At 58.9% G+C, this 55,113-nt stretch carries 57 protein-coding genes, 1 tRNA gene and 3 pseudogenes (2 of these 61 only partly in view); 19 read left to right on the top strand and 42 right to left on the bottom strand.

Going from position 1 to position 55,113, the window contains the following annotated elements; translation table 11 throughout:
• Both BFP89_RS20475 and BFP89_RS20470 read left to right on the top strand, forming a co-directional pair.
• A protein-coding gene (locus BFP89_RS20475; protein WP_065887193.1) for a TonB-dependent receptor crosses the window boundary here: on the top strand, positions 1-920 show its final stretch. It extends 1,273 nt beyond the left edge of the window; only the last 920 of its 2,193 coding nucleotides appear in the window; its start codon lies off the left edge, out of view; it ends in the stop codon at positions 918-920.
• Between the two features lies 1 nt (position 921).
• Positions 922-2,262, top strand: coding sequence for an LLM class flavin-dependent oxidoreductase (locus BFP89_RS20470; RefSeq protein WP_065887192.1), 1,341 nt, complete (start codon positions 922-924; stop codon positions 2,260-2,262).
• A 119-nt stretch (positions 2,263-2,381) separates the two neighbouring features.
• Here the strand turns inward: BFP89_RS20470 and BFP89_RS20465 are convergent, their stop codons facing one another.
• The 5 genes and pseudogenes from BFP89_RS20465 to BFP89_RS20450 all read right to left on the bottom strand — a co-directional run bounded on the left by BFP89_RS20465 (position 2,382) and on the right by BFP89_RS20450 (position 9,820).
• Positions 2,382-4,787 carry a TonB-dependent receptor gene (locus BFP89_RS20465; protein WP_065887190.1) on the bottom strand — a complete coding sequence of 802 codons (2,406 nt, stop codon included), beginning with the start codon at positions 4,785-4,787 and terminating at the stop codon, positions 2,382-2,384.
• Between the two features lie 76 nt (positions 4,788-4,863).
• Positions 4,864-6,633, bottom strand: a complete 1,770-nt coding sequence (locus BFP89_RS20460; protein ID WP_065887188.1) for a putative bifunctional diguanylate cyclase/phosphodiesterase — start codon at positions 6,631-6,633, stop codon at positions 4,864-4,866.
• A gap of 85 nt (positions 6,634-6,718) precedes the next feature.
• Positions 6,719-7,153: pseudogene (locus BFP89_RS29775) on the bottom strand (methyl-accepting chemotaxis protein); the annotation flags it as partial.
• Between the two features lie 105 nt (positions 7,154-7,258).
• Positions 7,259-7,933, bottom strand: a pseudogene (locus BFP89_RS29770) (PAS domain-containing protein); the annotation flags it as partial.
• Between the two features lie 246 nt (positions 7,934-8,179).
• Positions 8,180-9,820, bottom strand: coding sequence for a methyl-accepting chemotaxis protein (locus tag BFP89_RS20450; RefSeq protein ID WP_065887185.1), 1,641 nt, complete (start codon positions 9,818-9,820; stop codon positions 8,180-8,182).
• Positions 9,821-10,103: 283 nt separating this feature from the next.
• On the opposite strand from BFP89_RS20450, the gene BFP89_RS20445 reads away from it, so the two are divergent.
• Complete coding sequence (locus BFP89_RS20445) at positions 10,104-11,582, top strand: trypsin-like serine peptidase (protein WP_065887184.1); 1,479 nt, start codon at positions 10,104-10,106, stop codon at positions 11,580-11,582.
• Positions 11,583-11,742: 160 nt separating this feature from the next.
• Here BFP89_RS20445 and BFP89_RS29765 read toward each other — a convergent pair.
• From BFP89_RS29765 to thrS, 10 genes and pseudogenes are all read right to left on the bottom strand, one after another.
• Positions 11,743-11,862: pseudogene (locus BFP89_RS29765) on the bottom strand (oxidoreductase); the annotation flags it as partial.
• A 100-nt stretch (positions 11,863-11,962) separates the two neighbouring features.
• Positions 11,963-12,039 (bottom strand) — tRNA-Pro (locus BFP89_RS20440).
• Between the two features lie 90 nt (positions 12,040-12,129).
• Complete coding sequence (locus BFP89_RS20435) at positions 12,130-12,486, bottom strand: MerR family transcriptional regulator (RefSeq protein WP_003174972.1); 357 nt, start codon at positions 12,484-12,486, stop codon at positions 12,130-12,132.
• Positions 12,467-12,769, bottom strand: a complete 303-nt coding sequence (ihfA, locus tag BFP89_RS20430) for an integration host factor subunit alpha (RefSeq protein WP_002553164.1) — start codon at positions 12,767-12,769, stop codon at positions 12,467-12,469. The genes BFP89_RS20435 and ihfA overlap by 20 nt, the downstream gene beginning before the upstream one ends.
• A 3-nt stretch (positions 12,770-12,772) precedes the next feature.
• Entirely contained in the window at positions 12,773-15,151 is a 2,379-nt protein-coding gene (pheT, locus tag BFP89_RS20425) for a phenylalanine--tRNA ligase subunit beta (RefSeq protein ID WP_065887182.1), read from the bottom strand.
• 26 nt (positions 15,152-15,177) lie between these two features.
• Complete coding sequence (gene pheS, locus BFP89_RS20420) at positions 15,178-16,194, bottom strand: phenylalanine--tRNA ligase subunit alpha (protein WP_003192486.1); 1,017 nt, start codon at positions 16,192-16,194, stop codon at positions 15,178-15,180.
• 109 nt (positions 16,195-16,303) lie between these two features.
• On the bottom strand, positions 16,304-16,660 hold the full coding sequence (rplT, locus tag BFP89_RS20415) for a 50S ribosomal protein L20 (RefSeq protein WP_003192488.1): 357 nt from the start codon (positions 16,658-16,660) through the stop codon (positions 16,304-16,306).
• 29 nt (positions 16,661-16,689) lie between these two features.
• Positions 16,690-16,884: a 50S ribosomal protein L35 gene (gene rpmI, locus BFP89_RS20410; protein WP_002553160.1), complete on the bottom strand. Its 195-nt coding sequence runs from the start codon at positions 16,882-16,884 to the stop codon at positions 16,690-16,692.
• A gap of 59 nt (positions 16,885-16,943) precedes the next feature.
• Positions 16,944-17,495 (bottom strand): translation initiation factor IF-3, encoded by a 552-nt coding sequence (gene infC / locus BFP89_RS20405; protein WP_170827566.1) that lies wholly within the window; start codon positions 17,493-17,495, stop codon positions 16,944-16,946.
• The gene (gene thrS / locus BFP89_RS20400) at positions 17,495-19,417 is read right to left on the bottom strand and encodes a threonine--tRNA ligase (RefSeq protein WP_065887180.1); all 1,923 of its coding nucleotides are present in this window, start codon (positions 19,415-19,417) and stop codon (positions 17,495-17,497) included. The genes infC and thrS overlap by 1 nt, the downstream gene beginning before the upstream one ends.
• A gap of 366 nt (positions 19,418-19,783) precedes the next feature.
• Here thrS and BFP89_RS20395 point away from each other — a divergent pair, with 366 nt between their 5' ends.
• Together BFP89_RS20395 and BFP89_RS20390 are read left to right on the top strand one after the other, a co-directional pair.
• The gene (locus BFP89_RS20395; RefSeq protein WP_083203163.1) at positions 19,784-20,098 is read left to right on the top strand and encodes a hypothetical protein; all 315 of its coding nucleotides are present in this window, start codon (positions 19,784-19,786) and stop codon (positions 20,096-20,098) included.
• 289 nt (positions 20,099-20,387) lie between these two features.
• The gene (locus tag BFP89_RS20390) at positions 20,388-20,600 is read left to right on the top strand and encodes a cold-shock protein (RefSeq protein WP_003234260.1); all 213 of its coding nucleotides are present in this window, start codon (positions 20,388-20,390) and stop codon (positions 20,598-20,600) included.
• Positions 20,601-20,672: 72 nt separating this feature from the next.
• Here the strand turns inward: BFP89_RS20390 and BFP89_RS20385 are convergent, their stop codons facing one another.
• Positions 20,673-20,993, bottom strand: coding sequence for an I78 family peptidase inhibitor (locus tag BFP89_RS20385; protein WP_065887177.1), 321 nt, complete (start codon positions 20,991-20,993; stop codon positions 20,673-20,675).
• Between the two features lie 145 nt (positions 20,994-21,138).
• The gene (locus BFP89_RS20380; protein ID WP_065887175.1) at positions 21,139-21,447 is read right to left on the bottom strand and encodes a hypothetical protein; all 309 of its coding nucleotides are present in this window, start codon (positions 21,445-21,447) and stop codon (positions 21,139-21,141) included.
• A 157-nt stretch (positions 21,448-21,604) separates the two neighbouring features.
• Between BFP89_RS20380 and BFP89_RS20375 the strand changes: the two genes are divergently transcribed.
• The gene (locus BFP89_RS20375) at positions 21,605-21,811 is read left to right on the top strand and encodes a hypothetical protein (protein WP_065887173.1); all 207 of its coding nucleotides are present in this window, start codon (positions 21,605-21,607) and stop codon (positions 21,809-21,811) included.
• A gap of 33 nt (positions 21,812-21,844) precedes the next feature.
• On the opposite strand, the gene BFP89_RS20370 is transcribed toward BFP89_RS20375, so the two are convergent.
• The 7 genes from BFP89_RS20370 to BFP89_RS20340 are packed head-to-tail and all read right to left on the bottom strand — an operon-like array spanning position 21,845 to position 28,813.
• Complete coding sequence (locus tag BFP89_RS20370) at positions 21,845-22,873, bottom strand: nucleoside hydrolase (protein WP_065887172.1); 1,029 nt, start codon at positions 22,871-22,873, stop codon at positions 21,845-21,847.
• A gap of 26 nt (positions 22,874-22,899) precedes the next feature.
• Entirely contained in the window at positions 22,900-23,304 is a 405-nt protein-coding gene (gene rbsD / locus BFP89_RS20365) for a D-ribose pyranase (RefSeq protein WP_065887170.1), read from the bottom strand.
• Positions 23,301-24,218 (bottom strand): ribokinase, encoded by a 918-nt coding sequence (gene rbsK / locus BFP89_RS20360; RefSeq protein WP_065887168.1) that lies wholly within the window; start codon positions 24,216-24,218, stop codon positions 23,301-23,303. The genes rbsD and rbsK overlap by 4 nt, the downstream gene beginning before the upstream one ends.
• Before the next feature lie 23 nt (positions 24,219-24,241).
• Entirely contained in the window at positions 24,242-25,264 is a 1,023-nt protein-coding gene (locus BFP89_RS20355) for a LacI family DNA-binding transcriptional regulator (protein WP_065887166.1), read from the bottom strand.
• 3 nt (positions 25,265-25,267) lie between these two features.
• Positions 25,268-26,245, bottom strand: a complete 978-nt coding sequence (locus BFP89_RS20350) for an ABC transporter permease (protein ID WP_065887162.1) — start codon at positions 26,243-26,245, stop codon at positions 25,268-25,270.
• On the bottom strand, positions 26,242-27,795 hold the full coding sequence (locus BFP89_RS20345) for a sugar ABC transporter ATP-binding protein (protein ID WP_065887161.1): 1,554 nt from the start codon (positions 27,793-27,795) through the stop codon (positions 26,242-26,244). Before BFP89_RS20345 ends, BFP89_RS20350 begins: the two co-directional genes overlap by 4 nt.
• A 58-nt stretch (positions 27,796-27,853) precedes the next feature.
• The gene (locus BFP89_RS20340; RefSeq protein WP_065887160.1) at positions 27,854-28,813 is read right to left on the bottom strand and encodes a sugar ABC transporter substrate-binding protein; all 960 of its coding nucleotides are present in this window, start codon (positions 28,811-28,813) and stop codon (positions 27,854-27,856) included.
• A gap of 449 nt (positions 28,814-29,262) precedes the next feature.
• Between BFP89_RS20340 and BFP89_RS20335 the strand changes: the two genes are divergently transcribed.
• From BFP89_RS20335 to BFP89_RS20325, 3 genes are all read left to right on the top strand, one after another.
• Positions 29,263-30,351 (top strand): asparaginase, encoded by a 1,089-nt coding sequence (locus tag BFP89_RS20335; protein ID WP_065887159.1) that lies wholly within the window; start codon positions 29,263-29,265, stop codon positions 30,349-30,351.
• 193 nt (positions 30,352-30,544) lie between these two features.
• Positions 30,545-30,796: a DUF1654 domain-containing protein gene (locus BFP89_RS20330; protein WP_170827563.1), complete on the top strand. Its 252-nt coding sequence runs from the start codon at positions 30,545-30,547 to the stop codon at positions 30,794-30,796.
• Between the two features lie 4 nt (positions 30,797-30,800).
• Complete coding sequence (locus tag BFP89_RS20325) at positions 30,801-31,490, top strand: endonuclease (RefSeq protein ID WP_065887157.1); 690 nt, start codon at positions 30,801-30,803, stop codon at positions 31,488-31,490.
• A gap of 31 nt (positions 31,491-31,521) precedes the next feature.
• On the opposite strand, the gene BFP89_RS20320 is transcribed toward BFP89_RS20325, so the two are convergent.
• Positions 31,522-31,887, bottom strand: coding sequence for an SPOR domain-containing protein (locus tag BFP89_RS20320; RefSeq protein ID WP_065887156.1), 366 nt, complete (start codon positions 31,885-31,887; stop codon positions 31,522-31,524).
• Positions 31,888-32,147: 260 nt separating this feature from the next.
• On the opposite strand from BFP89_RS20320, the gene csrA reads away from it, so the two are divergent.
• Both csrA and BFP89_RS20310 read left to right on the top strand, forming a co-directional pair.
• Positions 32,148-32,342, top strand: coding sequence for a carbon storage regulator CsrA (csrA, locus tag BFP89_RS20315; protein ID WP_003192511.1), 195 nt, complete (start codon positions 32,148-32,150; stop codon positions 32,340-32,342).
• A 205-nt stretch (positions 32,343-32,547) separates the two neighbouring features.
• A complete protein-coding gene (locus BFP89_RS20310; protein ID WP_065887155.1) occupies positions 32,548-32,811 on the top strand; it encodes a hypothetical protein in 264 nt (87 codons plus the stop codon).
• Here BFP89_RS20310 and BFP89_RS20305 read toward each other — a convergent pair.
• Entirely contained in the window at positions 32,793-33,488 is a 696-nt protein-coding gene (locus BFP89_RS20305) for an HAD-IA family hydrolase (RefSeq protein ID WP_065887154.1), read from the bottom strand. The genes BFP89_RS20310 and BFP89_RS20305 overlap by 19 nt on opposite strands.
• 207 nt (positions 33,489-33,695) lie before the next feature.
• Here BFP89_RS20305 and BFP89_RS20300 point away from each other — a divergent pair, with 207 nt between their 5' ends.
• From BFP89_RS20300 to BFP89_RS20290, 3 genes are read left to right on the top strand one after another with little or no spacing between them, the layout of a single operon-like run.
• Positions 33,696-33,956 (top strand): DUF2790 domain-containing protein, encoded by a 261-nt coding sequence (locus BFP89_RS20300; protein ID WP_065887153.1) that lies wholly within the window; start codon positions 33,696-33,698, stop codon positions 33,954-33,956.
• A 42-nt stretch (positions 33,957-33,998) separates the two neighbouring features.
• Complete coding sequence (locus BFP89_RS20295; protein ID WP_065887152.1) at positions 33,999-34,670, top strand: heavy metal response regulator transcription factor; 672 nt, start codon at positions 33,999-34,001, stop codon at positions 34,668-34,670.
• Positions 34,667-36,064, top strand: a complete 1,398-nt coding sequence (locus BFP89_RS20290; protein WP_065887151.1) for a heavy metal sensor histidine kinase — start codon at positions 34,667-34,669, stop codon at positions 36,062-36,064. The genes BFP89_RS20295 and BFP89_RS20290 overlap by 4 nt, the downstream gene beginning before the upstream one ends.
• Position 36,065: 1 nt before the next feature.
• Here the strand turns inward: BFP89_RS20290 and pcp are convergent, their stop codons facing one another.
• The 3 genes from pcp to BFP89_RS20275 are packed head-to-tail and all read right to left on the bottom strand — an operon-like array spanning position 36,066 to position 38,363.
• Positions 36,066-36,695, bottom strand: coding sequence for a pyroglutamyl-peptidase I (gene pcp / locus BFP89_RS20285; RefSeq protein WP_065887150.1), 630 nt, complete (start codon positions 36,693-36,695; stop codon positions 36,066-36,068).
• Positions 36,696-36,702: 7 nt separating this feature from the next.
• Entirely contained in the window at positions 36,703-37,653 is a 951-nt protein-coding gene (locus BFP89_RS20280) for a DUF979 domain-containing protein (protein ID WP_065887149.1), read from the bottom strand.
• Positions 37,650-38,363 carry a DUF969 domain-containing protein gene (locus tag BFP89_RS20275; protein WP_065887148.1) on the bottom strand — a complete coding sequence of 238 codons (714 nt, stop codon included), beginning with the start codon at positions 38,361-38,363 and terminating at the stop codon, positions 37,650-37,652. The genes BFP89_RS20280 and BFP89_RS20275 overlap by 4 nt, the downstream gene beginning before the upstream one ends.
• Positions 38,364-38,519: 156 nt before the next feature.
• Between BFP89_RS20275 and BFP89_RS29020 the strand changes: the two genes are divergently transcribed.
• Both BFP89_RS29020 and BFP89_RS20265 read left to right on the top strand, forming a co-directional pair.
• Entirely contained in the window at positions 38,520-38,834 is a 315-nt protein-coding gene (locus BFP89_RS29020) for a hypothetical protein (RefSeq protein ID WP_176718437.1), read from the top strand.
• Positions 38,835-39,190: 356 nt separating this feature from the next.
• Positions 39,191-39,400: a hypothetical protein gene (locus tag BFP89_RS20265; RefSeq protein WP_065887146.1), complete on the top strand. Its 210-nt coding sequence runs from the start codon at positions 39,191-39,193 to the stop codon at positions 39,398-39,400.
• A 3-nt stretch (positions 39,401-39,403) separates the two neighbouring features.
• On the opposite strand, the gene umuC is transcribed toward BFP89_RS20265, so the two are convergent.
• Together umuC and BFP89_RS20255 are read right to left on the bottom strand one after the other, a co-directional pair.
• Positions 39,404-40,678: a translesion error-prone DNA polymerase V subunit UmuC gene (gene umuC, locus BFP89_RS20260; RefSeq protein WP_065887145.1), complete on the bottom strand. Its 1,275-nt coding sequence runs from the start codon at positions 40,676-40,678 to the stop codon at positions 39,404-39,406.
• Positions 40,671-41,096 carry a LexA family protein gene (locus BFP89_RS20255; RefSeq protein WP_065887144.1) on the bottom strand — a complete coding sequence of 142 codons (426 nt, stop codon included), beginning with the start codon at positions 41,094-41,096 and terminating at the stop codon, positions 40,671-40,673. The genes umuC and BFP89_RS20255 overlap by 8 nt, the downstream gene beginning before the upstream one ends.
• A gap of 101 nt (positions 41,097-41,197) precedes the next feature.
• On the opposite strand from BFP89_RS20255, the gene BFP89_RS20250 reads away from it, so the two are divergent.
• Positions 41,198-41,878 (top strand): SOS response-associated peptidase family protein, encoded by a 681-nt coding sequence (locus BFP89_RS20250; RefSeq protein ID WP_065887143.1) that lies wholly within the window; start codon positions 41,198-41,200, stop codon positions 41,876-41,878.
• Between the two features lie 166 nt (positions 41,879-42,044).
• Positions 42,045-42,896: an HNH endonuclease gene (locus BFP89_RS28705; protein WP_141689118.1), complete on the top strand. Its 852-nt coding sequence runs from the start codon at positions 42,045-42,047 to the stop codon at positions 42,894-42,896.
• A 63-nt stretch (positions 42,897-42,959) separates the two neighbouring features.
• On the opposite strand, the gene BFP89_RS20240 is transcribed toward BFP89_RS28705, so the two are convergent.
• From BFP89_RS20240 to BFP89_RS20220, 6 genes are read right to left on the bottom strand one after another with little or no spacing between them, the layout of a single operon-like run.
• Positions 42,960-43,493, bottom strand: coding sequence for a glycoside hydrolase family 19 protein (locus BFP89_RS20240; protein WP_065887141.1), 534 nt, complete (start codon positions 43,491-43,493; stop codon positions 42,960-42,962).
• A gap of 56 nt (positions 43,494-43,549) precedes the next feature.
• A complete protein-coding gene (locus BFP89_RS20235) occupies positions 43,550-44,104 on the bottom strand; it encodes a tail fiber assembly protein (protein ID WP_065887140.1) in 555 nt (184 codons plus the stop codon).
• Entirely contained in the window at positions 44,105-44,878 is a 774-nt protein-coding gene (locus BFP89_RS29015; RefSeq protein ID WP_176718436.1) for a hypothetical protein, read from the bottom strand.
• A 58-nt stretch (positions 44,879-44,936) separates the two neighbouring features.
• Positions 44,937-45,635 (bottom strand): hypothetical protein, encoded by a 699-nt coding sequence (locus BFP89_RS28700; protein ID WP_141689117.1) that lies wholly within the window; start codon positions 45,633-45,635, stop codon positions 44,937-44,939.
• Positions 45,635-45,970 (bottom strand): hypothetical protein, encoded by a 336-nt coding sequence (locus tag BFP89_RS20225; protein WP_065887139.1) that lies wholly within the window; start codon positions 45,968-45,970, stop codon positions 45,635-45,637. The genes BFP89_RS28700 and BFP89_RS20225 overlap by 1 nt, the downstream gene beginning before the upstream one ends.
• The gene (locus BFP89_RS20220) at positions 45,970-49,995 is read right to left on the bottom strand and encodes a TipJ family phage tail tip protein (RefSeq protein WP_065887138.1); all 4,026 of its coding nucleotides are present in this window, start codon (positions 49,993-49,995) and stop codon (positions 45,970-45,972) included. Before BFP89_RS20220 ends, BFP89_RS20225 begins: the two co-directional genes overlap by 1 nt.
• A gap of 135 nt (positions 49,996-50,130) precedes the next feature.
• Here BFP89_RS20220 and BFP89_RS20215 point away from each other — a divergent pair, with 135 nt between their 5' ends.
• On the top strand, positions 50,131-50,511 hold the full coding sequence (locus tag BFP89_RS20215) for a hypothetical protein (RefSeq protein ID WP_065887137.1): 381 nt from the start codon (positions 50,131-50,133) through the stop codon (positions 50,509-50,511).
• Between the two features lie 6 nt (positions 50,512-50,517).
• Here the strand turns inward: BFP89_RS20215 and BFP89_RS20210 are convergent, their stop codons facing one another.
• The 5 genes in view from BFP89_RS20210 to BFP89_RS20190 are tightly spaced (at most 48 nt apart) and all read right to left on the bottom strand, a layout consistent with a single transcriptional unit that may run on beyond the window.
• A complete protein-coding gene (locus BFP89_RS20210) occupies positions 50,518-51,105 on the bottom strand; it encodes a tail assembly protein (protein ID WP_065887136.1) in 588 nt (195 codons plus the stop codon).
• On the bottom strand, positions 51,102-51,884 hold the full coding sequence (locus BFP89_RS20205; RefSeq protein ID WP_065887135.1) for a C40 family peptidase: 783 nt from the start codon (positions 51,882-51,884) through the stop codon (positions 51,102-51,104). The genes BFP89_RS20210 and BFP89_RS20205 overlap by 4 nt, the downstream gene beginning before the upstream one ends.
• 2 nt (positions 51,885-51,886) lie before the next feature.
• Positions 51,887-52,591: a phage minor tail protein L gene (locus tag BFP89_RS20200; protein WP_065887134.1), complete on the bottom strand. Its 705-nt coding sequence runs from the start codon at positions 52,589-52,591 to the stop codon at positions 51,887-51,889.
• A gap of 48 nt (positions 52,592-52,639) precedes the next feature.
• Positions 52,640-52,990, bottom strand: coding sequence for a phage tail protein (locus BFP89_RS20195; protein WP_065887133.1), 351 nt, complete (start codon positions 52,988-52,990; stop codon positions 52,640-52,642).
• Positions 52,990-55,113, bottom strand: the 3' portion of a protein-coding gene (locus BFP89_RS20190) for a tape measure protein (protein WP_065887132.1). It continues 1,305 nt past the right edge of the window; only the last 2,124 of its 3,429 coding nucleotides appear in the window; the start codon falls outside the window, past its right edge — the gene reads right to left on this strand; its stop codon occupies positions 52,990-52,992. The genes BFP89_RS20195 and BFP89_RS20190 overlap by 1 nt, the downstream gene beginning before the upstream one ends.

Here is a 55,113-nt window from a genome sequence, read left to right as displayed (position 1 = left end):
GTATCGCCGGATTGCGCTATACCCATGACGACTTGAAGTACGACCACCGTCGTGTGTCCACCTCGGCCAGCACCGTCAGCGGCATTCAACCGGCCACCGCAAGTTCGGGCTCGGTGGACGAGGACGGGTGGTCCGGCCGCCTCGGTGTGCAGTACGACCTGAGCGACAGCGTCACCAGCTACCTGACTTACTCGCGTGGCTACAAAGGCCCGGCGTACAACGTGTTCTTCAACATGCAGCCGCGTGACACCGAGGCGTTAAAACCGGAAACCTCCAACACCTGGGAAGCCGGGATCAAGGCCAGCGCGTGGAACAACCGCCTGACCACCAACCTGGCGGTGTTCCACAGCGACTACGACAATTACCAGGCCAACTTTTTCGACACGGTCGCAGGCCAGGTGGTGACGCGCCTTATCAACGCCGGCAGCGTCAGCACCGAAGGGGTCGAGCTCGATTACGCGCTGCAGGCCACCCAGCAACTCAAGCTCTCCGGCGCCCTGGCCTATACCCGCGCGCGCATCGACCAATTCGCCTGCCCGCCGGGGGCAGCGGCCACCTGCAACGTGAATGGCAAACCCCTGCCGTACAGTCCGGACTGGAAAAGCTACGTGCGCGCCGATTACAGCATCCCCCTGGATAACGGCCTGGATATCGAACTGGGCACCGACTACAGCTGGCAGAGCGAAGTGCAGTACGACATCAGCCAGAACCTGGACACCAAGCAAGGCGCGTATGGCATCTGGAATGCCAGCGTGGCCCTGGCCGACTACACCCACGGCTGGCGCGTGGCGCTGCTGGCGAAGAACCTGGCCGACAAGTCCTACTCCCCCCTGCTGGCCAGCGGCGGCAACTACATCTACCGCGCCGTGCCCCGTGACGATGAACGTTACGTCGGCGTGCAACTGCGCAAGGATTTCTAGCATGAGCCGTCAACTCAAACTCGGCGCGTTCCTGATGGCCACCGGGCACCATGTGGCCGCGTGGCGCCACCCGGATGTGCCGGCCAATGCCGGGCTGGATTTCGCCCACTACAAGCACCTGGCACAGGTAGCGGAAGCGGCGAAGTTCGACGCCCTGTTCGTGGCCGACAGCATTGCCGCCGCCACCGGTGAGGTCGCCAGCCGGATGGCGCGTTCGGATCATTTCGAACCGCTCACCCTGCTCTCGGCGCTTAGCGCCGTGACCGAGCATATCGGCCTGATCGCCACCGCCACCACCAGCTACAACGAGCCCTACCACGTGGCGCGCAAATTCGCCTCGCTGGATCACCTGTCCGGCGGCCGCGCAGGCTGGAACCTGGTGACCTCGGACAACGCCGCCGAAGCCCTGAACTTCGGCCGCGATGAGCATCTGGGCCATGCCGAACGCTACCGCCGCGCGCGCGAGTTTCATCAGGTGGTGACGGGGCTATGGGACAGCTGGGACGACGACGCCTTCGTGCGCGACAAGGCCAGCGGGCGCTATTACGACCCGCTCAAATGCCATGTACTGGACCATGTGGGCGAGCATTTCCGGGTCAAAGGCCCGCTGAACGTGGCGCGCTCCCCCCAGGGCCAGCCGGTGATCGTGCAGGCCGGCTCTTCGGAAACCGGCCGTGAACTGGCGGCGCAGACCGCCGAGGTGGTGTTTACCGCGCAGACCTCATTGGCCAATGCCCAGGCCTTTTACCGCGACCTCAAGGGACGTATGGGCCGCTATGGGCGCGAGACGGACTCGCTGAAAATCATGCCGGGCGTGTTGGTGGTGGTCGGGCAGACCGAGGCCGAGGCCCGGGCGAAATTCGACACGTTTCAGGAACTGGTCGAGCCCCAGGTGGGCGTGGCATTGCTGGGACGCATGCTGGGTAATTTCGACCTGTCCGGCTACCCGCTGGATGGACCGCTGCCGACGCTGCCCTTGACCGACAGCGGGCAACGCAGCCGCCAGCAACTGTTGAGCGAGCTGGCCCATCGTGAACAGCTGACACTGGCGCAACTGGGGCGGCGGATTGCCGGCGGACGCGGTCACTACAGCCTGATCGGCACGCCGGAGCAGATTGCCGATGAGCTGCAGCACTGGTTCGAAAACGGCGCGGCGGATGGTTTCAATATCCTGGTGCCGCACCTGCCAGGCGGGCTGGAGGATGTGGCCCGCTGGGTGGTGCCCGAACTGCAACGGCGCGGCGTGTTTCGTCGCGAATACAGCGGCACTACACTGCGGGAAAACCTTGGTTTGGCGCGGCCCGAAAGCCGTTTCGGCACAACTCGATCCCAGACGCGATGAGATCCGAATGTGGGAGGGGGCTTGCTCCCGATGGCGGTGTATCAGTCGATACATTCAGTGACTGACACACCCTCATCGGGAGCAAGCCCCCTCCCACATTTGGATCTGTTTACATCCCCTCAGAAATCGACAGTGGCCGATAACAGGTAGGTACGCGGTGTCGACAGGGTCAATCCCGGCTCGCTGTCATCCGAGGCACCGGCCGAACTCCAGTAGCGCTTGTCGGCGACGTTCTCCACATTGGCGCGCAGGGTGATGTGCTTGTCATCGACCTTGAACGCGTAACGCGCGCCCACGTCGATGCGGTTCCAGGCGTCGATCTGCTTGACGTTGGACTGGTCCAGGTACTGTGAGCTGGAGTAAATGCCGCGACTGGTCAGGGTCAGGCCTTCCAGCGTCGGCACGTCCCACTCGGCGCCCAGGTTGACGTTGTATTTGGGCGTGGCGGGCGCACGATTGCCGTCGAACGTACCGTTGGTGGTGTGGGTCAATTCGCTGTCGATGACCATCACCCCGCCGAGCAGGCGGAACCCCTTCAGCGGTTCGCCGAACACACTCAATTCCACCCCATTGTTCTGACGCTTGCCGTTGGGGCCGAACACCCGCGAGGTGGCGTTGGTCTCATACGCCGGTTGCCTGATCCGGAACACCGCGGCGGTCAAGGCAAAGGCACCGGCGTCGTACTTGGCGCCCGCTTCGATCTGGCGGCTGATGAAGGGCGGGAAGATTTCGTCCTCGTTGATCGAGGTGGACGGTGCGACCTTGCCCTGGCTCAGACCTTCCATATAGTTGGCGTACAACGACAGCTTGTCGGTGGCCTTGAACAGCACGCCGCCCGAGGGCGAGATTTTTTCTTCATCGTAGGCGGTGGCGCCTTTGACGTTGTCGGTCCAGTCGTCCACCTGCACCCGCTGCCAGCGCGCGCCAAGGGTCAACAGCAAGCGGTCGTCGAAAAAGCCCAGGGTGTCGGACAAGGCCACGCCGCTGAAGGTGTTTTCGGTATAGACCTTGGAATCAAAGCGCGTCGGCCGCGAGGGCACCCGGGTCTGGACCGGGTTGTAGAGGTTGCTCGGCGCCGCCGCATACCGCGCGCCGCCGTTTTCAAAGTCCATGTAGAAGTAGCTGGCCGCCAGGTTGATTTCATGACTGACCGGCCCGGTGTGGAACCAGCTGCGCACGCCGGCAGTGGCGGTGCGCACGTTCTCATCGCGGGTAAAATCACGCGGCAGCACGCTGAAATCCCCGGCGTTATTGGTGACCGACACCGCGTGGCGCAGGAAGTCATGGTTGCTCTTGCGTGCGCCTACCCCGCCGTACAGCATCACACTGTCGCTGAGGTCGAACTCGCCGTTGACCGTGCCAAAGGTGTCGTTGGTGCTGGCCTTGCTCCAGGACTGCGCGTAGTTGCGTCGCACGTCATTGGCGCTCGGGACCCTGGCATTGGCGCCGACCTGCACACGCTCCTGGGGCGCGTCGGTGTCACGTTCGGTACGGCCGATATCGGTGGAAAGGCGCAGGCGCTCGCCGCGAAAGTCCAGGCCGAGCACCGCCATCTCACGATCGACCGACTGATGGTCCCACTCTGTGTCCCCGGCCTGCTTCACCCCGTTGAAACGGATGCCGAATTTGTTGTCCTCGCCAAACCGACGCCCGATATCCACCGCGCCACCGGCCTGGCTGTCGGAAGCCCAACTGCCGGTGAACGAATTGATGTCCTTGTCGGTAGCCCGCTTGGGCACCACGTTGATCCCGCCGCCGACACTGCCGCGTGGGGAGATGCCATTGATCAACTGCGTCGGGCCCTTGAGGATATCGACGCGGTCGGCCATTTCCATGTCGATGGTGTAAGTCGGCAACACACCGTACAGGCCGTTGTAGGCCACATCGCTGTTGAACAGGCTGAACCCACGGATGGTGAACTGCTCATAACGCCCACCGGCCGGGTTGGTGGCGCGCACCGAAGGGTCGCTGGCGATCAGATCGCCGAGGGTGCGCGCCTGCTGGTTCTTCACCGCATCGGCGGTGTAGGTGGTCATGCTGAACGGCGTTTCCATGAAGTCCCGCGCGCCCAGCAGCCCTTGCGAACCACGACGCGCCACCTGACCACCGGCATAGGTGTCGCCGTCGGCCAGCCCCGTGGTGCCCACGATCGACGTCGGCGCCAATTGCAGGCTCGCGCCCTCCGGCACCGCCACCAGCACATACGCCTGCTCCCCCATCGGTTGCAATTGCAGGCCGGAGCCTTGCAGCAACCGCGCGAAGCCTTCCTCCACGGCATAATCGCCGGACAGGCCACTGCTGCTGCGACCGCTGACCAACGCCGGATCGACCGACAGGTTGACCCCCGCCAGCCCGGCGAAACGCGTCAGCGCCGCGCTCAAACTGCCGGCGGGTACCTGGTAGCTGCGACGAGCGGCGGTGTCTTCGGCGTAACTGAACGGGATGAACAGCGGGCTGGTGCTCAGGCTTAGCATCAGGCTCAGTTTCAGTAAGGGACGCAAGGACAGGGCGGGGACTGCGGGCATGGGAAGGCTCTCGATTTTATTCACTGCCTGGAATGACAGGCGAGGTGAAAAAAAGGGACAGCCTGCAGTTGAATAATTATTCCTGGGCGCGATGAGATAACCACCCAGGTATCGCCGTCGCCTCCATCGGCCTTGCGATCAAATATCCCTGAACCTCATGACAGCCCCACCCGCTGACAAGCTCATACGTTTGAAGGGTCTCAACGCCCTCAGCCACCACGCGGTACCCCAACGAATTGGCAAGTTTGATAATTGTGCGTACCAGACGCTGACTCCTGGACTGCTGAACCAGGTTTTCAATCAGTGAACGATCCAACTTAACGACACTGGCGGGCAGCCGTTGCAGGTGGGACCAGTTACTGTAGCCGGTTCCGAAGTCATCAATGGCAATCTCGATACCCAACGCACGCAGCTCTTTGAGATGGTGCAGCACGCTGTCGAAATCACCTATGCGGGCGCTTTCAGTCAACTCCACTTCCAGTAACCGAGGATCGAAATCAGCCTGTCGAACCCTATGGACCAGCGCGCTTATGAATATTGAAGACTCAATATCCTGCACCGTGACATTGATCGACACCTTGAAATTCAAGCCCTCACGCTGCCACTGAGCCGCCTGGTCGATCGTGTTGCGCAAGACCCACAGACTGATCTGCCCCATCAACGCTGTTTTTTCAGCCAGCGGGATGAACTCGGAAGGTCCGATTGCCCCCAGAAGCGGGTGCTCCCAGCGCAGTAGCGCCTCGACCGACGTGCATGTTCCGCTGCCTATATCAATGCGAGGCTGGTAGACCATTCGAAATTGTTCATCACTGGCTATAGCCGTTGCCAGCGAGCTCAGGATAATAAAAGTGCGCTGCTGCGCGGCGTCCAGTTTATCTTCGTAGTAACCCCAGCCAACCATTCGATCCCGGGCATCATCGGCGGCGCTGATCGCCAGGCGCAAACACTCATGCGGCGACTTGCCTGCCCCCTCAAGTTTCAACAAGCCCACGCCGACGGTCATCTGCAAAGGAATGTCGTGGCACAGTACCGGCGTGATGTAGTCATTGATAATGGCTTTGCTGACAGCTTCTGCAATGGGGTACGGCAAAATAAGGCCGAACCGTGTAGGGCTGATTTTGTAAAGCCGCGATTCGGATGGGACAATCCCTAACAGGCGCTCCTTGATAGCCAGCATCAATTCCAGGGAAAACTCATAGCCCAACGTCTTGACTATCTCGTTCAAAAAGTCGGGAGAGATCACATCAATCACGACGATACTGCAGACTTCTGCGCGATTCTGAGCATTGCCGATGTCGCTCTCAAGCCGAGCGCGGTTGTACAGGCCTGTGGCAGGGTCAACGTAGTTTTCCGATCTGAGCGCAATGATTCGACTCATCACCAGTCCAGCCAAATGCCTGAGCATTGAGGCATCTTGCTCGCTCATCATTGGCCTAGTGACGGTGTCGATCACGCACAGAGCGCCAAGCCCCAAACCGTCGTCAGTGGTCAGGGGCGCGCCCGCGTAATAGCGGATGCCTGGAAGCCCGGTGACCAGGGGATTGTCCTGGAAACGCAGATCGAGCGTCGCGTCCAGCACCTCGAGAAGCTCGTGCGAGTACAAGGTATAAGCACAGAAGGATTCGCTGCGGGGCGTTTCATTGATGCTCACGCCGACCTTGGCGCGGAACCACTGTTTGTGTTCATCCACAATTGAAATGAGCACGATGGGTGCCCGGAAGTATTCAGCACAGAGCGCAACGATTTGATCAAACGTACCATCGCGCTGATCGTCGAGCAGACATAGCTCTCGAATTCGCAGAAGACGACGTTGCTCAAGGGTTGACAGATCTTCAGCGTGTTCCATCAGACTCTCAACGAAGGTAATGAGATAGAGGACGATTGTTCGACGTCGAATGCATACGCAGTGCGACCGACGATTCCTGCGCGACCTAAGCCACTTGAGTCGCGAACCTGCCCACCGCCTCGACGACTCTCTTGGCGCCATCCTGAATTTCAACAATGACCTGGCCTGCCTGCGTGGCAAGTTCAAGGCCTTGCTCCGCCTGGGACTTACTGTTTGCCATCTCGGCCACGGTTTGTTCCACCAGCTTCTGGTTCTGCAACACAACCGATGCGATTTCTTCAGTCGCGGTACTGGTGCGGCCGGCCAGTTGTCGAACTTCATCGGCTACCACAGCGAAGCCTCGCCCCTGCTCACCTGCGCGAGCAGCTTCAATCGCCGCATTCAATGCCAGCAAGTTGGTTTGCTGCGCAATGCTGCTGATCGTCTGAATGATCGAGCTGATCAACAACGACTGCTTGCCGAGCGCCTCTACCCCGCCGGAGGCAGCCTGCATATCACCCGCAACTTTACGCATGGTGTGCATCGTATCGTTGACTACGACGGCTCCGCGCTGAGCAGTTACATCGGTCTGTTGGGAGATCTCAAATGCCGTTTGGGCTGCTTCACTGACGTCCTGTTCACGGGCAACCTGGTCGGTGATAACCGTCGCAAACTTGACGACCTTGCAGAGCGTTCCTTCGGTGTCATAAACCGGGTTATACGTCGCTTCCAGCCATACCGTCCTACCGCTGCTGTCAACACGCTCAAATCGCCCGGCGACAAACTCACCCTTATTCAAGGTAGACCAGAACTCTTTGTATTTCTGCGACGACGCTTCATCCGGCCTGCAGAAAATACGGTGGTGACTGCCCTTTGCCTGGCTCAGGTTGTAGCCCATCGCTTTCAGGAACTGCTCATTGGCCATGAGTACATGCCCGGAAAGATCGAATTCGATCACGGCCGTCGAACGAAGTAATGCATCGATGAAGGATGTGTTTTCCGACGCTTGTTCCACGCGCGAAGTGATGTTCGTGGCATGGCAGGTCACGTGGCTCAACTTGCCATTTTCATCCTTTACAGGTTGCCAATGTGCATGAAGCCACACCAGGGAACCATCGGCGTGCAGGTATCGGTATTCATCAGAGATGGACTTGCCCGCCGCTACCGCTGCTCGAAAGTTATGAAAGCATGGGAGCTTGGATACGTATTGCGGAACAACATCAGCCATGGCGCGACCCAGGAGCCGATCCTGGTCGTAGCCCAAGGCGCCTGCGAAATGTTCGTTGCAGGCGATAATTTTGAATGCCGGGTCGATACTCATCGTCAGCATTTCGCGGTTCAGGCCATCGCGCAGTTGGCGCAGCTCCAACAGCTCTGCCGTCTGAGCGTGAAGCTGGTTCTTGAGTTTGGTATTGAACATGGAAAACCGCCTATAGGGTCATAACAAGTCTATCGGCACCGCCTGCATGATATTGAGGCGGTTCGACGCAGATAAATGATGGGACGTTAAAGTACCGACCTGCGCCCCCGACGTGTCAGAGACGCCGTCCTGCGCCAACCTGGCGCCCTAAGCGGCCGTGAAGAAAGCCACTTTCGCCGTAAGGCGATCCGCCAGCTGCGAGAGTTCCATGCTAGCGGTTGCAACCTGATGCGAACCGGTGGCTGATTGCACGGTGGAGCCGTGAATACGGTTGATGTTTTGAGCGACATCATCAGCCACGCCACTCTGCTGTACGGAAGCGCTGGCAATCTGGGCATTCATATGACTGATGGCGCCAACCTGCTCGCTGATCCTGGCCAGCGCACTCTGCGCGCTGCGGGTTTGTGTGACGGTTTGGCTTGCCAGCTCGCAACTGTTGCGCATGGTTTGCGAGGCGGCTTCCGTCCCCAATTGCAGCGTGCTGATCATCTCCCGAATTTCCTCGGTGGACTGCTGGGTACGGTTGGCCAGCGAGCGCACTTCATCAGCGACCACCGCAAATCCGCGCCCGTGCTCTCCTGCCCTCGCCGCTTCAATAGCAGCGTTCAGCGCCAGCAGGTTGGTTTGAGAGGCGATGGAGTTGATGACATCGATCACTGACCCGATATTTTCACTGTATTTGGATACCTGATTTACGGTACCCGTGGTTTGATCCAGCATTATTGCCAGTTGCTCAATGGCAACGGCAGTGCTGGCAACCAACCGATTACCGTTTTCCACTTCGATGTCGGCCAGGCGGGAAGCATCAGCCGCCTGCGCGGCATAGCCGGATACTTCGCTGACCGTCGCGGCCATTTGCGTGATGGCTGTAGCCACCTGCTCGGCTTCATGGGTTTGCAGGTTGATCTGGTCATTGTTGGTTGACGAGGTGGCCGACAATTGGATGGAGGAATGATTGACCTCCTGGGCTGCCCCGCGCACTTGTTGAATAGTCTGCGCCAAGTGCACAAGCGCGTCCTTGAGCACCCCCATCACGCTCTTGGGGTAATCAGTGGAAATCGTCTGGTTCAGATCACCCGCCGCCAGACGCTCAATGGCCAATGCCACCTCAGTGGGCTCGGCGCCCAATGTCGATTTAACGAAGCGAATAATCACCGCCGATAACGTGACGCTTAGCAGCAGGGCAATGCCGGTAGCGATCAGCATCAGGGTACTGAACTGGCTGGCCGTTTCCTGCACCGCGCCGAGCTTGGCCTTGATGGATGCCTCTTCATAGTCAATCAGCGCATTCACGCGCTTTAACCACTCGCTGTAATCCAAAGACGTTTGACGCATCAGCAGCGCCTGGGCTGCGGGAATGTCCCCCGCTCGGCGCAGTGAAATGACCGCCTGGGTGGATGCGAGGGTTTGTTGTTCAATCTCCTTGATTGCGGTCAACAGTCGAAGCTCTTCGCCCGTCACGCTTGCGCGTGTGAACAACTGATCCATCGGCGCCGCCGAGTCGGCGTAGGCTTGCTCCAGGGCTTTGATCTGCGACAAGTATGTGTCCAGATCAGGGTCGCTGGTCACCAGCACCGCATCCCGGATAGCAATGGCGCGGTTATGCACGCTGCCACGGAAGTTGATGGCGTAGCGCTGCACCTTTGCCGCGTTTTCACCGACGTCGCCCAACGTGGCATCGATGAAGGCAACGCGCTGAATGCCGATGGCTGTGATCATCGTCAGAAGCGCCAGGATGGCTGCGAAACTCAGCCCTATGCGTGTGGCCAACGAAAGCGTTTTCTTCATGGCTTACTCTGGAATATGCCCGTCATGGGACTGGATTGATGCGGATGACGCGAGGGGCGCGGTGAGCCAATCACGCTGGGTGGGTTGAAGATACGTTGATGGCGGATGAGCAATCCATTGAGTATTACGCACTGCATTGATAGCTCAGTGCTATCACGCGAAACCTAAGTAAAACGGCGACTGAGGACCCCGCCATGGGCTCACGCAATAGCCCTGTATGTCACCGGCCTTGGCCTGATTGGGTAGTTTCAGCCAATCAATGACTTCCTTGCCGAGGCCCCTTATGGCACCGACTCACATCGCTTGCGCCTTTCTGTATGTCCTATTGCTGAGCACTGTCTGGCCTGGCCATGCCAGAGACCTCGCCGAGGGCCTTACCGAACAGTCACCTTCGGTGGCACTTGAAAATAAAAACCAACGGTACCCGCAATGGACCGGCATCGGCTCACTGAAAAACGCCTTGGGCCAGACCTGCAATGCTGTTCTGCTGGACACGCGCAATCGCCGGGGTAAGGCCGTCGGCCCGGCGTATGTGCTGACCAGCGGGCATTGTGTGTTCTACAGCTACGGTACAGCGCGCATCCGCCAGGCATTCAACGCCGATGTGACCTTCAATTACTTTCATGACACCCCCGAACGGCATGCCACCTACGCCGTCAAGACAGCTCATTGGAGCAGCATGGCGGGCACTGACCTGGCCGTACTCGAACTGGATACGTCACTGGCCGTGCTGGTGGCCAGCGCGATCATGCCACTCAAGCTGGCTTCTCATCGTCAGGCATCGGATCGAGAAGTGATCAACGTGGGCGCGCCAACCGGATTTCTGAAAAAGGGCCTGCGCATGAGTGTCTGCGTGGAGTCGACCCTCAACAGTTTTGCCGAACACCCCGGCGTGTTTCCCAGCGCCTTGCACAACCGCTGCAACGGTCTACGCCCGGGCAGCTCCGGCAGCCCGATGCTGGACCGCAACACCAATGAAATCACCAGCATCATCAGCAAGGTCGCGTCTGCCATTCAAAAGGACATTCTCAACAGTTGCCAGAACAACTCGGCGTGCGAAGCGGCCAAATTCAACTACAGCTATCCCGCCAACGACGTGTACTACTGCTTTGTAGACGGTGTTTTCCGTAACGACACCCCAACCTGCCAGCTCAAGGCCGTTGACATCACGCTGGACGAACCGTGGAATCTGAAACCGTATGTGCACTTGCAACGTGACGCCGCCGACCAAATTACCCGTCCGACCTGGAACCTGAGGTTCTCGATCCAGGAGCCGTTCTACCGATTCAAGGCCGTGAATGACATCAGCGATTGCGCACACACGCACGGCTACCAAGTCGCTGCCGGCTCTGACGAGGCCTACATCGACCAGCCCATCGGCCCAGTGCTGGGGCCGCATGTGCTATGCATACTCGGCGTGCAAAAGGCCGAGCAGCCGCTGACCGAAGCACTGCTGCGCAATGTGTTCACCCATTCGGTATTCCTGACCAACCCGGCACCGGCCCCGCAGCTCAAGCACCGCTATCACATCGCCTGGGAAAACCAGCACAACGGTTTCAACCGGCATTACTACTACAGCGTGAACCCGGCGATCAGCACCCTCTGCGGCGATATTGACGACGATCGCTACACCCTGGCCATCGATGGCATTTTTCTCGATATAGCCGAGCTGCCCGTCACGCTATGCAGCTATGCACGTAACAGCGCCGGGCAACCGTCGGCCATTCGTACAGACGTGATCAAAAGTGCGACGGATGGTTGAAGCCTTTGACCCGTCTTGCCCCCGTAAAGGCTTGCGCGACGACACTGAGTGACCGCCCGGGTGTAGCGAATCAGATTTGTGCCAGACCGCCGTCGACGGCAACCTCACTGGCGGTCATAAAGCTGCTGTCCTGCGACGCGAGAAACGCGGCTGCCGCGCCGGCCTTCACCGCCGCGTAGAGTCGATCGAGGTCGGCCACGGCGGCGTCGAGCGCGTCCTGGCGGCGGCCGAAGATGAAGACCCCCTCCTCGATAAAGCGTTTTGCTGCGGCAAGGCCGATACCGGTAGCGCCGCCGGTAGATAGTTTTGCGCAGGTTTACGCAGGCACAAAAAAGCCGATCTAGCTGATCGGCTTAGTGTCTGATTTTAATCAGGAATAATGGTCGGGACGGAGTGATTCGAACACTCGACCCCTAGCACCCCATGCTAGTGCGCTACCGGACTGCGCTACGCCCCGACTAGGCGTGTTACTGGGTTTGCTTCTTAACGAAGCGAATCGGAATATACCGCAAGCTTTTGAAATGTGGAAGTATTTTAAAAGCCTGAATCACTTTTTCAACACCACCAGCACATCTTCGAGTTCGGAGATCATCTGGCGGATCAGTTGCTTGTATTGGGTGGTGTCGTCTTTGGCTTCATCACCGGACATGCGCTGGCGCGCGCCGCTGATGGTGAACCCCTGGTCGTACAGCAACGCGCGGATCTGTCGGATCATCAGCACGTCCTGGCGCTGATAATACCGACGGTTCCCGGTGCGTTTGACGGGGTTGAGTTGAGGAAACTCCTGCTCCCAATAGCGCAGCACGTGCGGTTTTACCGCACACAGCTCGCTGACTTCACCGATGGTGAAGTAGCGTTTGCCCGGGATGACGGGTAGTTCGTCGTTATGACTTGGTTCCAGCATAAGCCTCAACTCGGGCCTTCAACTTCTGCCCTGGACGAAAGGTGACCACACGGCGAGCCGTGATCGGGATTTCTTCTCCCGTTTTTGGATTGCGGCCAGGCCGCTGGCGTTTGTCCCGCAGGTCAAAATTGCCGAAACCGGACAATTTGACCTGTTCGTTGTCTTCCAGAGCGTGGCGGATCTCTTCAAAAAACAGCTCGACCAATTCCTTGGCCTCGCGCTTGTTCAGACCCAACTCTTCGTACAGACGTTCCGCCATCTCAGCTTTCGTCAAAGCCCCCATACGTCACTTCCTTAACGTGGCGTTCAACCTTTGTTCGAGCGAGGTGAGGATATTTTGTGTCGTGGTATTCACCTCATCGTCATTAAGAGTGCGCGATGGATGCTGCCAGGTCAAGCCAACTGCAAGGCTTTTTCTATGCGGATCAATGCCTTTACCCTGATAGACGTCAAATAGCCTGAGGTCCGTCAGCCATTCCCCTGCATTTTCTCGAATTACTTCCAGAACGGCAGTGGCGGCGACTTCACGATCGGCGATCAGGGCCAGGTCACGACGCACTTCAGGGAAGCGCGACAACTCGCTGAATTTCGGCATCTTGCCCGACGCAACTTCAGCCAGGACCAGTTCAAAAACGAAGACTGGACGGTCCAGACCCAGGGTTTTCGACAGTTCCGGGTGAACGGCGCCGACAAAGCCGACCAAGCGACCCTCGCGCTCGATGCGCGCGGTCTGGCCTGGGTGCAGCGCCGGGTGTTTGCCAGGCAGGAACGTGAACGCGTCCAGCGCACCGGCAAAGCCGAGCACCGCTTCCACGTCAGCCTTGACGTCGAAAAAGTCCACGGCATCGCGGCCCTGGGCCCAGCCTTCCGGCAGGCGGCTGCCGCACACCACACCGGCCAGCATTGGCTCTTGCTTCAAACCATCGAGCTGACCGACGAAACGCAGGCCGCTTTCGAACATGCGTACGCGATCCTGCTGACGGTTCAGGTTGTGAGACAGCGCCTTGACCAAGCCTGGCCATAGCGACGAACGCATGGCCGCCATGTCATTGGAGATCGGATTGGCCAGCAACAGCGGCTCAACGCCCGGGTTGAACAGCTCGAATTGCTTTGGATCGATGAAGCTGTAGGTCACCGCTTCCTGATAACCACGAGCCACCAGCAGACGACGCAACTCAGGCAGGTGCGCACGCGCCTCGGCCTTCGGTTGTGGCGCAAGGCGCGCTTGCGGGTAGCGCACCGGCAGACGGTTGTAGCCGTACAGGCGAGCCAGTTCTTCGATCAGGTCGACTTCCAGACTGATATCGAAGCGATGGCTTGGTACTTCAACGTACCACTGCCCTTCCCCACCCGCAGAGATGGCGAGGCCAAGGGCCGACAGCAGTTGCTCGATCTCGGCAGGCTCAATCACCAGGCCGAGCATTTGCTCGACGCTTTTGGCACGCAGGGTGATGGGCGCAATGGACGGCAGGTACTGCTCGTTGACCCTCTCGGTGATCGGACCGGCTTCGCCACCGGTGATGTCCAGCAGCAGGCCAGTGGCGCGCTCCATGGCTTCACGGGCCAGCTGCCAGTCCACGCCACGCTCATAGCGGTGCGATGCATCGGTGTGCAGGCCGTACGAACGGGCCTTGCCGGCGATGGCGATCTGGTCGAAGAACGCGCTTTCAAGGAATACGTCACGCGTGGTCGCGGAGACGCCGCTGTGCTCGCCACCCATCACGCCGGCAATCGCCAAGGCGCGAGAGTGGTCGGCAATGACCAGGGTGTCGGCGCGCAGGCTGACTTCCTGGCCGTCGAGCAGTACCAGCTTCTCGCCTTCCTCTGCCATACGCACGCGGATGCCGCCTTGGATTTCGGCAAGGTCAAACGCGTGCAGCGGCTGGCCCAGCTCCAACATCACATAGTTGGTGATGTCGACGGCCGCGTCGATGCTGCGCACATCAGCGCGGCGCAGGCGTTCAACCATCCACAGCGGGGTTGGCCTGGACAGGTCGACGTTACGGATCACGCGACCCAGGTAACGTGGGCAGGCGTTTGGCGCCGACACTTCAATCGAGCGCACTTCGTCGTGCACGGCTGGCACACTGGCAACCACTGGACGGGTGACGGGCACGTTGTACAGCGCACCCACTTCACGGGCCAGGCCGGCCAGGGACAGGCAGTCGCCACGGTTCGGGGTCAGGTCGACCTCGATGCTGGCGTCTTCCAGTTCCAGGTAAACACGAATGTCCTGGCCCACCGGCGCATCGGCCGGCAGTTCCATCAAGCCGTCGTTGCCCTCGCCCACCTGCAGCTCAGCCTGGGAGCACAGCATGCCGTTGGACTCGACGCCGCGCAGCTTGGCCTTCTTGATCTTGAAGTCGCCCGGCAGTTCGGCACCGATCATGGCGAACGGGATCTTCAGGCCCGGGCGCACGTTGGGCGCTCCGCACACGACCTGGAAGGTCTCTGCGCCGTTGCTGACCTGGCACACACGCAATTTGTCGGCATCCGGGTGCTGCTCGGTGCTCAGCACCTCGCCTACCACCACGCCACTGAATACACCGGCGGCCGGGGTGACGCTATCGACCTCAAGACCGGCCATCGACAGACGCGCAACCAGCGCATCGCGATCCACCTGCGGGCTTACCCAGCCGCGCAGCCATTGTTCACTGAATTTCATCCTGCTCTCCTAAAGATTCGTTACGACTAGCGAAATTGCGCGAGGAACCGCAAGTCGTTGTCGAAGAACAGACGCAAGTCGTTCACGCCGTAACGCAGCATGGCCAGACGCTCAACGCCCATGCCGAAGGCAAAGCCCGAAAACTCTTCCGGGTCGATCCCGGACATGCGCAGCACGTTAGGGTGGACCATGCCGCAACCCATCACTTCCAGCCAGCCGGTCTGCTTGCAGACGCGGCAGCCTTTGCCGCTGCACATCACGCATTCCATATCGACTTCAGCGGATGGTTCGGTGAACGGGAAGAAGGATGGACGGAAACGCACCGCCAGCTCTTTCTCGAAGAACACCCGCAGGAATTCTTCGATGGTGCCTTTGAGGTCGGCGAAATTGATATCGCGATCCACCAGCAGGCCTTCGACCTGGTGGAACATCGGCGAATGGGTGATATCGGAGTCGCTACGGTACACACGGCCCGGGCAGACGATGCGGATCGGCGGCTTGTTCGCTTCCATGGTGCGGACCTGTACCGGCGAGGTATGGGTGCGCAACAACATGTTTGCGTTGAAATAGAAGGTGTCGTGCATCGACCGGGCCGGGTGATGGCCTGGGATGTTGAGCGCCTCGAAGTTGTGGTAGTCGTCTTCAACCTCGGGGCCTTCGGCAATGCCGTAGCCGATATGGGTAAAGAACTGCTCGATACGTTCCAGAGTCCGGGTGATCGGATGCAGACCGCCCGAGGCCTGGCCACGGCCAGGCAAGGTCACGTCAATGGACTCGGCGGCGAGCTTGGCCGCAAGATCGGCCTCCTCGAGCGACGCCTTGCGCGCATTGAGAACCTCGGTGACGCGCTCCTTGGCAACGTTGATCAGCGCGCCGACCTGCGGACGCTCCTCAGCCGGCAAATTCCCCAGGGTCTTCATCACCTGAGTCAATTCACCCTTTTTACCAAGGTAGTGAACCCGGATTTGCTCCAGGGCATTTACATCTTCAGCGCTTTGCACAGCCTCAAGGGCTTGGGCGACGAGCGCGTCCAGGTTTTCCATGTACAGACTCCAGATACAAAATAGGGGAAGAGCTTGAAGGCTCTTCCCCTATTTATGACGTTTACCACCCTGGGCTACAGGAGTAACCCAGGGTGACTGTCGGGGGTACTTAAGCCAAGGAGGCTTTAGCTTTCTCGACAATCGCAGCAAACACCGCTTTTTCGTTCACGGCCAGTTCAGCCAGAACCTTACGGTCGATTTCGATGGACGCTTTCTTCAGGCCAGCGATGAAACGGCTGTAGGACAGACCGTTAACACGTGCACCAGCGTTGATACGAGCGATCCACAGAGCGCGGAACTGACGTTTTTTCTGACGACGGTCACGGTAGGCGTATTGGCCTGCCTTGATTACCGCTTGCTTGGCAACACGGAATACGCGTGAACGCGCGCCGTAGTAGCCTTTGGCAAGTTTCAGAATTTTTTTGTGACGCTTACGGGCCATGACGCCACGCTTAACACGAGCCATGAGTTACTTCCTCTATTCTTGAACCAAAATTAACGAAGGCGCAGCATGCGCTCGACTTTTGCCACGTCAGACGGATGCAGCAAGCTGCTACCGCGCAGTTGACGCTTACGCTTGGTCGACATTTTGGTCAGGATGTGGCTCTTGAAAGCGTGCTTGTGCTTGATGCCGTTAGCAGTTTTCAAAAACCGCTTAGCAGCACCACTTTTAGTTTTCATCTTTGGCATGTTCGGTACTCCGCATTCAGTTGATAAACATAATCAGAAGGCCTGCCGTGCCCTGTTGATTACTTCTTCTTTTTCGGGGCGATGACCATGATCAGCTGGCGTCCTTCCATCTTAGGATGCTGTTCGACCGAACCGTACTCGAGCAGGTCAGCTTCAACCCGCTTGAGGAGTTCCATCCCCAGCTCCTGGTGGGCCATCTCACGGCCGCGGAATCGCAAGGATACCTTGGCCCTGTCCCCATCACTCAGGAAACGTACCAGGTTGCGCAGTTTTACCTGGTAATCCCCTTCCTCCGTCCCTGGACGAAACTTGATTTCTTTAACCTGGATCTGCTTCTGGTTTTTCTTGGCTGCGGCAACCTGCTTCTTCTTCTCGAAGATCGATTTGCCGTAGTCCATCAGCTTGCAGACAGGTGGTACAGCATCGGCGGAAATTTCCACCAAATCGAGCTTGGCTTCTTCAGCCTTAAGAAGCGCGTCTTCAATTGACACAATCCCAAGCTGCTCACCTTCAGCCCCAATTAACCGAACCTCGCGTGCCGAGATATTCTCGTTGATCGGGGCTTTCGGTGCAGCTCGTTTATCTTGTCTCATTTCACGCTTAATAGTAATTACTCCGAATCTGGGCGACCACGCCGGGAAACCGCTTGCGCGAGGAACTCAGCGAACTGGGCGACGGGCATCGAGCCCAGGTCAGCACCTTCACGAGTACGCACAGCGACAGTCTGCATCTCGACTTCCCGATCTCCGATAACCAAAAGATAGGGAACCTTGAGCAAAGTATGCTCACGGATTTTAAAGCCGATCTTTTCATTTCTCAAGTCGGACTTGGCACGAAATCCGCTTTCGTTGAGTGTTTTTTCAACTTCTGCGGCAAAATCTGCCTGTTTATCAGTGATATTCATGATCACTGCCTGGGTCGGCGCCAGCCACGCCGGGAACGCGCCCTCGTAGTGCTCGATCAGGATGCCGACGAACCGTTCGAACGAGCCAAGGATCGCCCGGTGCAGCATAACCGGGTGTTTACGGCTGTTGTCTTCGGAGACGTATTCGGCTCCCAGACGGATCGGCAGGTTAAAATCGAGCTGCAGGGTACCACACTGCCAGACACGGCCAAGGCAATCTTTCAGCGAGAACTCGATCTTGGGACCGTAGAACGCACCCTCGCCCGGCTGCAGGTCGTACGCAAGGCCCGCGCTGTCGAGTGCTGCGGCCAGTGCAGCTTCGGCGCGATCCCAGAGTTCGTCGGAGCCGACGCGTTTTTCCGGACGAGTGGACAGCTTCATCTCGACTTCGGTGAAGCCGAAATCGCGGTAAACGTCCATGGTCAGCTTGATGAACGCGGCCGATTCAGCCTGCATCTGCTCTTCGGTGCAGAAGATATGGGCGTCGTCCTGGGTAAAGCCGCGCACACGCATGATGCCGTGCAGCGCACCCGATGGCTCGTTGCGGTGGCAGGCACCGAACTCGGCCAGGCGCATCGGCAACTCGCGGTAGCTCTTCAGGCCTTGATTGAACACCTGCACGTGGCAAGGGCAGTTCATCGGCTTGATGGCGTAGTCGCGGTTTTCCGACTGGGTGGTGAACATGTTGTCGGCGTAGTTGGCCCAGTGCCCGGATTTCTCCCACAGGCTGCGATCGACGACCTGCGGGGTCTTGATCTCGAGGTAGCCGTTTTCGCGCTGAACCTTGCGCATGTACTGCTCGAGCACCTGGTACAGGGTCCAGCCGTTCGGATGCCAGAACACCATGCCCGGCGCTTCTTCCTGGAGATGGAACAGGTTCAGGCGCTTGCCGATCTTGCGGTGGTCGCGTTTCTCGGCTTCCTCGATGCGCTGGATGTAGGCGGCCAGCTGCTTCTTGTCGGCCCAGGCGGTGCCGTAGATGCGTTGCAGCTGCTCGTTCTTCGCGTCGCCGCGCCAGTACGCGCCGGACAACTTGGTCAGCTTGAACGACTTGAGAAAGCGCGTGTTCGGCACGTGCGGGCCACGGCACATGTCCACGTATTCTTCGTGGTAGTACAGACCCATGGCCTGCTCGTCCGGCATGTCTTCCACCAGGCGCAGCTTGTAGTCTTCGCCACGGGCGGTAAACACGTCGATCACTTCAGCGCGCGGGGTGACCTTCTTGATGACGTCGTAATCTTTTTCGATCAGCGCGTGCATGCGCTGCTCGATGGCCGCCAGGTCGTCCGGAGTGAAAGGACGCTCGTAGGCGATGTCGTAATAGAAGCCTTCTTCGATTACCGGGCCGATCACCATCCTGGCGGTTGGGTACAGCTGCTTGACCGCATGGCCGATCAGGTGCGCGCAAGAGTGGCGAATAATCTCGAGCCCCTCTTGATCCTTGGGCGTGATGATCTGCAGGCTGGCGTCGGAGGTGATCAGGTCACTGGCATCGACCAGCTTGCCGTCGACCTTGCCGGCCACGGTGGCCTTGGCGAGGCCGGCACCAATGGATGCGGCGACCTCGGCTACGGAAACCGGATGATCGAATGAACGTTGACTGCCGTCGGGTAGAGTAATAGTTGGCATGGCGCCTCCTCTCCTAGTGGTGACCCCTACCAAAGGTCACGTGGGTTGGGATGAGCCAGTACAAGATCCAACACCAGGCCGTTCAATGCTGAACGCCTGCCTTACAGCGGCAGGAGCCTTTCGGCCAACCGATAATCGAACCAGAGTGACTGGAGTGAACAAAAAAGAGCCCTGGCAAGGCGGCAAATGGCACGCCTGGAAAAAGCCAAGCTCACGATGCTAGCACAGATGAACGGTCATCGCGCCGCCACGACCGGGGTAAAGGCAAATTCCATGCTTTAGGGCCGCAAAAGTGAACTTGAGCTGTACGTCACGCCTCAAACACCCCGAGAATCGCCGTTCGTCCTCGACCCAAAGGAGCATCCCATGATGCGTTTTACCTCGACCCTCGCCCTCGCCGCTTCCCTGGCATTCCTTTCGCTCGGCGCGCAAGCCGCGGCGCCATCGAACTGGCCAGACGGCGCCCGTGACGCGTTCGTCAAAGACTGTAGCGCTGCGGCCAGCCAGAACGTGGACGCCAAAACCGCCAAAGATCATTGCGAATGTGGCGCCAACAAGATCAACGCCGAATTGAGCACTGCGGAAATCAAAGAGCTGATGACCAACCAGAACGCCAGCCCGGAGCTGAAGAACAAGGCAGTCGCGGCTATTTCGTCCTGCAAAGTCGTCAAGAAAAAGTAAGAACGTCTGCTGATCAGACGTCCGTTTTGCCAAAAAAACAGCCTGAAAACTGCTATTTCTCACAAATTACGTAGCTTTTACGGCTTTTTTTAACAGCTGATATTTCGCCGCAAAGCCCCGTAGAACGGGGCTCTCCGCCGGATACTCGACTAAACGCAACGCGATTGATTAGCAAACAATGCCTTGGGGGGGCTCCCAAGCCGAACATTTCGACTATGATAGCCCTGTGTGCCCAGTTGGCCTGAGCAGCACAGCACTACTGAAAATATATGTTTCTTGGAGATACACCATGTCTAATCGCCAAACCGGCACCGTTAAATGGTTCAACGATGAAAAAGGCTTCGGCTTCATCACTCCTCAAGGTGGCGGTGACGACCTGTTCGTACACTTCAAAGCTATCGAAAGCGACGGTTTCAAAAGCCTGAAAGAAGGCCAAACCGTTTCCTTCGTGGCTGAGAAAGGCCAAAAGGGTATGCAAGCTGCACAGGTTCGCGGCGAGTAATCTCCGCTGAGCTAAAAAAAACCCCGTCCATGTGACGGGGTTTTTTATGGGCGCTGCAAAAGCCGCAGGCTATCAGCCGCAATTGACCCGCGTGATCACCAGATTATCGTCGGTGTTCAGGTTCAAGCGGTCGGAGCGATATTCCAATGTAATCATGTCGTTGGGCTTGAGGATGCGTGCATTCTGGGCACCGGCACGGGTACGCGCCTGCTCCAGCAGTTGAGGCGAGGCTTTCTGGCCGATCGTGTACTCGGCGGCCTTCGACTCACAGCGGCTATGACCGGCGTCGGTCACGCCGGCATCCTTGCCTGGCTCAGAGGCACCCGGGGTGCTGCAACCCGCCAACGCGAGCGCCGCCAACAAAGTACCGAATGATGCGAGCTTCCAAGGCATGAAGCCTCCTATGATAAAAAAGTGAACAGAGATCGTGCGACAGCGATGCAACCGATTGGTTTCAAGACGTTAACGCCTCACCCGCAAGTCTGCCTGAGTCATGCCAGGCAAGCGTCCAGTCAATCGTGACCAGATATGAACATGCTCAGTAGATATCGATGTAGTCGGACGACGGCGCTGGCCAGTTCTGCTTCAGCGCGTTGAAAATCTGCGTCACCCAGACCTCGTCACTGGCAGCCACATTGCCTACATACCCCGACCCCTTCGCCCAGGTCTCCAAGCGAAACAGCAGCCCGTCGATATCTACACCGCCTACAACCTTTCCTGAAGAGATGTAGGCAATACCGGCCCTGGTGACCCGAAGCTGGGCATGTTCATCGTCACTGGCACTGGCGATCAGTTGCCGCACAGCGGTCAGCGTAAGACTCTCAGGCTTGTTCAAATCGATCTGCACGCGGTGTTTCCCGGCCAATAAACAGGCCGACAGTGTCGCACACCCCTCCCCTCATGCCTAAGTAGCAGTGCCAAACCCCGCGTAAAAATGCTTAACTGCGCCCGCTCAAGCCGCACGCCAGCGCATCGCCCAGTACCTAAAGCCCGCGAGATTTCCCATGACCACCGTAACGCTCCAAGCCGATATCAAAGCCAAATGGCCCCAGGGGCAAAGCTCCTACAGTCCCGGCAGTGCGGAGGAGTTGGCGATCATTGGGATCGACCTGCTGGTCAAGGAGCTCGGCACCCAGGGCGCACACGCCTTCATCGGCCAGGTATTCGAGAAATACCCGACCGATTACGAGGGTGCACAGGCGCGCGAGTAGGAACCGGCCGGCGAACGCCGACCGGCAAGCGGTTTACTTCAAACGTGCCAGGCGCTCGGTCAGCAGATCGAAAAAGCCCTGGGCATCGCCATTCTCGACCCAGAACGCGTTCTTCTCCTGCTTCAAGCCGTCGTACCAATCCACGATGGTCTGGCCGAAGGTCGGGCCTTCCCGGCTGTCGACGACCACGTTGACCTGGCGACCAGTGAACAGCGATGGCTTGAGCAGGTAGGCGACCACTGTGGCGTCATGCACCGGGCCACCTGGAATGCCATAGTGCTCCATGTCACCTTTGACGTATTCGTTAAGGATATTGCTGACGACCTTGCTCGCGTTGTTGTTCAGGTCCGCGATCTTCTTCAGGCGCGCTTCGCTGGTCAGCACCTTATGGGTGACATCCAGCGGCAGATAGGTCAACTTCACGCCACTTTTAAGCACAATTTCTGCGGCCACCGGGTCGGCGAAGAGGTTGAACTCGGCCACCGGCGTAATGTTGCCGCCATTGAAGTGCGCGCCACCCATTACCACCACTTCCTTGATGCCCTGGGTGATTTCCGGCGCCTGAGTCAATGCCAGGGCCAGGTTGGTCTGCGGACCGAGCATGGCGATGGTGATGCTGTGGGGTTTGGCGGTCGTCAGGGTCTTGATCAGGTAATCCACCGCGTTGCCATCAGCCAGGCCTTGTTTCGGCTCATGCACGGTGACGCCGGAGATACCTTCCTTGCCATGGATATTCTCGGCATAGATCGGCTTGCGCAGCAGCGGCGCTGGAGCACCCGCGTAGACCGGGATGTCTTCGCGTGCTGCCCACTCGCGCGCCAGGCGGGCGTTGCGGGAGGTTTTGTCCAGGCGCACGTTGCCGGCCACGGTCGTCAGTGCGCGAATGTTCAGTTCCTCCGGAGAAGCCATGGCGAACAGCAAGGCAACCACATCGTCGGCACCGGGATCGGTATCGATGATCAGGTCGATTTTTTCCGCCGCCTGGGCGCTTGCAGCTGTGAGCGCGGACAAAAGCAAAACACTCCGGAACAGGTTTTTCAGGGAGGGAAGACCACGTTGCATAAAACACTCCTTGTCGTAGGGGGACTCTAGAAGGTTACGCCGGATACCAGCGCGATATTGCAGTAAGGCTGACATTCGCCGGTGCGCACGACCGCGCGCGCACTGCCACTCAATTGCTTGAACGCTTCATGACTGAGCAGGCGTCGCTCGCCCAGCGCAGCCTGATCGGCCAGCGCATTGAGCTCGACCAGCGCCGCAGGCTGCTTGAGCAGAATTTCTTCAGCCAGCACGTGGCTTTCCACCTGCATTTCGCTGAGCACCACGCGCAGGGTGCTGATGAAATCCGGAATGCCCTGGGTGAGCGCCAGGTCGATCAATTCGACGCCGGGCGGCACCGGCAGGCCGGCATCCCCGATGACCAGGATGTCGCCGTGCCCCAATGACGCGATCACGCGGGACAGGGCGATATTGAGCAGAGGTGTCTTTTTCATGAGGGCACAAAACCTTGTACGTCGTGCAGCGTAGGAATGGAAGGCTGGGCGCCGGCACGGGTCACCGACAACGCGGCCGCGACCTGGCCAAAACGGATGGCCTCGGCTTCGCTCTTGCCGGCAGCCAGCGCCGCGGCAAAGCCACCCACGAAGGTATCGCCGGCAGCCGTGGTGTCGACCGCCCGGACCTTGGGCGCGACCAAGTGCTCGAAGCTGTTGCCATCAGTAAACAGTGCGCCCTGAGCACCCAGGGTGATGATGACTTTACCGGCGCCCGCCTTGATCAACGCTGTCGCGGCGAGCTTGGCGCTGTCGAGCGAATCGACCGCGACACCGCTCAAGGCGCTGGCTTCACTTTCGTTGGGAATCAGGTAGTCGATCGAGGCATACCACTCGGCCGGCAAGGGCCCACTGGCCGGCGCCGGGTTGAGGATCACCGTCTTGCCCAGCTCGCGGCCGCGCTTGAGCGTATGCCCAACGGTGTCCATCGGCACTTCAAGCTGGCAAATGATCACGTCGGCAGCCTGCAACACCGCATCGCAGGCCGTCAACGACTGGGGCGTCAACTGACCGTTACTGCCCGCCACAATCACAATCGCGTTCTGGCTGCTGTCATCCACCACGATCAGCGCGACCCCACTGGAGCCGTCCACGGTGCTGACGGCCTGACAGTCGATGCCTTCGACCAACAGCGCATCGCGCAATTGGCCGCCATAGGCATCGCTGCCGACGCAGCCGATCATGGCCACATCCGCCCCCAGGCGCGCCAGGGCGACGGCCTGATTGGCGCCCTTGCCACCGGGGACGGTGGAAAACGTCTGGCCGATCAGCGTTTCACCGGCACGCGGCAAGCGACTGGCGCGGGTGACCAGATCCATGTTCAAGCTGCCTACTACCACTACGTTCGCTGGCATACATCAGTACTCATCAATTCGGTTCAGCGGTATTGGGCAAACACACCCGCCAACGGCGCCGTCGACTCACGCAAGACAATGCTTGGCGTCACGATGCGTTGATCGACCGGCAGTTGGGGTGTCGCTATACGTCGCAGTAATAATTCGGCCGCTGTCTCACCCAGCTGTACGATCGACTGCCCGACCGTGGTCAGCGCAGGATAGACATAGCGGCCCATTTGAATGTCATCGAAACCTATCACCGACAGCTCGCCCGGCACGCGAATATTGCGCTCTGCCGCAGCGCGAAGCACGCCAAAACCGATCATGTCGTTGCAGGCAAAAATCGCACTGGGCGGTTGCTGCGCAAGCAATTGCACGGCGGCGGCATAACCGCCGGTGCTGGTGAAATCACTTTCGCGGATGCGCTCGGCGACTGTTTCAACGCCCGCCTCGCGCAGCGCACGCCGATAGCCTGCCAGGCGCATTTGCGCCACGCGCGTATGGGCAGGGCCGGCGATGCAGGCAATGTCACGATGGCCCAATTCAAGCAAGTGCCGGGTCGCCAGGTAGGCACCCTCTTCATGATCGATGCGCACCAGGTCGACGTCGATACCGTCCAGCGCCCGGTCGACGATCACCATGGGCGTGCGCACCGCGCTCAAGCCAGCGGCAAGGCCGCTGTCATCGCCGCCCACCGAGGTCACGATCAAGCCGTCGACGCGTTTTTCCAGCAGCACGCGCAAATAGCTGCGCTGCTTTTCGGCGTTGTCGTCGGAGTTGCAGAGGATCACGCAATAGCCATTGCGCTCGCAGTAATCCTCGATGCCCCGGGCCAACTCCGCGAAGTACGGGTTGAGGCTGTTGGGCACCAGCAGCCCGATCGTCGCCGTGGTCTTGGCCTTGAGCGAGCGCGCTACCGCACTGGGCACATAGTCCAATTGCTTGATCGCCGCCTCGACCTTGACGCGCACCGGTTCGCTGACCGGGCGCGTCTTGTTCACCACATGGGACACCGTGGTGTAGGAAATGCCCGCCAGCGCCGCCACATCCTTGATCGTTGCCATGGCTCAGCCCCGCCGACTGGCGCGCTGGCTGCGGTACGTATCGAGGACCACGGCGATCACGATCACGGCACCGGTAATAATGCGCTTGGTGGGCTCTGTCGCGCCGATCTGCGCCAGGCCCGCCGCCAGTACCGAAATAATCAGCACACCAAAGAACGTGCTGATGACCGAGCCGCGCCCGCCCATCAGGCTGGTACCACCGATCACCACGGCGGCGATCACTTGCAACTCCAGGCCCGAGCCGGCATTCGGGTCCGCCGCTTCCAGGCGCGAGATCTGGAACAGCGCGGCCACACCGGCGAGCAGGCCCATCAGGCTGAACACCAGGATTTTGTAGGGCTTGGGGTTGATGCCGGCCAGGCGCACCGCTTCTTCGTTGGTACCGATACCGATCAGGTAGCGGCCGAACACAGTGCGGGTCAGCACCAGTTGGGCGGCGATGATCACCAGCAACGCAATGATGAACGACGGCGAAATCCCGAACGCAATCGGATTGGACAGCCAGGCAAACGAATCACCGATGTAAGCGGTGCGCGAGCCGGTCATCTGGTAAGCCACGCCCCGCGCCATCTCCAGCACGCCAAGGGACACGATAAAGGACGGAATACGCCACGCCACGGTGATGGAACCGGTAAGCGTGCCGGCCAATGCGGCGCAGCCCATGCCCAGCACGGCGGCCGGCAATACACTCCAGCCCCAGCTGAGAATCGCCACGCTGACCGCCGACGCCGCCAATGCCAGTACCGAGCCAACCGAGAGGTCGATACCACCAATGATCAGGATGAAGGTCATGCCCACCGCCAGCACCATCAGGTCCGGAATCTGGTTGGCCAGGGTGCTGAACGTGTCATAGGACAGGAAGTGATCGCTGAGCACCGAGAACAGCGCAATCATCGCCAGTAACGCGCCCGCCAGGCCCAGGTAGGTGCCCAGGCCGTAGAAGTTGCCGCCCGCTTTACCGGGGGAAGTGGTTGTTTTCATGGGGTATTCCTAGGCGCTGCGTCGTTGAGCAGCGCGTCACGTTTGTGATAGCCGGCAAAGGCGGCGGCGAGCAATTCATCCTGGGTCCAGCGATCGCGCTCGAAGGTCTCGATCAGGCGTCCGGCGGACAACACGCCGATGCGGTCGCAGATCAGCATCAGCTCGCGCAGATCGCTGGAGACCACCACCAGCGCTTTGCCCTGGCGCGTCAACTCGCCGAGCAAGGCATAAATATCGAACTTGGCACCGACGTCGATGCCACGCGTAGGCTCATCGAAGAGCATCACCGAACAATCGCGCTCCAGCCAGCGGCCAATCACCACCTTCTGCTGGTTACCGCCCGAAAGCTCGGAGACCAATTGCGCCGGGCTGGAACTGCGGATGCGCATGGCGTCGATCTGACGCTTGGCCAGGGCGGTTTCATCGCGACTGTTAACCAGCCCGCCCGCAGAAATTTCCGGCATGTTGCCCAAGGCGATGTTGGCGCTGATGGACTGGGTCAGCAGCAGGCCTTCACCCTTGCGGTCTTCGGTGATCAGGGCAATGCCATGGGCGACCGCGTCGACTGGGGAGCGAATGCTGACCACGTTGGCCTGCGGCCCCAGCGCCACTGTGCCGCTGTCGGCTGGGTCGGCACCAAAAATCAGGCGCAGCAACTCGGTACGACCGGCGCCGATCAGGCCGGAAATACCGTAGATTTCACCGGCGCGCACCTGGAAGGACACGTCGCGGACCTTGTCCGAGCGCGTCAGGCCTTTGACCGTCAAGGCCGGTTCGCCGATAGTGCGCGGGCCCAGGTCGATGTGCTCGCCCAACTCGCGCCCTACCATCAAGGTCACCAGTTGTTCACTGTTGTAATTGGCCATTGGCTCGACACAGACCAGCTTGCCGTCGCGCAATACGGCAATGCGCTGGGCCACCCGGGCCAACTCTTCGAGCCGATGGGAAATATAGATAATCGCCACGCCCCGGGCCTGCAGGCGGGTGATTTGTTCGAACAGCATCTCGACTTCACGGGCAGTGAGCATCGCCGTCGGTTCGTCGAGAATCAGTACATGGCAGTCACCAATCAGATTGCGGGCAATCTCGACCATTTGCTGATGACCAATGCCCAGGCTGCCTACCAGGGTGTCCGGGTCGATTGCATCCAGGCCCACCTGGGCCATGGCTTCGGTCGCGGCCGCGCGCAACTGTTTGCGGCTGATCCAGCCACCACGGCTGGGCAGGTTATGCAGGAACAGGTTTTCAGCCACCGTCAGCGTCGGCAGCAGGTTGAGTTCCTGCATGACCATGCGCACACCCAGCGCTTCGGCCTGGGTGCGGCTGGCGGGTTGATAATCCTGACCATTGAACTGCATGTTGCCGGTGGTCGGCGTGACCAACCCGCCGATGATCTTCGACAAGGTACTTTTGCCTGCGCCGTTTTCACCGGTCAGCGCCAACACTTCACCACGATTGAGCGTGAGCGTGACGTCGGACAGAACCGGCTGGGCATAGGTCTTGCCGATACCGCTGACCGAGAGGACAGCGTTCGGGGCGGAAGATGACATAGGAAAAATCTCCAGGCGCCCGCTCAGGACGAGCGGGCGCTGTTGGCTACTGCCGGGATTACTTCTTGAGGACGAGTTCGACTGGCGTTTCGATCACGCCATCAGTGGCCTCGACCTTCTCGCCCTTGACCAGCTTCAGCGCATTCTGGATGCCGAACACGGCTTGCTGGGCAGCGGCCTGGTCGGCGGTTGCCAGCACGCGACCGTCGCGCAGCATCGGCTTGATGGCTTCGATGTTGTCGTAGCCCACCACCAGCACTTTACCGGCCTTGCCTGCCGCACGTACGGCGGAGACGGCGCCCAGGGCCATGTTGTCGTTACCGGCCAGAAGTGCCTTGAGGTCCGGGTATTCGCTCAGCATCGCCGAGGCGACTTTCTGGCCCTGGTCGATTTCCCAGTTGCCGGATTGAGTGGAGACGATCTTCATGCCTGCCGCATCCATCGCATCCTTGAAGCCTGCGGTACGCTGCTGGGCGTTGGTGGTGGTCGGCACGCCTTCGATGATCCCGACCTTGTCGCCCGCGGCCAGTTGCTTGGCCAGGTAGTCACCGACCAGCTTGGAGCCTTTGCGGTTGTCCGGGCCTACGAAGGGAATATCGAGTTTTTTGCTTTTCAGCACGTCCGGGTCCAGGCGGTTGTCGATGTTGACCACCTTGATGCCGGCATCCGAGGCTTTCTTCAGCACGGTGACCAGCGCCTTGGAATCGGCGGGTGCGATGACGATGGCGTTGACCTTGGCCAGGATCATCTGATTGACGATATCGATCTGCGCGCTGGTGTCGGTTTCGTTCTTGATGCCGTTGGTGATCATGTCGAAGTCGGCGGCGTGGGATTTCTGGTAGTCCTTGGCGCCCTCTTGCATGGTCACGAAAAATTCGTTGGCGAGGGACTTCATCACCAGGCCGACCTTGGGTTTGGCGGCAGCGTCGTCAGCGAATGCAGAAGAGAGAGGCAGGGCAGCGGATGCGGCGGCAAGCACAGCGACAGTGAGAAGACGTCCTGCAAATGGCAGCTTCATGGGTGTACTCCGATCTTATGATTATTGTGAGCAACGCTCGCGCCGAAGAAACATCTCGCAAACGTTTGCGTTGTCAGAACTATGAGAACCTTGTCGAGATTTGTCAACGGTCAGCACTCACCTTTCATCCTGAAGATACCATTCACTCCGGCGCTGGTTGAAACGACAGGGCGGGCGACGATTTCACACAGAACCCGAGGTAAATACCATCAAGGCTTTCGGACAACCGAACATCAATGCCCCCTGCGTTCGGAAAGCCGGACAGCAGCGTGTCAGATAGGCCCGAACAAGCAATTTAAGTTGTTTTAAATCAATAAGTTATTTTATCCATTCTCTCATGATTGGCCTGGTACAAATCCTGCTATTTCTCAGCGCCTCGGACGTTCAGAGTCGCCCGGGTGTTCTGGATACATCTGCTACCGCACTCGTCAAAACCAGAGAGAAAAATAATGAAATCTGCATTGAAATCCTTTGTTCCCGGGGCGATGGCCCTCCTGCTGCTGTTCCCTGTCGCCGCCCAGGCAAAAGAAGTCGAGAGCAAGACCAAGCTCGCCAACGTGGTGATCCTCGCCACTGGCGGCACCATTGCCGGTGCGGGTGCCAGTGCTGCCAACAGCGCCACCTACCAGGCCGCCAAAGTCGGCATCGAACAATTGATCGCCGGTGTTCCTGAGCTTAGCCAGATCGCCAATGTACGCGGCGAACAAGTGATGCAAATTGCGTCGGAAAGCATCAATAACGAAAACCTGCTGCAACTGGGTCGCCGCGTCGCCGAATTGGCCGACAGCAAGGACGTGGATGGCATCGTGATCACCCACGGTACCGATACCCTCGAAGAAACCGCCTACTTCCTTAACCTGGTTGAAAAAACCGACAAGCCTATCGTGGTGGTCGGCTCCATGCGCCCGGGTACCGCGATGTCGGCGGACGGCATGCTCAACCTGTATAACGCCGTTGCCGTAGCCGGTAGCAAGGACGCACGCGGCAAAGGCGTGCTGGTGACCATGAACGACGAGATCCAATCGGGTCGCGACGTGAGCAAGATGATCAATATCAAGACCGAGGCGTTCAAGAGCCCCTGGGGCCCATTGGGCATGGTCGTTGAAGGCAAATCCTACTGGTTCCGCCTGCCGGCCAAGCGTCACACCCTGGATTCGGAATTCGACATCAAGACCATCAAGAGCCTGCCTGACGTTGAAATTGCCTACGGCTACGGCAACGTGAGCGACACGGCCTACAAAGCCCTGGCCCAAGCCGGCGCCAAAGCCATCATTCATGCCGGCACCGGCAATGGCTCGGTGTCGTCCAAGGTCGTTCCGGCGCTGGTGGAATTGCGTAAACAAGGCGTGCAGATCATCCGCTCTTCGCACGTCAATGCCGGTGGCATGGTGCTGCGCAACGCTGAACAGCCAGACGATAAATACGACTGGGTGGCAGCCCTTGACCTGAACCCGCAGAAGGCCCGCATTCTGGCAATGGTCGCCCTGACCAAGACTCAGGACAGCAAAGAGCTGCAACGGATATTCTGGGAATACTGATTCCAGACCTGCCTGAAAGGGTGGCGAGGTAGCGTGCTTCCTCGCCACATCAGGTTCACGCCTAAAACTTATTGCAACAAATCACAGCAAATTTCCAAATTCGCTGTCAGACGGACGTCTTTGAATTTAAGCAGTTGCGAAAATACCTACAGTTAAATACTGTATGTGCGTACAGCTTACTAAGGAATACTCCGTGGCAAAGCCCTCCTCCGCAGCACCCGCAGCGCCTGACGCCTACCAGCGCCTGGCCATTCGCGTACAAAAAATCATTAATTCGACCAACGCCCAGAAAGCCAAGGCGGCGTTGATCTTCCGCCTGCCGGATGAGCCCGAGGACGAGTGGGCGCGCCTGCTTGAAGAAATTGCGGAAAACGACAACGTCACCCTCGCCTACAGGGATGACGGCGGCGTGCAGATTTTCTGGGTTGTGCCGAAGGAAGATTGATTGAATGAGTGTCCGTTTTTTCGCTGTGTGCTGCCTGTTTTTTGCTATCACCGCCAACGCCCAAGCCCCACGAACCTTCAGTGAAGCCAAGAAAATCGCCTGGAAGCTCTACGCCCCCCAATCCACCGAGTTTTATTGCGGCTGCAAATACGCCGGCAACCGCATTGACCTGAAAGCCTGCGGCTACATCCCGCGCAAGAACGCCAACCGCGCCGCGCGCATCGAGTGGGAACACATTGTGCCCGCCTGGCAGATCGGCCATCAGCGCCAGTGCTGGCAGAATGGCGGGCGTAAAAACTGCACGCGCCATGACGACGTGTTCAAGCGTGCCGAAGCCGACCTGCACAACCTGGTGCCGAGCATCGGCGAGGTGAATGGCGACCGTAACAACTTCAGCTTCGGCTGGCTGCCGGTGCAAAGCGGGCAATACGGTTCATGCCTGACCCAGGTGGACTTCAAGGCCAAGAAGGTCATGCCGCGCCCATCGATTCGCGGGATGATCGCACGCACCTATTTTTATATGAGCAAGCAATACGGCCTGCGCCTGTCGAAACAGGATCGCCAACTGTATGAAGCCTGGAACAAGACCTACCCGGTGCAAGCCTGGGAGCGCCAGCGCAACCAGACGGTGGGCTGTGTGATGGGCCGAGGCAATGAATTTGTCGGCCCGGTGAACCTGAAGGCCTGCGGCTGAGGGTGGGCGCAATTGGCGCCCGCCCGGCCCGTTACTGCGCGACCTTGTGTTCGATGACCTCCGACACGGTGTCGGTTTTCTTGGCCCGGGCCATCTTTTCGTTGAGCAGCGTCTGCTTGGCCTCAGCCTCGGCCTTGGTGGCAAACGGGCCAAGCAGCACCTGGTCCTTGCCGTCTGCCTTCACGATGTAAAAATTGAAACCATGCTCCAGCAACCAGGCGGTCAAGTCAGTGAGCGCCTGCAGCTTGTGATCCGGCGGGCCCACCCATACATCCCATTCCTGCGCGGCAATCGCACCGGTTTGCGGCTGGCTTTCGGTCACGACAGGCTTGGCCTTGGGGGCATTGACAGGCTCACCTTCGCCGCATCCGGCCAATGCCAACACTGCAATTGCCATCGCTACTTTACGCACTGCCCTGCTCCTTCGAAGATAAAGAGGCGACTTTACCATTCACTGTCTATTCTGGCCGTCATAAACGTTGGCTTAAACAATGCGAATCATGTATCGCGACCTGTATGATGCCGCCATGGGAATTAATGTCGCCTCTATGCGTCCTAAAAGAGGCAGTCACAGGGAAGCGCTTCGCAGTAAGCTACGCACATCCGACACCTGCCCTGTCTGAACATGTGTCCTTAAAAGTAATCAAGGAGAAGTCCATGCTTATACTCACCCGAAAAGTTGGTGAAAGCATAAACATCGGTGATGACATTACGATCACCATCCTGGGCGTTAGCGGCCAGCAAGTACGAATCGGCATCAACGCCCCCAAGGATGTTGCCGTGCATCGCGAGGAAATTTATCAGCGCATCCAGGCCGGCCTCACTGCGCCGGACAAAAACCAGACGCCTTGAAGCACCTCCAGTAGCCAGCCTTTTGCTTTACCGTAACGGCTGGCGAAAACCTGATCGGCCCATTCGCTTTTTTTATCCACGCTGTACGCCTCGTACATGTCCCCGCGCTGCAAGATGAAACTGCCATGATGCCAGGAACTTGTTGCATCATTTGCAGCCAAATTCCACGTCATCCTGCGGTCCGAGTGCATTCAGGAGCACGTCGATGAGGCCAACTGTTACACAGCCCATGGTTTCCCTGTCCTGGACAATCACCTTGCTGATAGGCCTGGTATTCCTGGCGCTCGGGTATGGACTGCGATTGGAAGTCCAGGGGGCTGTCGACGCGGCGGACCACTCGTGGCTGGACCTGGCATTACTGCTGTGCGCCTACCTGTTTGCGTTCTGCCTCAAGCCGATGCAGAAGACAGTCTTGCGCAAGCTATGCCAGCGTGAGGCGCATCGCGCGCATCAAAAAGCAACACGCTGACGGTCTTCCCCTTCCCGCACCGCCAGCCGGCCATCGGCTTCTCGCAGCACGTGCAGTCCGTCATACCCGTCGATACAGGCATGCTCGGTCTCTATCGCATCCAGGTGCGTCGAGGTCACCACCATCACATCCGCTCCCGCCGCTTCTGCGGCTCGAATGCCGACCGTCGCATCCTCGAACACCAGGCAATCCTGCACCGCCACGCCCAGGCGCTGGGCACCGAGCACGTAACACGCCGGATCGGGCTTGCCGCTGGCGACATCCTCGGCCGTCACCATTACCGCCGGCACGGGAATACCGGCCGCTGCCATTCGGCGCAATGCCAATGCCTTGGGCGCAGATGTGACCAGCGCCCACTGCCCGGCAGGCAAGCGTTTGAGGAACTCAACCGCGCCGCCAATCGCCACGATGCCCTCGACATCGTTCACTTCAGCATCGGTAATCCACGCCGCTTCGGCTTGAGCGTCCACGCCCGGCAACGCCTGGCGCGTGATCGTATCGATTGCGCGGGCGCCATGGATAGTGGTCAGGAACGCCTCCACATCCAGGCCATGGCGTTCGGCCCAACGGCTCCATACCCGCTCGGCGGCGGCAATGGAGTTGAGCAGGGTCCCGTCCATATCGAACAGAAAGGCACGGTAATGCCGGGTAAATACGGCAGGATTTTGGCTGGACACGACGCGGCTTCCCCCAGGTGTTCAAGCAAATGATCGATGCCATGCAATCTACGGTTCACCTCGCCACTTGTAAACGTTGCCAGGCGCCCCGCCCCAAACCTTGAATGACGAACTTGTCATCATCCTGTTGGCTGGCTGTTCAGGTCGCCTGGTTACTGTGAACTCACTGCCGGCCCCGGCAGCCATCCTTCACAGAGAGATTTGGCCATGAAACGGTTTGCCCTCGCCTTGATTGCCTTGCTCGCCACCACCTCGGTATTTGCCGCCGACGACGCCCCAGCCGCTCCCGTGATCCATGATCGAAGCGGCTTTTTCGTCCACCTGGATGTGGCCAAGGTGCTCTCCAGTACCGACACCTATGGCCAATGCGGTATCGTCCCGGCGCAACTGCGCTACCTGGATCATCAGGACCGGGAACACGTGCTGGATTACCGGGTGCAAGGCATCGGTTGCGCCAGTGACAATTGATCGAGCTAAACTGGCGCAACCCATTGAATCAGGGCATTTACCATGAACATCCTCGTAGTCGAAGACGAACCCAAGGCCGGCAACTATCTGCTCAATGGCTTGCAGGAACTGGGCTACAGCGTCAGCCTGGCCCGCGATGGCGTGGACGGTTTGCACCAGGCCCTGGAAACGCCGTTCGACGTGATCGTGCTCGATGTGATGATGCCGAAAATGGATGGCTGGGAAGTGCTGCGCCGCCTGCGCAGGGAGGCCGATACGCCGGTGCTGTTCCTGACCGCCCGCGATGATATCGCTGACCGCATCAAGGGCCTGGAGCTGGGCGCCGACGATTATCTGATCAAGCCCTTCTCCTTCGCCGAACTGGTCGCGCGCCTGCGTACCCTGACCCGGCGCGGCCCGATTCGGGAAGAAGAGCACCTGCAGATTGCCGACCTGCAAATCGACGTGCTCAAGCGCCGCGTCACCCGCGCCGGCACGCGCATTACCCTGACCAATAAAGAGTTCGCCCTGCTGCACCTGTTCGCCACCCACCAGGATCAGGTGCTGTCACGCTCGCTGATTGCCTCGCGGGTATGGGACATGAATTTCGACAGTGACACCAACGTGGTCGACGTGGCCGTGCGGCGCCTGCGCTTGAAAATCGACGATCCGTTCCAACTCAAGTTGATCCACAGCGTGCGTGGCATCGGCTACCGCTTCGATACCCAGCCATGAGCCGCAGCCGCCATTACTCGCTGACCCTGCGCCTGGCGTTGATCTTCGCCCTGCTCGCCTTTGCCTTGCTGGCCACCCTCGGCGTGGCCCTGTACCGCGAGCTGGAGCGCGAGCTGATCCGCCGCGACGACACCGCGCTGATCTCCCGCGTCGATCAACTGCGCAACCTGCTCAGCGACAGCAACACCCTGGACCTGATCAAGACCAAACCCGAGTTGTTCCAGAACATGCTCGGCAACCGTGAATCCGTATTGAGCATCGCAGCCCCCGGTCAACCACCCTTGCTGCTGGTGAACCCGGCCAATATCGAACTGCCTGCGATAGAGCCGGTGCCCGGGAATCACGTACTGGCGCTGAGCGATGTGCAGCACTTGCCGGGGCTCAACGGCATTCCCTTCTCGACGGTCGCCGCGACCATCAACGCCGGTGACCTGGGCAGCCTGCAAGTCACCAGCGGCCGCCTGATGACCGAGCGCACCGCGGTACTCGCCAGCTATCGACTGAGCGTTTATATCCTGGCGAGCATCGCTGCGATCATCCTGGCATTGGCCGGGTACCTGCTGGTGCATCGCGGCTTGCTGCCCTTGCGCCGCCTGGCCCGGCACGCGCAAGGGATCGGCGTCGGCAACCTGGCCGAGCGCCTCGACAGCGAGGGCGCCCCGAAAGAACTGCTACCGATGATCGAGTCGTTCAACACCATGCTTGAGCGTTTGTCCAAAGGCTTCGTGCAACTGGGCCAGGTCTCGACCGACATGGCCCACGAACTGCGCACGCCGATCAATAACCTGCTCGGCGAAACCCAGGTTGCCTTGCAGCAGCAGCGCAGTGTCGACAGCTACCAGCAACTGCTGGCGTCCAATGTCGAGGAGCTTGAACGCTTGGCGCGGATGCTCGACAACATGCTGTTCCTGGCGCGCACCGACCCGGCTAGTGCGTTGCGCCAACGCCAGGCGCTGGACGCGGCAGATGAAGTGGAGCGCATCGCCGATTATTTCGAAGGGTTGGCCGCTGACGCGGGCATGCACATCGTTGTCCAGGGCAAAGGCGTGATCTGGGCTGAGCCCATGCTCCTGCGCCGCGCCCTGGCGAACCTGTGCGCCAACGCCATCAAGTATGGAGCGCCGGGCTCGGCGCTGAGCGTCCAGGCGATTGCAACCGACGAGGGCGTCAACGTGAGGGTCAGCAACCAGGGTGAGACCATTCCCGCCGAGCATCTGCCGCGGCTGTTCGAACGGTTCTACCGGGTGGATGAGTCCCGCGAGCGCTCCTCCCAATCCAATGGACTGGGGCTGTCGATCGTGGCCACCATCATGCAACTGCATAACGGGCGGTATCGGGTCGGCAGTGAGGACGGCATCACCACTTTCGAGCTGTTTTTTCCCGCTCGAGACTGAATCAACTCACCCGACCACCTGTTTCCACGATATCCGCCTGGGTTTGCCAAGCCGCCAAGACCGCCAGGCGCAAGCCCTCCACCAACACAGGCAATTCCATCGACGGCTGACCGAACTCCGGTAAGCCCGGCACATGGATAAACCCACTGCGCACCGCAGAACCTGCCAGCGCATGCTGCAATCGATAAAACACCTGATTGCACACAAAAGTCCCCGCCGTCTGCGAAACCGAGGCCGCAATACCGGCCTCACGTACCGCCCTGACCATGCTCTTGATCGGCAATGTCGAGAAGTAAGCGGCCGGGCCACCCTCCACCACCGCCGTGTCAATCGGCTGGGCGCCCAGGTTGTCCGGGATGCGCGCATCATTGACGTTGATCGCGACGCGCTCGATGGAAATATCACTGCGCCCGGGCCCCAGGCCGGTCGCGATGACCATGGCCGGTTGCAGCTCCTCGATCAGCTGAAGCAAGGTCTCTGCAGCAGTGGCGAAAGCGCAGGGCAATCGGCGCGCGACGATCCGCACGTCATCGCTCAGTTCTACCCCTTCCAGCAGGCGCACCGCCTCCCAGGAGGGGTTCACCACGTCGTGGTCGAAAGGCTCGAAGCCGGTCAGCAATAGGGTTTTCATCCTGGCCTCACATCAACAGATAAAGCAGCACGATATTGACCACCAGCATCATCAACGCGGTGGGCAATTGGGCCTTGATCACCGCGTTCTTGTCCGGCAGTTCCAGTAATGCTGCCGGCACGATATTGAAGTTGGCCGCCATTGGTGTCATCAGCGTACCGCAGTAGCCGGAGAACATGCCGATCGCGGCCATGACCGCCGGGTTGCCGCCGTAGATCCCCACCAGCACCGGCACGCCGACGCCGCCGGTCATCACCGGGAACGCCGCGAAACCGTTGCCCATGATCACCGTAAACAACGCCATGCCCAGCACATAGACCATCACCGCCACCAATTTGAAATCCAGATTGATGTACGTGGTGGTGACGTGGGCGACCGCCGTACCAACCCCGGCTTCATTGAACAACAGCCCGAGCATGGCCAGCATCTGCGGCAGCACCATGGCCCAGCCCAAGGCTTCGGTCAGGCGACGCGATTCGCGCAAGGCCTGCACGGGCGTATCGCGGGTCAGCCAGCAGGCGAGGCCAAGGGCGATCAGGCAGCCGATGCCGAGAGAGACAAAGGTGGTGTTCTTCGGATCGAGCAGCGGTACACCGCCGATTTCGGTGTGCTTGAGCAATACCGAGCCAATCACCGTGGTCAGCGGAATGGCCAGCGCGGGTATGAATAGCTTGTGACCCAGGCGAGCGGCACTGGCGCGGGACGCCTTGTCATGCAATTGCACATGCTGGCCACGGCCGACGCCCCCCAGGCCGGCAATCAACGCCATCACCACGATGCCGCCACCGATGACCACCGAAGGCAGGCGCTCTCCCACCAGGAACGGAATGGCAAACAGCAGCCAGAACAGCGACGTCGAACAACGCTTGGGATGGGTGCGATCCAGCAGGATCATACCGGCGGTGATCAGCAACAGCACACCGGCCAGCCAATACAGGTATTGAATGGAAATAATCATTGCGCAGCCTCCACCGAGGGAGCGGCGCTCATCTCACGGGTCAACCGTCGATCAAACCGATGCAGCCGAATGGCATGAATGATAAAGGCACAGATCGCTGTCGGGATGCCCCACACCGCAATATGCAGCGGCTCCACATCGATCCCCGAACCCAGCAGAAAGGTATGCATCAAGGCGATCGCACCAAAGGCGACGAAGATGTCCTCACCGAAAAACAGCCCCACGTTGTCCGTGGCGGCGCACATGGCCAATACCTTGTGACGCAGCTTGTCCGGCAGCTTGCCGTAGCGTTTTTCCGCCGCACCTTCGGCCATCGGCGCGAGCAATGGCCGCACCATCTGCGGATGCCCACCCAGGCTGGTCAGCCCCATGGCCGCAGTGGATTCACGTACAAACAGATAGATGATCAGCAGACGCCCCACTGTCGCGCGCTCGAAACGGGCGATCCAGTTCTGTGCATGCAGGCGCAAGCCGTGGCGCTCCAACAGGCCAATCACCGCCAGCGGTAATAACAGGATCAATTGCAGCGCACGGGTCTGGAGGAAACCATCACCCATGGTGGCGAGAATTTTCTCCAACGGAAACTGGGCGGCGAGCCCGGTGGCGATAGCGGCGGCGGTAACCACCAGCAACGGATTGAAGCGCAATACAAAGCCGACCACGATGACAAGTACGCCGATCAACGGCCATAAATTCACAACAGTTTGCATGGCGAAGAGGTCCTTTAGTGCGCGCTGCGGCGCCATTACAGCAGGATGTGAGCAAAGGGCTCACAGCATGAAAGTGGCGTGCAGTCGGCTCGGTTTTTTTATTGTTGACCCGGAAGGTCGAGCAGTGGCGGCAACTTTGCTGCCTTGAGGCGGGAGGTGTCCAACAAGAAAAACTGTTGCTGCAGACCAATAAATTTTGTGGATATTGGTACTGCGCGATTGGGTAACTGGAGGGATTCGGGATTAGCCCTATACTCAACGATGATGCGCCTGCGCAGCATCCAGGGTGCTATTGCCGACAATGAGGGCTCCAGCTATGTATGCCGGTCAGATGAGCAGTATGGCGACAGCAATTGGCGAGATACGCTGCCAGATGGTGGTACAGATCATTTGTCTGCTGTCGGTGGCGACGCTCTTCTGTTGACCGAGACACCAGCGCCCCAAAAGCGCCGCAAGACGCTGTCGACCTGATCGTTCCCTCGCGGAGGGAACGTTCTGCATGAATTCCAGACAACAAAAAAGGGCCCACCTTTCGGTGAGCCCTTCGAGACCGCCCAGCAGAGCGGATTTTGTTTGGTAGGCGCGATTGGACTCGAACCAACGACCCCCACCATGTCAAGGTGACTACGGAACGACTGTAACCATTTGATACGTATAGGAATAAGCCCTGTTTCAGACGCTCATAAAACAGGCTTGTGGCCCTATAAGAATCAATAACTTAGCATTGGATATTGCTACAGTGATTCCCCCTCCCCCGGCGTTCTGCCGACCAATACCCATAACCAATAATTTGCCTGCTACCCTGTTCACTCCACGGAGGAACAACGATGCCAAATTCTGACCTGATCCCTTCCCTACTATCCAAACTCTACGAGAACCAACTCGCCCTTGAGGCCTCAATCATGGAACTGTCGAATTGGGTGGAGCAACGAGGCTCCGCTGAAGTGGCAGACAACGTGCGCGGTGCCCTTTTCACGATCGGCGACAATGAAGAGTTCATCAAAATGTCTCTGGCTGTCCTTATGACGCAGGACTGAGCTCTACTTACATGCCACCGTCCAGAGCTGGTCCAGTTTGGTGGTATAGCTCTGGCTCATCATCTCCCGACGCATCCCCCAGTCGGGGTTGGTCGGCACGCTGGCAGACCGAAGCGTACCTCTGCCCCACCGCTCGTTGATCTGATCAAGCACAGTCATTACACGGGTTGCCTCGGCCGCCTGCGACATCGCGAACAGATCGTCCGTGTATTCTCCTGGCTGGCACAGGTTGAGCAGCATTACCTCGGCCTTGCTATATTTGAAGCCCGGTCGGAAGATCCTGTCGAGCGCATCGACAGCGGCTTTCGTGAGCAGGCGTACGTCATCGGTAGGGTACGGCATATCGACCACTACGCCGTTGGCATACTTCGCCTCCTCGGGATTGAACATCCCGGTGCGTATGCAGACGCGGACCTTCTTGCAGAGTGAATTCTGAGCGCGGAGCTTTTCGGATGCCCTCATCATGTAGGTGGCCACGGCTTCCTTGATCGGCGGCAGTTCGGTCAGGCGTCTTCCAAACATTCGGCTGCAGCATATTTCTTGCTTGGGTGGGTCGGGCTCGTCCAGTTCCAGGCACGATGTGCCGGCCAGCTCCCGCGCCGTCTTCTCGATCACGACGCTGAATTTTTTGCGTAGCGTCCAAGGATCAGCCTTGGCCAAATCCATTGCCGACTTGATACCCATTGCGTCTAGGTGCAGTTTCATTTTCGACCCGACGCCCCACACTTCCGCGACGTCGGTATTGCGCAGCACCCAATCGCGCTTGACCGGGTCGGTGATATTGACCACCCCGCCGGTCTGCGCCTGCAGGCGCTTTGCGGTGTGGTTGGCCAGCTTGGCCAGGGTCTTGGTGTTTGCAATGCCGACCCCGACGGGGATGCCGGTGCCGCGCAATACCTGTGCCCTGATCTGTCGCCCCAGGGCATCCAGCCCCGATACACCCGTGAGGTCGGCGAACGCCTCATCGATGCTGTAAATCTCAACAGCAGGTACCAGTGTCTCGATCAGCGTCATCACGCGCTCGCTCATATCGCCGTAAAGCGCGTAGTTCGACGAGAAAGGCACGATACCGTGCTGCTTCAGCTTCTGCTTGATTTGGAAGTAAGGCTCGCCCATTTTGATAAATGGCTTGGCATCGTAACTCCTAGCGATCACGCAGCCATCGTTGTTGCTCAGCACGACGATTGGGGTTTTAGCCAGGTCGGGGCGGAATACCCGCTCGCAACTCGCATAGAAGCTGTTGCAATCGATAAGGGCAAAGACCGGCGGGTTAGACATGACTGCGCACGGTGCTGGTGATCACGCCCCAGATCGATAGCTCGTCACCCTCAAGGATGTAGCGCGCCGGGTACTTGGGGTTTTCTGACAGCAGGATAACCTCGGCCCCACGCTTGCACAGGCGCTTGCACATCGGGTCGTTATTGAGCAGGGCCACGACTATATGCCCGTGAGCTGGCTCAATAGAACGGTCCACAACAGCCAGGTCGCCCTCGAAAATGCCGGCGCCTTGCATACTTTCACCGGTAATGGCGATCAGGTAGACGTGCGGCGCCCGGATGTTTAGGACCTCATCCAATGAGATGTGCTGCTCGATATGGTCGGCTGCTGGGGATGGAAACCCAGCCGGCACCCGAAAGGAGCACAAAGGCAGCTTCGTGCCGCCTTCGGATATAGGGCCTAAAATGGTAAAGCTCATGATGCAGCCTTTTACACGAACTGTATGAATGTACAGTTAACTTTGCAGAAGGCTTGTGGTCAATTTTTCTGTAGGGGATTTCGACAGACGGAGCGGCGCCTATGTGCGGAAGGCTTTCACAATACAGCGGGATTCATGACTTCGTTGCAGCGCTGAGCATGCCCAATGCTCTGGCGAACTCCGTGGGCGATGAACCGATAGAGCGTTACAACGTGGCGCCGACGACCGCCGTGGCGCTGCTGCACCTGCAAGGCGAGCTTCTACATGTCGATCCAGTTCGTTGGGGCTGGCGGCCCCATTGGGCCAAGGACCGCGCAGCGACGATAAACGCCCGCGCCGAGAAGGTAGCCCACGGCACCTTCTTCCGGGCGATCTGGCCGCACCGAGCAATCACGCCTATCGACAACTGGTTTGAGTGGGTGGATGAAGGCGGCCCAAAGAAGCAGCCCTACCTGATCCGCCGGCGGGATCGCGCACCGATATTCTGTGCTGCCATCGGGCAACTGCCGGATGCCGATGAAGGCCCAGGCGAGCATGACGGTTTTGTGATCATCACCGCCGACAGTTCCGGGGGCATGGTGGACATTCACGACCGGCGCCCCGTCGTGCTGCCGCCAGAGCTCGCACGGGAATGGCTCGACCCGGCCACACCCAAAGAGCGAGCCGAACAGATGGTGCTGCACCAGGGCGAACCCTCAGAGGTGTTCGAGTGGTTCAAGGTAGACACGGCCGTGGGCAATGTACGGAATAAAGGGCGTGAGCTGATTGCGCCAAACTACTAATTTGCACCCCGATGATCGGGCAGATGAGCATGGGCGTGGCAAAGGTATTCCTTGAACCGCTTCAGATATTTTTCTAAAACGAAGCCTGGATTTAGCTCGCTTTACAACCAACAAATGCATGCTAACGTTAAATTGCCCAAAACGTGAATATTCAGAGAAGTGATTAATGGCAGTGAAGGCTAGAAGCATCCCTAGAAAGACGAGGGACAGTTTGATATATGAGGCTGGGGGAAAATGCGCAAATCCCGGCTGCGACAATACTCGCCTTCAGATACATCACATTAATCATTGGGCTGTGTATAAAACACACGACGCAGAACACATGATTGCAGTATGTCCAGCTTGTCATGACGCGTGCCACTTTGGAAAATTAAAAATAACTGACGAGATATTGCATCAATGGAAAAAAACGGTAAAAAAATATGAACATGAAGAGGCTCATGTTTTTGTTTCCTCAGCTAGCACCACCTTAGTCAGTGCAGGAACAATGGCGTTTCGACAAACCAAAGATTCACGAACCATACTGTTCGACTTGCCCAGCAAAAACAAGTTAGAGTTCTCGATAAAGGATGAATACCTAAAAGTCAGCGCGACTCTCTACGACAGCGAAGATCGCTTAGTATTTAAAGTTACTGACAACGCGATAAAAGTTAAAAAAACTGACGACGTCATTGTAGATCATAGGCCTGGAAAATTCCGCGTCACAGTACCCGTAAATAAATTCTATCTACCAGCAACCGCTTTCATGCTCATGAAGAACTACGAGAAAGATTATGGAGTAGACGGGCGCCTTATAGCCATTGATTTGGAGGTAATTGGAGCAGGACACGTTCGCGTCCAAGGTTTTTGGCCTGACGGAAACGCTGCGATAGTAATCACAGAAAGGTCAATCAACTTTTGTAGATGCGGAGACTTGGATTATTCCAGTTTCTTACCAATTTCTCTTGTAGGTGGAGGCGACAGCACCGTTATTCTTTTCGAAAGTTCAATCAATGAGGCGATGTTTAAGTTTGAGTGATAGAACCGATAGTATCCCGATACTAGAATTTTTAAATCTAAGCAAAATTTCGTGCTGATGACATTACGCCAGTACCTTTAGCGCATTACTGTACAACGCTTGTCGATCAGTTTGCCCGGTGAGCCCACCATTGATGCGCTTGGTGATCTTCGCGAACTCCCCCTGATCCGCCAGCGTGTTCAGGCCCTTGGTCGACCAGAACCAAGCCGCTGACATGGCGGCGTACTGGGGCAATTCAAGCAATTCAGGCCTGTTGATCAGGTCTAGGTCCAGGGCTTCGCCGCATGCGGCATAGTTCGCGCGCCCGGTGACCTGGATCAGGCCGCGACCGCGATACTTGGAACCGTCCCCCTTCACGGTGTTGCCCAGATCGGCACGACCTTCGTACCCGGACTGCTGCTTCGTTGGCCCCCAAATCTCCCGCACGTATCGCAACTGGCCCGACTCATGCCCGACCTGGGCGATGAATGCGGCGATGCGCAGCGGGGTCACGATCGCGTACCGGCCCATGGCCGTGTTCAGCACGGGAACAAAAACGCCGGCATTGCGGCCGGCGTTCGGGAGTATCTGCAGCAACTGCTGCTCGGTGATAGGCATGGCTTTCTCCAGGCGAAAAAAAACCGCACAAGGCGGGTGGTGGTCTGCTCCAGGGTTTACGCGGGGACGTGCGGCCACTCAATCGTTTGAGGGTAATCCGCTTGGTCGGGAACCCGGCTGAGCGCCACGCGGTATTTCTTCCACGCCTTCAGTGCGGCCAGGTCGGTATCGGTGGCTTCGTCGACATCAACCGCATCTTGGAGTGGCACGATCGCGTAGTCGGCGGCGGCGCGCAAACGGGCGATTTCTTCCTGGGCAACTTCCAGAGGATCATCTGACGGTGGGGGCAGTTCGGGCATCTCCTGAACGGGCAAGGCCTCGACGGCCACATGAAGGGTAATGCTGTGCTCCAGATCAGCAGGCTCGCCGTCCTTGGCAATGCTGACCGCCAGCACCCCGTCGTGGTAGCTGATCGCGACGGAGCAGGCCGCATCGATCTGGTTCACGACGTAACCCCAACCTTCAGGGGCCGGCGCCATCCCAAGCGTGCCGTAGACCAGGTACTGCCCTGGGCCTGGGTGTTCCGTGGTGATGGTGTCCACGCCCAGGGACGTGATGTCGATGACAGCGCCGGTAGCGCCGAGGATGTTTACTGCTGCGCGAGTTTTCATTTAGATCGCCTTCAGTGTGCCGTCAGCGGCGCGAGTGGTGTTTGCGGTGCTGTAGAACTTCGCCCAGGGGGACCAGCCGGCGGAGCCAGCTAGCCGGCACATCATCAACTCGGTAGCAGCGTAATCGATAGCCACCAAGGCGCCGTAGTTGTAAGTACCGTCATTGGTAGCCGAAAAATGCTGCAAGACACCGTAACCGGAACCAAAGGGCGGTCTGCCTGCCGTGTCGGCTGAATAACGGGAAATTCCGGTCTGCGCCACTTGGCTGCCAAGTACGTCCGTGCGCAACGTCAGTCCTGGGGAGTACGTAACCCCAAGCCCAAACGCCCCTACGCCCATAACGTTGCCGGGGTTGAGGCCGATGGTGGCCGTGGCAGCGTTGCCCAAACCCAGAGCGGTGCGGGCAGCAGCTGGAGTTGAGCTCCCGGTACCGCCCTTCGCGACCGGCACAATGTTCTCAACAGATACTGACCCCAGACCCGCGAGAGTCGCCCCCCACTGCTGCACCAACAGGTTGACGGCGTCAGCGAGCGCTTTGGGATAGCCGTTCACCGGAACAATCCCATAACCAGCGCCTGCGGATGTTGGACCTCGATAAGCCGGCGAGATGGAAACGGACGTGTCGCTCGATGGGTTGATGATCTGATAGATACCGTTATCCGGACCGACAAACATATCGCCGGCGCGGCAATTTGAAAATCTCGTAAGTGCACCAGTTACAACAGTACTCCCATTAGTAACGGTGACTGTCCCTTCTGAAAACCAAGATGGCATGTTTTTCTCCAGACAAAAAAATACCCGCATGATGCGGGATGCGGGACTTTAAAAATAATTAAGAAGTCATTCGCGCTACGACAATCGTAATTCCAAGAAACGACGCATTGTAACCGGGTATACCTACGGCCCCGACATTGATAAGCCTATTTGGATAATCCCAGAAAAAACCAATCTGCCTACTGTTTTCAACTCCAATAGTATTAACCCCTACCCCCATGTTATTTATCAAAACATACTCATCCTCTGCCATTGCAAAAGGTGCTTGAAAGTAGTTTATGGTTTGTCCTTGGCCTGTCTGACCACTTCCCGTAAAGGTCCAGGTATTAGTAGCCCTGACGAATAAAGCGGCTGGTGTGCCAGTGTCAAAAATTACCTTCTGCCCCGGCCCCAATATGCGCGCACCAAATTGTGCTACAGGCGCGCCACTAAATATTCCTGCAAACCATCGACCCACCGGCTTGATGGTGTAATTGTTATATATCCGAACTCTGAAACCCGTCCAGTTACCAGGCCCGCCTAAAACTTCTATGTTCGCCATACCTATCATTCCGGCGGCACTGTCTGGGCGTATGAATATAAGCGGCTGTTCTTGGGTCGTGAATGGGGAGGAGAATAAAGTTGTAGACGAATTTCCGCTTTCCTCAGTCCCTACATATCTCCCTTTATGAATCACGGTCAATCGGAAGAATTCGGAATCGATGATGACACGACCGTCAGGAGGGGCGGTGAAAGACATGCCAAACGTTTCAGCCATTATTTAAACCTCACCACAAAGAGCCGCATAACTGTAGAGGATCTTCCTGAGTTACCCCAGGGATCCCCTCTCAATGTTTTCCAAACCCTGACAATTCCATTCAGCACCTCCGGCTCAAGCTGTTTGTCATAAAGAGATGCCGCTGCCTGAGCAAGAACGCAGAATGCTGAGGCGTTGTCAGGAGTGATTCCCGCAACCGCGATATCCAGATATTTGACGTTTCCCCAGGCTGCAGGCGTGAGGACCGCTGTATAAACGGTCCGCATCGTAAAAGACGCCGGGGTGATCTCGGCAACGTTGCCAGGGCCCCACGTCCACATTCCGTAATCGGCCATTAGGAAAGTCTCCCTACCATCACGCGCCTATCGTCATTCCCATCGAATACAGACAGGCCGTCGTTGTTGAGCAGCGACGATCCACCAGTGCCCGAACTGCGCAGGGTGAAAGTACCCGCCGGAATGTTGATTTCCAGCAATGGGCGCCCTTTCGAGTCCACCGCCGGAGAACGAAGCACCATGCCAAGGATGATTTCCTGAATGATCGCCTTGCTGATGATCGCGGTGTTGAACACGGCCTGGCCGTTCTCGATAACGAACATCGGAATGACCTTGCCGTCGATCTCGTTCACGACCGCCATTCGCTGGGCCATGATCAGAAACTCTGATTGCTCACCATTGGATCCGAATGCCATGCCCGTAGTGACCCTGCGCCCATCTACGATTGTCTGGGCCTTCAAGGTGACCGATGAGGACACCCTTCCGTCCAGGCCAACCAGAGTCTGGCTCACCTGCTGAACCGAGGCGTTTGTCTGGCCGAGACTCGACTGGACCGTATCAGTCCGTTTGGACAGCACATCGATCGCAGTGGCCCTGACCAGCTCCTCCTGCTGGATAAGCCCCTTCGCGCTATCAACCCCAGCTTGCAAAGTGTTGATCCGCTCAGCAGTTGCTAATTCGCGGGATGCTTCCACACGTATTTGCTGGGCGATGCTTGCGACCGACTCGTACGTTTTCAAAGCCCCGGCCAGCTCCCCGGACCCGTCATCGCCGCGAACAGAAGCCCGCAACGCCTCGTTGCTCGACGCCTGGGAGGTGATCTTGCCGTCGAGGTTTGTGACCTTGGTGTTGAGGCCCGTTATCGCCTGGGCATTACCGGTCGCTCTCCCGTCAACAGCAGACAGATCGCTCTTGAGCTGGTTGATCTGCGCAGCTGAAACCTCGCGGTTGCTGGCCACCACCTGCTCCAGAACGGTCAACGACGACTTGTTGTCGCCGACCTGGGCGCCGAGGGTGAGCAGCTGCTGGGCCGACGCTTCATTCTCGCTGGCTCGCGTTTTACGCTCGACGGCGAGATCTGCCGTGGACGACCATCCCTTGATCGCGTCAGCAAGATCGCCCGCGCCATCGTCACCTCGAGCGGCAGAGCGCAACGCCTCCACAGAGGTGGCGGTGGCCAACAACCTGCCGTCGATTTCTTCGATCGTGGTTTCGATGATCTGAACCTGAGACACCAGTGCATCAGTGGTCTCAAGAATGGTGCCGATATCAATCCAATACGCAGCGTCGGGCGGTGCTGCCCCAGCCGGCACCGGACCTTTCGCTTGGTACAAATGCTGATCGAGCCGGACAATATCACCCTTCAGATAAGGTTTTGCGGGGTCATAGCCGAGCGCGTCGTTCACCTGCTTGATCAGGTCCTCCAGTTCCTGCTTGGCTTCCTCGAGGCGTTCGTTCACAGAGCCAGGCCCGTCACCAGTGATCAGCTCTATCTCTTCGCGCAGGCTCTGGTACAGGGCGCTCTTGCCGATTTTGTCGGCGTAATACGCCTCATAATCGCTCTCCTTGGTGCTGGCCTGGCCATTGACTGCACCTGGTACCGGCCAGAACGGGCCGATGTTGCCGGTCCGATCCACCAGGCGCGCCCAGAAGAACAGGGTCGCACCAGGCAACAGCGAGTGCATCTCGTGATTCGCCTGCGGATAACTGAAGTCGCTCAGCTTGATCGCGGTGGTCAGGTCGGCCGACTGGCTGTACCAGATCTCCGTCCGCTGGGTGTCCTCTGCACCTGGTGGAAAGCCCCATTGAATGCCGATGCCATAAACCAGGCTGGTGGTGGTCAGGAACGACACCGCCGGCGGCGCCCCGGTTTTCCCTTCGAGATTGGTCAGGGCCGAGGTTTTCGGGATCGACGATACGTTGAGGGCGCTTACCGCCCTGACTCTCGCCATGTACTGACCCGAGTAGATTCCGCGAACGTCGGCCATCAGCTCAGCGGTGCGTGGCAACGGCACCCACTCACGCGCGCCCCACTTCCACTCCACGTCATAGGCGACCGCACCCGGGGCAGCATCCCAGGCGATAGACATCACCGTGACGGCGATGCCCTGCTCTATCACGACGTGCTGGCTCAGCATCACGCGCGCCGGAGCGTCCTGCGTACCCACAGGTATGCCAGTGATTGGCCGGGTGTCGACCACCGCGCCGTTGTCGATGGCCGGGAACTTGCTCGGGTCGTGTTGGATTACCTCGAGCTGGTACTGGTGCCACTCCGGCCGCGTGACGTTGCGGACGTAGAACTGCATCAGCTTCAGGTCTTCGTAATCGAGGATCCAGCCGCTCTCTGGCACCGGCTGCTCGCTGAAGTCTGCCATGACGGTAACGGCGCGGCCGGCCACCGACTTGACCACTCGGGCTTCGGACTTCCCGCTGGGCAGGTTTACCATCAAACGAGCGCCCACCGGCACCACGGTATCCCGGTCGAGGGTCACCACACGGCCGGCGGCGGCGGAGATCCGACCGCCGTTGTCTCTGCCGACCAGCATGGGGTCGGCCACGGCGATGACCTGACCAGGCTTGGGGATACCGCCATCCAAACCGACCCGCAAGACGCCTCCCTGGGTTTGCAGTTTCTCAGTCAGCGCCGCCCACTGGCCGGTCCGCTGAGCCTGGCCCAGCGATGTGCACGCGATAGCGCTGACGGAGGTTTCGCGAACGATACCCCCCAGCTCCACCATCGCTTCATCGTCGAACACCGGCTCCTTATCGGTCTCGAAGCCCTGATCCGGATTGTCCCAGGCCACCATGTAAAGCGTATGGCGATCGCGCGCGCGGGTGCCCTCGTACTTGATGGCGCCGTTGTTCAGGATCTGCGTTTGGTTGTAGGTGTACACCGGATCGCCGGGCATATCGGCGTTGACCACGATCTGGCTGCCGTCCCAGTAGGCCAGGCCGTGAAAGATCGATGCCAAATCCTGCAGCACCGCGTAGGCCTCGGCCTGCTTTTGCAGGTACAAGTTGCAGGTGAAGCGCGGCTCCATGCCGCCTTTGCCGTCTGGCACCATCTGATCGCAGTACTGCGCAATGCGGTAAAGCGACCAGCGATCAACCATCGTGGCATCGATGCGATCGCCCAGACCGTAGTAAGGGTGCAGCACCAGGTCATAAAACACCCACGCAGGGTTGTTGGTGTAGGCCTCTTTGAAGGTGCCGTCCCAGATGCCGTTGCTGGTACCGGTGCCCGACGTCGCGTACGTGCGCGTCGAGGCGTCATAGTTGCTCGGCACGCGGATAATTCGGCCCCGCATCAAGACCGCGATCTTGGCGATATCGCCACCGAATGTTTGCGCGTCGTATTCAATAGCGCTGACCGAGGTGAGCGGGTATTCCTGATCGCTGTCGACCACCTCGGCGATCGCCTTGACCACCATCTGGTCAACCACCAGGTCGGAGTTCGCGTTCGGCGTGAGCCGGCGAACGCGAACGGTCCACCGGTTGCCGTCTGGCAGTTCCAGGCGGTGAGCCCGCTCATACTCGGTGACGTTCTTCCGGTCAACGAACGACACCAAGGCCTCCACGTAGGGGCCGCCGTCAGTCGCAATATCCACGGCATAGTCGATGCGCACGCCGTTGATGTTGCCGGCGGCGTCCTGGCTGCGGAGTGCTGGCCAGCTCAGGCGGATTCGAACCGCATCAGCGACCTGGTTCGTGACGGTGTGCAGCCAGGGAGTGCCGAAGATCAACTCCTGCTTGACGTCGATTTCGTTGCTGGCTTCAGTGATGCCTTGCAGCCGATCCTGATTGAGCTCGCCGTTACGGAACTGCCATTTAACGCTGGGGTAGTTGATCGTGCCGTCTTCGTTCTGGATCGGTGTTCCGTCGAGCTTGACCGAACGCAACCCATTGACCGGACCAACGATCGGGCCCCAGCTCCACATGTAAACGATGCGCGCGGTGGATATCGAAGGCACGCTGTTCTGGGCGATGCTGGGCTTTTTCTCTTTGGCCTGGCCGCCCTTGCTGCCGTGCACGGCGCGGCGCTTGGGGGGGATTGCGCGGGGCGCCTTTTTTGCTACTGCGCTCATGCGCCCTCCAGAATGCAAAAAACCCGCACGCGCGGGTGTTGGTTCATAAACAATAATTGTTGGTATCATGGAGACGGGTTTTGATTCACATTTGGCTGTAGCTGTACAACTATTTCACTGACATGGAGAGCTGCAATGATCGAGTTTCGAACAGAATGCTTGGATAAGAACGGCGACATTTCTGAGGAAAAGAACGCTGTGGTATGGCTGATAAAAGACGGCGAAACTTTGCACTGCACCTGCTTCAGCAAGGAGGCAGCGGGGTACGTAAGGCAGTACCTTGTTAATTTGAATATTGAAAACCAGTTATCAAAGACTAAACGACATTTCGAAATATTTGAATTCAATGAACATAAGTTTATAGTCGAGACCGAGCTTGGTCTTAAGGCAGTTAAATTGGTTAAGGAATATTTAGAGGTAATGAATATTTGTTCTGGAACAAAAAATCATTCTGCCCCAATAAAAACGCCCTCCCAAAGTAATCCAACCCTGCCTACCGGAAAGCTCAAAGGATAGAGGGCTTTACACATTATCCTGGGTGTAAATCCCGCCCGACTCAACTGCCCCGCCGACCTCGCGCTCTCCATACAACAATGGGTATGGGTTGCCCTGGGCGATCGTCGTCACCGCGCCGCCGAATCCGTAGCTGGGGTTATTGCCGTCGTCGTTCTGGTTGTCGGTGGACACGTTCGTGGCCGGCGAAAGCATCTGCACCATGCCACCCAGGCCAACTGCCGCGCCCGCAGCCAACAAGCCCATGCCCAGGGCAGACGACGTGCCGCCGGTGAACAGGCCACCCACAATCAATGCAACCCCGAGGATGGTCTGGAACAGGCCGGCCTGCTTGCTGCCTTGGATAATTGGCTGGATCCGGATATCGCCTTCGGTCCGGCCAACCATTTCGAGCTCTTCGGTACCGATGTTTCGCTCGTCGACAAACACCGCAAAGACCATGCCGCGCTCTTCGGCGCTGCGCATGAACTTTTCGAAACCAGGCTTCATCATGCAGAGCGCGGTCATGGCGTCGTGGATGCCGTACAGATCAAGCTGGTATTCCTTGCCGAACTTCTTGCCCAGCACCCCGCCGAGCTTGATGGTGCGCATTGTCATGGGCGGTAGTCCTTGTGACGGAGAATCAGCCGTACGCGGTTGGCCAGCGACCAGCCGTATATCTCGCGCGCCGCCGGGCGACCCGCCATGTGGTGATAAATGAACGGGCCAAAGCCGCCCAGGGCCGGCGCAGTCTCACTGGACAGCGATGGGTCATCACCCAGATAGATCGCGGCATGGTTTGGGAAATAGCACTCCCGGCCGGGCGTCGGAACCTGCAGCACCAGCATGTCGCCGCGCCGCGCCTCGCTCACCTGGTAGAAACCGACGGCCGCGAAGTTGTCCTCGTAGAGGCTGGGCCCGTCTTTCTGCTCCCACCACAGGTCGGTGCGCTTGAAGTTCGGAAGTTGCAGGCCGGCCTCGCGCGCGTACCAGTCTCGGCACGCGGCCCAGCAATCCAGCAAGCCGTGGGAGAAGTCGCGACCCAGCAGCGGCGCCTGGAAGCCCGCCGGCTTGAACCACTCGAAATCGCCACCGGGCCAGCCCACGATGCCCCAGGGCAATTCGTGCAATTCGCAGCTGACGCGATCCGCCATGCTCGGCGTGGGCGCCTTGTCCGGGTGGCTGTGGATGATCGCCAGCACATCGCCTCGATCCTCGGCAGCAGCCATGTCCTTGTGATCGATCTGGAAGTGTTCGCGCGGGGTCGTCGCAAGGTTTGCGCAGGGAACGTACTCCCGACCAGCGGCCGACTTGATCAGCACGCCGCAGGCTTCAGCGGGGTAGACACGCTCCGCGTGCGCACGAATCTCGTCCTGTAATTTCTGGTTGATACGCATGGCTACCTCGAAGTTGCGATAAGGCTCGCGCCCATGGATCCACCGAAGCGGCGGGTATTGCCACGAATCTTGCAGCTGCTCCACCAGCCGCCGCAGCGGTCCAGCGCGGGATTGTCAGTCGGCTGGTTTTTCTTGTCGAACATCGCGGTGCCGGTATAGGCGCAGGCCTCCTGGCGGTAACCGCCACGGCAGGCCCACCGGCACAGCTTGGTGATTTGCTGGGCCGGCAGCATCTGCCCCTCCATGTCGGTTGGGCTCGACAGCGCGAACGTCACCGAGATGCTGGGCAGCGCCTCTGTCTTCTGCTCGATAAACCAGAGGTTCGTCCTGCTCTGGTTGCTGGCTTCCGGGTTACCCTCTGGGAAGTTCGCCGCATCCAGGAAGTGGCGGAACGTCTCGATGACCTTGACCCTCGAGCCGGCCAGGTCGCGGAACTGGAAGCACAGCGCGGTGATTGCGCCGCGCACCCCGCCGAGCTCGTCGTCCACCTGCAGCGTGGGCGTGGCTGGCCTGCCGTCGCCGCGGATGTCAAAGCCCTTGGCCTCGATCTGCAACGGCGAGTACAGCTGGCCCTGCCAGATGATGTCGCCCTCATGGGCGTGGCCGTGGAATCGCCAGATCGTGGCGCCCAGGCGTGTAGCGTCCAGCTCGTAGAGCCTGATTTGGTTGCCAGGCTCTAGCTTTTGAAGGTCGGAGTTGTAAATCATGGGGCCCCACAAACAAGAAGCCCCGCACAGGGCGGGGCTCGATAAGGGTTAGGGTCTGGGGTTGAAAACCTGCTTCACCGAGAAGGTGACGGTATAGATGTTCGCGCCCAGCGCTTTCTTCTTGTAGCCGTTGGTTCGGTACCAACCTTCCGGTTCCCCGGGCGGCGAGTAGCGGAAGGCCTTGTAGCCTTCGTGTCGATCGAGGAACTTGATCAGTTCAGGGAATTCCTCGCCCGGGTAGTCTTCGCCGGTGTGCACCAGATTCCAGACCTGGCTCTTGGTGTTGATGCCAATACCACCGGCCTGGGCCATGCCATCGCCAAACTGGTTCTCCCATGTGCGCTGGCTGACATCGCCGTCGGCACCGACCTCAACGTCAAAAGTAAATGTCTCAGCCATCAACGCCTCCACAGCCGGCCGCCCTGACGCATCTCTGCGTCCAGGAACTTGCCCATACGTACCTCCAATGCAGCCCCGATGGAATCACCCTGCATCTGCGCATCCTGACTGCTCATGCCTGGCTGGGCCTGAACGGTGAATGGAGCGTTAAAGACGATCTGCGTGGGTCCGCTTGGCGCCGGATCAGCAGAAGAACTGACCAGCGCAGCCCGGCCATTGCCAGCCGATTCCAAGCTGCCAACCCCGATACGTGCAACGGGTTGGGCGCCGCCCAGGCTGTTGTCGATCCTGGACAGCATTGCATCCAGTTTCGCGCTGGTTTGAGCAGTAGTCACCCGCTCGCCCTTTTGCAGGAACCAGCTGCCGTCTTCTGGAACCGAGTCGATACCGTCGTGCGCCATGCCCGATAGGGCCGTCATGCCAACCGCCTGGGCCAGGGGGCCGGTGACGGTCAGTGCGGTAGCCATAGCGGCAGGCGCAGCCGCTGGCCCGATGATCGGAATAGCTGCTGTCGACGCGTACGCGTTGAGCCCCGCCTGGAGCGACATCGCCGCAGCATTCGCCCCGAGCGCAGTAGCAGCACCGGCCTGGGTTGCCTTGCCAACGAGCAGCTGCACACCCTGGTAGATCAACCACTGCGCCGCCATGTCGCCCAAGGCCTTGAGCATCGATTTGGCGAAGTTACCGACCATGTCGCCCAAGGCGTCACCAGCATCTTCTGCTCCACTGGCTACATCTGAGAAGAATGTCCCCAGCCCACCGGTGGCCTCACTCAATGCGGTATTGGTGATGTCCGCAGCTTGAGCGGAGTAGTCCCGCGCCGATGCTGCGTAGTTAGCCCACGCTTCGTTGACACCGTTCATCCAGTTGGTTTGCTGTTCGTCAACCGCCTGGTAGTAAAGCTCTTGCGCAATGATTCGCTCTGCCAGTGCCTCTTCAAGAACGATGGTTTCGCTTTCGTACAATTCCTCGCTAATGCTCTTGGCCTGGAACTGTTCATTCAAGCTGGCAACATCGGCAGCATACTTCTGCTGAAGTGCGAGGTCTGCGCGCAGGCGGTCACGGGCTTTATCGCCCATCCCTACGCCCTTCAGCTCCTGATCAAACCCATCCTTCATGGTTTGAGTGCCGACGCCCTGGGCATTCCTGAACGCCGTCAGCTTGAGGTCGTCCTCGTTGGCTTTCTTCAGCTTGTTCAGCGCATCCAACTCGGCAGCCATGCCCATGAGCTTTTTCTTCTGCGCCTCGCTCAGCTTGCCGAGTTTTCCTTCCTGAAGCTCGAAGGAAAGCTTCATCACCTCAGTGGCGTCTTGCTGCTTGTCGCCGGTGGTGTTGATCAGTTCGATCTGACGCTTGTAGCCTTCCTCGGCCGTGTCGAATGACTTGAGCTGCTGCTTCGCTGCAGACTCGGTTGCGCTGGTGTTCCTTTGTTTGGCCTTTGTTGCAGCGTCGTCTGCCGCTTTCTGGGCATCCTTGGCGGCAGCTGCTGAACGGATGGCAACAATCATCTCTTCTGTTAGAAGCGTGTTCTCTGAGATGAACCGATTGGCCGCCGCGAGAGCCGTCTTGTCCTGGGCTGCGCCTAATTGCTTCTGTAAAAGTTCGAGATATTTTTGACCGACACCAGCCGCCGCAGCCTTTGCTGCGGCATTTTCTAGCTCTGACCTGGTATTTTCATCGGTCTGACCGGTGAGCTCAGCCAGTGCGGTTCTGAGCTTGGCGATTAACTCGGCCTTCTCGGCTGCGGCCCCGCCACTTTTTTCAAGTGCGTCTGCCATTTCGGCAGTCACTCCAGGAACTTCGCGCACCTGGTCGGCAACAGCCTTCCAGTCAACAACCATACCGGCCGACTGGTCGGACGATGCCTTCTTGATGATGTCCATTGCCGACTGGAATTCCGGCGGCAAAGGAGCGATGCCAGCCATGAACCCAGAAGCACCGGCGAGGCCAGCATCGGTCAGGCTGCTCTGAAACTCAAAGGCGATCGAGCCGGCGGCCGTGGTCAAATCGCCCTCGGCATCCTCAATGGAGGCTTTGAGTTCGCGCAGCGTGACCGACTGAGTTGCGCGATTGAGCTTATTGAATCGCTCAACGAGCTTATCAAGGGGGTCCCCCAGATCGCC

This window comes from Pseudomonas sp. 31 R 17 (assembly GCF_900004915.1).
Taxonomy (GTDB): domain Bacteria; phylum Pseudomonadota; class Gammaproteobacteria; order Pseudomonadales; family Pseudomonadaceae; genus Aquipseudomonas; species Aquipseudomonas orientalis_A.
The sequence above is the reverse complement of the archived record's forward strand: the minus strand, read 5'-3'. Positions and strand labels throughout refer to the sequence as shown.

What these genes read in the sequence shown, in the direction of transcription:
- BFP89_RS20470 (WP_065887192.1), top strand. Translation starts at nt 922, where the DNA reads ATGAGCCGTCAACTCAAACTCGGCGCGTTCCTGATGGCCACCGGGCAC.
- BFP89_RS20465 (WP_065887190.1), bottom strand. Translation starts at nt 4,787, where the DNA reads ATGCCCGCAGTCCCCGCCCTGTCCTTGCGTCCCTTACTGAAACTGAGC.
- BFP89_RS20460 (WP_065887188.1), bottom strand. Translation starts at nt 6,633, where the DNA reads ATGGAACACGCTGAAGATCTGTCAACCCTTGAGCAACGTCGTCTTCTG.
- BFP89_RS20450 (WP_065887185.1), bottom strand. Translation starts at nt 9,820, where the DNA reads ATGAAGAAAACGCTTTCGTTGGCCACACGCATAGGGCTGAGTTTCGCA.
- BFP89_RS20445 (WP_065887184.1), top strand. Translation starts at nt 10,104, where the DNA reads ATGGCACCGACTCACATCGCTTGCGCCTTTCTGTATGTCCTATTGCTG.
- BFP89_RS20435 (WP_003174972.1), bottom strand. Translation starts at nt 12,486, where the DNA reads ATGCTGGAACCAAGTCATAACGACGAACTACCCGTCATCCCGGGCAAA.
- ihfA (WP_002553164.1), bottom strand. Translation starts at nt 12,769, where the DNA reads ATGGGGGCTTTGACGAAAGCTGAGATGGCGGAACGTCTGTACGAAGAG.
- pheT (WP_065887182.1), bottom strand. Translation starts at nt 15,151, where the DNA reads ATGAAATTCAGTGAACAATGGCTGCGCGGCTGGGTAAGCCCGCAGGTG.
- pheS (WP_003192486.1), bottom strand. Translation starts at nt 16,194, where the DNA reads ATGGAAAACCTGGACGCGCTCGTCGCCCAAGCCCTTGAGGCTGTGCAA.
- rplT (WP_003192488.1), bottom strand. Translation starts at nt 16,660, where the DNA reads ATGGCTCGTGTTAAGCGTGGCGTCATGGCCCGTAAGCGTCACAAAAAA.
- rpmI (WP_002553160.1), bottom strand. Translation starts at nt 16,884, where the DNA reads ATGCCAAAGATGAAAACTAAAAGTGGTGCTGCTAAGCGGTTTTTGAAA.
- thrS (WP_065887180.1), bottom strand. Translation starts at nt 19,417, where the DNA reads ATGCCAACTATTACTCTACCCGACGGCAGTCAACGTTCATTCGATCAT.
- BFP89_RS20395 (WP_083203163.1), top strand. Translation starts at nt 19,784, where the DNA reads ATGATGCGTTTTACCTCGACCCTCGCCCTCGCCGCTTCCCTGGCATTC.
- BFP89_RS20390 (WP_003234260.1), top strand. Translation starts at nt 20,388, where the DNA reads ATGTCTAATCGCCAAACCGGCACCGTTAAATGGTTCAACGATGAAAAA.
- BFP89_RS20385 (WP_065887177.1), bottom strand. Translation starts at nt 20,993, where the DNA reads ATGCCTTGGAAGCTCGCATCATTCGGTACTTTGTTGGCGGCGCTCGCG.
- BFP89_RS20375 (WP_065887173.1), top strand. Translation starts at nt 21,605, where the DNA reads ATGACCACCGTAACGCTCCAAGCCGATATCAAAGCCAAATGGCCCCAG.
- BFP89_RS20370 (WP_065887172.1), bottom strand. Translation starts at nt 22,873, where the DNA reads ATGCAACGTGGTCTTCCCTCCCTGAAAAACCTGTTCCGGAGTGTTTTG.
- rbsD (WP_065887170.1), bottom strand. Translation starts at nt 23,304, where the DNA reads ATGAAAAAGACACCTCTGCTCAATATCGCCCTGTCCCGCGTGATCGCG.
- rbsK (WP_065887168.1), bottom strand. Translation starts at nt 24,218, where the DNA reads ATGCCAGCGAACGTAGTGGTAGTAGGCAGCTTGAACATGGATCTGGTC.
- BFP89_RS20355 (WP_065887166.1), bottom strand. Translation starts at nt 25,264, where the DNA reads ATGGCAACGATCAAGGATGTGGCGGCGCTGGCGGGCATTTCCTACACC.
- BFP89_RS20350 (WP_065887162.1), bottom strand. Translation starts at nt 26,245, where the DNA reads ATGAAAACAACCACTTCCCCCGGTAAAGCGGGCGGCAACTTCTACGGC.
- BFP89_RS20345 (WP_065887161.1), bottom strand. Translation starts at nt 27,795, where the DNA reads ATGTCATCTTCCGCCCCGAACGCTGTCCTCTCGGTCAGCGGTATCGGC.
- BFP89_RS20340 (WP_065887160.1), bottom strand. Translation starts at nt 28,813, where the DNA reads ATGAAGCTGCCATTTGCAGGACGTCTTCTCACTGTCGCTGTGCTTGCC.
- BFP89_RS20335 (WP_065887159.1), top strand. Translation starts at nt 29,263, where the DNA reads ATGAAATCTGCATTGAAATCCTTTGTTCCCGGGGCGATGGCCCTCCTG.
- BFP89_RS20325 (WP_065887157.1), top strand. Translation starts at nt 30,801, where the DNA reads ATGAGTGTCCGTTTTTTCGCTGTGTGCTGCCTGTTTTTTGCTATCACC.
- BFP89_RS20320 (WP_065887156.1), bottom strand. Translation starts at nt 31,887, where the DNA reads ATGGCAATTGCAGTGTTGGCATTGGCCGGATGCGGCGAAGGTGAGCCT.
- csrA (WP_003192511.1), top strand. Translation starts at nt 32,148, where the DNA reads ATGCTTATACTCACCCGAAAAGTTGGTGAAAGCATAAACATCGGTGAT.
- BFP89_RS20310 (WP_065887155.1), top strand. Translation starts at nt 32,548, where the DNA reads ATGAGGCCAACTGTTACACAGCCCATGGTTTCCCTGTCCTGGACAATC.
- BFP89_RS20300 (WP_065887153.1), top strand. Translation starts at nt 33,696, where the DNA reads ATGAAACGGTTTGCCCTCGCCTTGATTGCCTTGCTCGCCACCACCTCG.
- BFP89_RS20295 (WP_065887152.1), top strand. Translation starts at nt 33,999, where the DNA reads ATGAACATCCTCGTAGTCGAAGACGAACCCAAGGCCGGCAACTATCTG.
- BFP89_RS20290 (WP_065887151.1), top strand. Translation starts at nt 34,667, where the DNA reads ATGAGCCGCAGCCGCCATTACTCGCTGACCCTGCGCCTGGCGTTGATC.
- pcp (WP_065887150.1), bottom strand. Translation starts at nt 36,695, where the DNA reads ATGAAAACCCTATTGCTGACCGGCTTCGAGCCTTTCGACCACGACGTG.
- BFP89_RS20280 (WP_065887149.1), bottom strand. Translation starts at nt 37,653, where the DNA reads ATGATTATTTCCATTCAATACCTGTATTGGCTGGCCGGTGTGCTGTTG.
- BFP89_RS20275 (WP_065887148.1), bottom strand. Translation starts at nt 38,363, where the DNA reads ATGCAAACTGTTGTGAATTTATGGCCGTTGATCGGCGTACTTGTCATC.
- BFP89_RS20265 (WP_065887146.1), top strand. Translation starts at nt 39,191, where the DNA reads ATGCCAAATTCTGACCTGATCCCTTCCCTACTATCCAAACTCTACGAG.
- umuC (WP_065887145.1), bottom strand. Translation starts at nt 40,678, where the DNA reads ATGTCTAACCCGCCGGTCTTTGCCCTTATCGATTGCAACAGCTTCTAT.
- BFP89_RS20255 (WP_065887144.1), bottom strand. Translation starts at nt 41,096, where the DNA reads ATGAGCTTTACCATTTTAGGCCCTATATCCGAAGGCGGCACGAAGCTG.
- BFP89_RS20250 (WP_065887143.1), top strand. Translation starts at nt 41,198, where the DNA reads ATGTGCGGAAGGCTTTCACAATACAGCGGGATTCATGACTTCGTTGCA.
- BFP89_RS28705 (WP_141689118.1), top strand. Translation starts at nt 42,045, where the DNA reads ATGGCAGTGAAGGCTAGAAGCATCCCTAGAAAGACGAGGGACAGTTTG.
- BFP89_RS20240 (WP_065887141.1), bottom strand. Translation starts at nt 43,493, where the DNA reads ATGCCTATCACCGAGCAGCAGTTGCTGCAGATACTCCCGAACGCCGGC.
- BFP89_RS20235 (WP_065887140.1), bottom strand. Translation starts at nt 44,104, where the DNA reads ATGAAAACTCGCGCAGCAGTAAACATCCTCGGCGCTACCGGCGCTGTC.
- BFP89_RS29015 (WP_176718436.1), bottom strand. Translation starts at nt 44,878, where the DNA reads ATGCCATCTTGGTTTTCAGAAGGGACAGTCACCGTTACTAATGGGAGT.
- BFP89_RS28700 (WP_141689117.1), bottom strand. Translation starts at nt 45,635, where the DNA reads ATGGCTGAAACGTTTGGCATGTCTTTCACCGCCCCTCCTGACGGTCGT.
- BFP89_RS20225 (WP_065887139.1), bottom strand. Translation starts at nt 45,970, where the DNA reads ATGGCCGATTACGGAATGTGGACGTGGGGCCCTGGCAACGTTGCCGAG.
- BFP89_RS20220 (WP_065887138.1), bottom strand. Translation starts at nt 49,995, where the DNA reads ATGAGCGCAGTAGCAAAAAAGGCGCCCCGCGCAATCCCCCCCAAGCGC.
- BFP89_RS20215 (WP_065887137.1), top strand. Translation starts at nt 50,131, where the DNA reads ATGATCGAGTTTCGAACAGAATGCTTGGATAAGAACGGCGACATTTCT.
- BFP89_RS20210 (WP_065887136.1), bottom strand. Translation starts at nt 51,105, where the DNA reads ATGACAATGCGCACCATCAAGCTCGGCGGGGTGCTGGGCAAGAAGTTC.
- BFP89_RS20205 (WP_065887135.1), bottom strand. Translation starts at nt 51,884, where the DNA reads ATGCGTATCAACCAGAAATTACAGGACGAGATTCGTGCGCACGCGGAG.
- BFP89_RS20200 (WP_065887134.1), bottom strand. Translation starts at nt 52,591, where the DNA reads ATGATTTACAACTCCGACCTTCAAAAGCTAGAGCCTGGCAACCAAATC.
- BFP89_RS20195 (WP_065887133.1), bottom strand. Translation starts at nt 52,990, where the DNA reads ATGGCTGAGACATTTACTTTTGACGTTGAGGTCGGTGCCGACGGCGAT.